Consider the following 55,510-nt stretch of genomic DNA (forward strand, 5'->3'; position numbering starts at 1 on the left):
AGCGGGGCGGACACGACCGCCGAGAAGAAGCCCAGCTCCGGAGCATCCCAGGAGGCGGAAGCCCCGAAGACGGACTGCCCCGAGCTGAAGGAGGGTGCGACCGTCGACGGCGCCACCCTCGCGGAGTGCGTCACCGCGGCGATGACCGACACCGCCGGTTTCTCGGCGACGATGACGACGCTGGGCATGGAGTCGACCACTCGCTACAACCCGGCCGACGACGCGGTCGAGACCAGCACATCGTTCGGCTCGGTCATCGTGATCGGCGACGACGCCTGGGTCAAGTCGGCGACGGGTGAATGGCAGGTCGCCGACGAGAACTCCAGCGACCAGGAGATCAGCACGCTCAGCACCGCGGCCAAGGCTGTCGACGCATCGGACCCGATGGGTGTGGCCGACACGCTGTCCGGTGAGTACACCGTGACGGGCACGAGCACGCGCCTCGGCCAGGACGTGTTCCTGCTCAGCGGCTCGACCGAGTCGCAGGGCACCAGCGTCACGATGATCTTCGAGGTGACCGCCGACTACGTGGTCCTCGCTGCCAACGCCTCCACCGAGGTCGAGGGACAGAAGATCGAGAGCGTTCAGGAAGTCACCGAGTGGGACGTGAAGCAGGACATCGTCGCACCGCTCTGATCGCCGCGGTGACAGTGCGGGCCGGGGCTGCTGCCTCGGCCCGCACTGCTTTGTCGGGGCTCCCGCTTACTCAGGCGTACCGAATCCTCGAGCGATCAGGTCTTCCACGACGATGTCGGAAGGCGACACCGGCGGCCGCTGCGGCGGGAAACGGTGGCTCTCCGTGTCGCTCAGGAAATCGCGGACCGCGCCCAGATCCCAACCGGACAGCACCACGTTGCGCCCGATCCCGTCTTGACGCTCCGTCGCGACGCGGTGCACGAGCGTCGGAATGCCGAGCAGCGCCGACTCCTCCTGCACTCCACCGGAGTCCGTGATGACGAACTCGGCGCGCTTGAGCAGGATGACGAACTCGCTGTGAGACTTCTTCGCCTCGATCACGACGCGCTCTCCTGCCTGCACGGTCGCGAGGACACGCTCCAGCGTCTCGGTGTTGTACGCGTCCACCAGCAAGCGGATCGGCACAGGGCTCGAGTCGACGAGGGTGCGGATGGTGTCCTGCACGAGCTGCTCGTTGGAGATGAACTCGAAGCGGTGCAGCAGGGCGAGTCCGTACTGCTGACCGGGTTCCGCCTCGACCTCGTCGTGGTCCAGCACGGCATCGGTGACAGTGTTCCCGTGGGTCTGGACCACATTCTTACGGCCCTGGAGATTGGCCGTCGCGACATCCGACGGCGTGTAGTGCACGCTCGCCATGCGCCCGACGATGCGGCGGTCGAGCTCCTCCGGGAACGGGTGGCGCCAGTTGCCCGAACGCAAGCCGGCCTCGACATGCGCGCTCGGAACCCCCAGGCGCCAGGCGATGAAAGCGCCCACGACGCTCGTCATCGTGTCTCCGTGCACGACGACGACGGTGTTGGCAGGGAGCGTGCGCTTGAGCTCGGAGCGGTTCTTCAGAATCCATCGGAACGCCTGCCAGCCCCAGCCGATCACATCAGTGGGGCGGCGCAGCGGCTTGCCGCCGTTGCCATCCGCAATGATCCGGTCCGGCTCGCGCAGCCCGAGTTGAGGGAGGATCTTTCGGAGAGCCTCGGTGTGCTGCATGGTGAGCCAGTGCTCGTAAGGGATCCCGCGGGCATCGAGCCGGCGCATGATCGGGGCGAGCTTGATGGCCTCGGCGGTGGTTCCGTAGATGAAGACGATCATTGTGCGATGCGGGTTCCTCTTCGAGTGCGGCGGAAGGCGCGGCGGTGGACGACGACGCCGCGGACCAGACCGGCCCAGAAGACGGCGCCGAAGGGCACGACATAGGTCACGTAGGAGAGGATGGCCCGCGCCGGCGCCTTGCGGACCGCCGCAGCCGCAGCGGGCGCGAGCAGACCGAGCACCGCCAGGGCGACGAGCACGGCGAGGATCGTCCAGGCGCCGGTCACGAGAGCGACCAGAATGGCGATGACGAAGATCACCGGCAGGATGCTCAAGCCGACGAGCAGGATGTTACGCACGAGGCTCGTTCCGGCGTAGCTGTCGACAAACAGCGTCCCGCGAGTGTACGCGTGCGAGAGGAAGGAGCGCACGTTCACACGGGGCAGGTAGATCGCTCCGAAGCCGGGATCGAGGCGCATCGGGCGGTGCTCGACCACGTACCGCAGGAGCTTGGTGTCGTCCGAGACGAGGGCTGCGTTGTCCTCGGGCCAGACAGCCTTGCATGCGTCGAGGAAGAACTGTCGCCCGATGAGGAGCGAGCCCGTGCCCTTCGGAACGCGGTCGAAGTTCTCTTCCGTGATCTGCGTCGGCTTCGGATCGGCGAGGTAGCTGCCCCAGAAGATGTGCAGCGGCACTTCCCAGAAGCGGCTGACGAGAGGGCCGTCGGGCGCCGTTGGCACGTGCCCGTTCCATACCTGGCCCTCGGGAAGTGTCGGATCGACGCGCTCGAGGTACTCGAAGGCGTCCGGCTGCATGCGCATGCGGTCGCCCATGATGAGGATCCGCTCCCCCGTGGCCGCCATCGCAGCGGCGTAGAACGCGAGGAAGCGGCCGGAGTTCTCCTGGGAAATGACGCGCAAGGGGATGGCGCAGGCGGCTGCGTAATCGGCGAGCACCTGAGCTGTGTCGTCCGTCGATCCGTCGTCGACCACGACCAGCTCGATCGGCCACGCCGTGCGCAGTGCTGCATGAACGATGGAGTCGAGTGCCTCCGGGAGCCAGGGGGCGGCGTTGTACGACGCAAGGATCACCGAGACCGCCGGGGTTCGACCTGCGAGCATCTCACCGTCCATCACCGCTGATCCCCTCCCCTCGTTCGCCGGGCATTCGAACGATTCTCTCACGTCGCCGTAACCGCGGCGAATCGCCGGGAGGTCCCTCAGTACATGATCGGCGGGATCTCCGCCCACACGGTGCGGTCGTCGACGGAGGGCGCTGCGGGAATGCGGCCGGCGCCGTCGGGCTCGGGGATCGCGGCCAGGAGCGCCTGCGTATAGGGATGCCTCGGTGCGGCCCAGAGCTGATCCGTCGGCCCCGACTCGAGCACACGTCCGCCGAACATCACGAAGGTGCGGTCGGCGATGCGACGCACCACCGCGAGGTCGTGCGAGATGAAGAGCATCCCCGCGCCCGACTCCGCCACGAGATCGCGCATGAGACCCGCGACGCTCGTCTGGGTCGACGCGTCGAGCGCCGAGATGGGCTCATCCGCGACGAGGAGGGACGGCCGCGCGGCCAGGGCCCTGGCGATCGCGATGCGCTGCTTCTGCCCGCCCGAGAACTGGTGCGGGAAGCGGGTGCTCACGTTCGTCGGCAGCCCGACGCGCTCGAGCCATTCGTCGACGGTCGAGCCCGCGGCACCGCGAGCACGGGCCGTCGCGATGCCGTCGGCGATCTGGTCACCGACCCGGCGTCGCGGGTTCAGAGAGGTCGCCGGATCCTGGAACACCATCTGGATGCCGGTCAGCGCGATCGAGCGACGACGGATGCCGAGCGGCGACACGGGTGCTTCTCGGAAGAGCACGGTTCCCGCAGCGGTCTTCTCGATGCCGACGACGGCACGAGCGAGGCTGGACTTGCCGCTGCCGGACTCGCCGACGAGCGCGACCGTCTCGCCCGCGGCGACACTGATCGACACGCCGTTCACGGCGATCACCGGCGGGTTGCCCGGGTAGCGCACGACCACGTCCTGCGCGTCGAGGACTGCGACCTCACTCATCTGCGGCCTCCTGTTCCGGTGCCTCATCGATGCGCGAACCCGGCAGGGCCGCGAGCAGCATACGGGTGTACTCGTGCTGAGGATCGCGGAACAGCGTCTCACGATCGGCGAGCTCCACGATCCTGCCGTCCTTCATGACGGCGACCTTGTCGGCGATCGCGCTCATCACGCCCAGGTCGTGCGTCACGAGGAGGACGGCGAGGTTGCGGTCGATCGCGAGATCACGCAGCAGCTTCAGGATGCCGGCCTGCACCGTGACATCCAGCGCCGTGGTGGGCTCGTCGGCGAGCAGCACCTCGGGGTCACAGGCCAACGCGCAGGCGATCGCGATGCGCTGACGCTGTCCGCCCGAGAACTGATGCGGATAGCGCTTGAGCGCCTCGGCGGGGTTCGGCACCTGCACGGTCTCGAGCAGCTCGACGGCCCTGGCACGAGCTGCGGCACCCTTGAGTCCGAGATGCACACGCATGTGGTCGGTGAGCTGTCGGCCGATGGGCAGCTGCGGGTGCAGCGAGGCCGACGGATCCTGGAACACCATCGCGATCCGCGCGCCGCGCACCCGGTTGAGGGAGCGACGGCGTAGGCCCACCAGCTCTTCGCCGCCGAGCAGGATCGATCCGCCGGTCTTCGCCTGTCGGGGCAGCAGCCCCAGCACGGCGAGCGAGGTGAGCGTCTTGCCCGATCCGGATTCGCCCGCGAGACCGTGGATGCGACCGGCCTCGAGTTCGAGCGAGACGCCCTTCACGAGCGGCCGCCCGATGTCGATCGTCAGGTCGCGGATGCTGAGCGTCGACGACTGCTGCGCGACTGCGCTTCGGACACTCATGCGGCCACTCCCGTCGCGGATGCCTTGTGCTCCGCGGCCTTCTCGTGCGTGATCTCGGCCGTCGGGTCGAGCACGTCGCGCATCGCGTCTCCGAGGAAGTTGAACGCCAGCACGACGGTCAGGATCGCGAGGCCGGGGAAGACTCCGAGCCACCAGGCGTCGAAGTTCTGCATCGCACCGGAGATCATCGATCCCCACTCGGCGGTCGGCGGCTGTGCGCCGAGGCCGAGGAAGGAGAGTCCGGAGAGAAGCAGGATCGCCGCGCCGATGTCGAGGGTCGCGAGCACCAGGACGGGACCGGCGATGTTCGGGAGGATGTCGACGAACAGCGTGCGTGCCGGCGAGTGCCCGAGCAGACGACCTGCGATCACGTAGTTCTGGCCGCGGAGGCCGAGCACGATGCTGCGCGTGACACGGGAGTATTGCGGCCACGACACCACGATCGCCGCGATCACCGCGTTGAACAGCGACGGTCCGAGGGACGCTGCGACCACCATCGCGAGGATCACGGTCGGGAAAGCCATGAACAGGTCGGTGATGCGCATCAGCGTCTCGTCGACCCAGCCGCCGAAGTACCCGGCGAGCGCTCCGATGAGCGTGCCGATGATCATGGCCGCGATCACGAGCATGAGGGCGAGCGGCAGGCTCACGGTGGCGCCGGTCATCAGGCGCGAGAAGATGTCGCGGCCGTTGCCGTCGGTGCCGAGCAGGGTATCGATCCCCGGCGGCTGCAGGCGCGGCAGCACCTGCGCGTTAGGAGGGAACGGAACCCACCACTGCGCGGTGAAGGCCACGACGATCCAGGCCCCGGCGATGACGGTGCCGATGATGCCGAGCGGGGTGCGCCAGGCACGCGGCCAGCGGAAACGGAAGCGTCCGGCCGGGGAGGCGGCGGCGATGCGGCTCATGCGATCCTCACTCTCGGGTCGAGCACGCCGTAGAGGAGGTCGACGATGAAGTTGATGAGGAGGTAGATGATGCCGACCACGAGACCGACACCCATGATGCCGGGGAGGTCGAGGTTCGCGGCGGAGTTGTAGGCGTAGGTGCCCAGGCCCGGCCAGGCGAACACCGACTCGACGAGCACCGTGCCCGAAAGCAGCGCCCCGAACGCGACACCCACCACCGTGAGGATCGGCAGCGAGGCACCCCGGAGCACGTAGTCGAGGATCACGCGCATGGCCGGGAGCCCCTTGGCGCGGGCTGCGCGCACGTAGTCGCTGCCGAGCACCTCGAGCACCGAGGTGCGGATGAAGCGGGTCAGCAGACCGATGGTCACGAGGGAGAGCACCATGACCGGAAGGGCCAGGTGTGCGAGGGCGTCGAAGAAGCCGACCGCGTCGCCGTTCAGGAGGTAGTCGACCGTGTAGAGCCCGGTCACGCGCGGCGGCGGTGTGATCGACGGCGAGATGCGGCCGGACCCCGGAGCGATGCGCAGTTCGAGGAAGAAGACGTAGAAGCTGACCAGCGCCAGCCAGAAGGTCGGCACGCTGAGTCCGACCAGCGTCACGACGCGGATCACCTGGTCGGTGACGAGTCCGCGGCGGTACGCGGCGAGTGTGCCGAGCACGATGCTGACCGCGAGGCTGACGATGATCGCTCCGATCGCGATCTCGATGGTCGCCGGCACCGCGGTGGCGAGGTCGCTGGTGACCGGGCGTCCGGTCACCAGCGACGTGCCGAGGTCCCCGCGGAGCAGGTTCCCCATGTAGATGAAGTACTGCACGAACAGTGGCTGGTCGAGACCGTGCTCCTTGATGAACGCGTCACGCGTCGCGGGGTTCTGCGACGCGCCCTCACCGAGTGCGGCCGAGACCGGGTCTCCCGGCACCAGGTTGGTGAGCGCGAACGTGACGATCGTCACGCCCACCAACAGGAGCAGGGAGGTGCCGACCCGCCGCAGCAGGTATCCGATCAGAGGCGATCGGCGCCGCTGCGCCTGCCTCTGCACCGCCACTGTCGTCATGAGATGTCCGCTCAGCCGGCCGGCGTGATCTCGGCGATGTCCATCTCCCAGACGGAGTTGTACACCGCACCCTTCACGCTGTCCGCGGAGGAGATGTTGCGACCGGGGACGATCAGCGGAACGAAGGGGCCTTCGGCCTGCATCGCCTCGGCGAACTCGGTGAAGGCGGCCGTGCGCTGATCGGGGTCAGTCGCTGCGGCGGCACCAGCGGCGATACCGGCGATCTCCGGGTTGGCCTCGGCGGCCCAGCCGGCGCGGAGGCCGACCTTCAGGCCGGGCGCGAAGGGCAGGAAGTTCGCGGAGTCGGCGTAGTCAGGGCCCCAGAACCACAGACCGAAGCCCTCGGTGCCGTTGACGTAGGCGTCGAGCTCGGTCGCGAAGGGTGCGGGGGCGAGGTCGACCGTGATGCCGGCATCTTCGAGCTGCGCCTGGACGCGCTCGGCGAGCGGGGTGAACTCCACGCCGCCGACCGGGTAGTCGTTCGGGAACTGCAGCTTCAGGGTCTGACCCGTGTAGCCGGCCTCGGCGAGCGCGGCCTTCGCCTTGTCGAGGTCCTGCTTCACGCCGCCGTCGAGGGCACCCTCGAATCCGGGAGGGATGACGCCGGTCGCCTGCACAGAGCCGGCACCTGCCAGCTCGAGCAGTGCGTCGTAGTCGAGGGCGTAACGGATCGCCTCGGCGATCTTGACGTTCGCGAGGTCGCCGGCGACCGCCTCTGACTGGTTCAGCAGCAGGAAGATGGTCTGACCGGAGGGAACCGAGTCGACCGTGATGCCGTCGCCGAGACCGGCGACCTGGTCGCCGTTCAGGTCCATCGCGACCATCGAGTCGCCGCCCTTGAGGTTGGCGAGCTGGGTGGCGCTCTCCGAGACGTTGCGCACGACCACGCGCTTGTAGTCGGATGCCTCGTCGCCGTTGTACTCGTCGTTCTTGGTCAGCACGACCTGCGAGCTGAGGTCGAGCGTGTCGAGCACGAAGGGGCCGGAGCCCGCGGAGGCGCCGTCGAGGAACTTCTGCGCCGAGTCGGTGCCGTCGGTCGCGCCGCCGTTCTCGATCACGACGTCGGAGTTGACGATGCCGAGAGCGGGGTTCGCGAGGATCGCGGGCAGCTGCAACAGCGGGGTCTCGGAGGTGAACTGGATCGTCTTGTCGTCGACCTCGGTGATGGTGAGGCCGCCGAGGAGGAAGTTCGGCTTGGCGTCTTCCATGCCCTGGATGCGCTGCAGCGTGAAGACGACGTCCTTCGCCTCGATCGGCGAGCCGTCGGAGAAGACGCGGTCGCCCTCGAGCGTGAAGGTGAACTCGGTCGCTTCGTCGTTCTGCTCCCACGAGGCCAGGCCCGGGACAGGGGTCGAGACGTCGGAGCCCTCGAAGTCGACGAGGGTCTCGTACAGTGCCTTGGCGATCATGTTGCCGGTGGGGTCGTAGGTGTGACCCGGGTCGGTGGTCTCGATCGAGAATGCGGTGTCGATGACGAGGGAGTCGGATCCGGACTGGCCGCTGTTGCCTGCCGAGTTCCCTCCCGAGCAACCTGCGAGCGCGAGGAGCGCAACGGCTCCGAGCGCGATGACCGGCGTGATACGGCGTGACGACATGAGGGCCTCCAGGGGCGAGGAGTACATTCGGGTGAGCCGCCACCGATGTGGACGACCGTGGATCAGATTCGCATCATATGCGACGATGTGTCCAGCAAGAGTGGGTCACCTCGACACGCTCTGTCCAGAACCTCGGATGTGAGGAACAATATGTCCAGCAAGAATGCGGAAGAATCGAAGCATTCTGGACGAAGTGCTGCCCCTTTGGACGAGACGGCGTACAGAATCCTCGAAGTACTGCGTGATAACGGTCGTGTCTCGATCGCTGCCCTCGCCGACAAGGTCGGGATCTCTCGCGCGAATGCGTACACGCGCGTCGAGTCGCTGGTGCACGACGGGGTCATCACGGGCTTCAGCGCCCGCGTCGACCAGGCGAAGGCGGGACTCTCGATCGGGGCGCTCGTTTTCGTCACGGTGATGCCGCAGGCCTGGGCGTCATTCCGCGAACGCGTGCTGGAGATGCCCGATGTCGAGTGGTGCGCCATCACGACGGGCGAGCACGACGCGATGCTGCTCATCCGCGCCGTCGACGTCAGCGGTGTGCACGAGTTCTCGACCGGCGTGATCGCTCAGCTGCCCGAGGTGCGCACGGTCGTGAGCGTCGTCGTTCTCGACGAGGTGATCCGCCGCCCCTACCTGCTGCCGGGCGACCTGCCGGAACGGAGCAGTGTCACCGCACCGCTCGGGATGACGCGATGGACGCCCGCCTCCCCCGGTCGCGACGCACTCCCCCCGCGCTGAGGCACGGGCTTCAGGCGGAGATCTCCTCGCACACGCTCAACTGCGGGAGTCCGTGCATCTCGTAGTGCTCCACGAGGCGGATGCCGCCGTCGTCGGTCAGCTCCAGCTCGCTCTCGCCGTCTCCGGTCACGACCGTGCCGTCGGCCGTGAGCACGTGCACGAACGACACCCAGATCGTGTCACCCGTGCGCGTGCCGACGAACTTGCCGAACGTGACCGTGTCGCCCTCGTACCCGCCCCAGATCGCTCCGTCGCGTTCGAAGTACTCGAAGATGCTCGGGGATTCCGGGTCGACCGCAGAGGTCGTGGACGACACCATCCGGAATCGGCGGCCGTCGAGGGAGGGAAGGGTTGCAGTCGCAGTCACACCCTTGATTATGCCGGTCGAAAGTCACCCGCAATGTCACCCGCAACGGGTGATGACAGCCCGGACCCCCCTGCTTAGGCTGAGCGCGAAGCGGGCTGCTCTGCTCGCCGCGAGCCGTAGGAGTGAGCATGTCCGAACCCCAGCGTTCCAGTCTTCCGATCCCCGATCTGGCCTTCACGGGCACAGTCACCTATGACGCCACGGACCCCGACACGTCCTTTCCCCCGATCACGCCCGTGCGCCCGCCGAAGGGCGCGCCGAACGTGCTCGTCGTGCTCATCGACGACACCGGCTTCGGCGCATCGAGCGCCTTCGGCGGACCGGTGCAGACACCGAACTTCGAGCGTGTCGCGGCCGCGGGATTGAAGTACACCCGCTTCCACACCACGGCCCTGTGCTCCCCGACCAGGGCGGCACTGCTCAGCGGACGCAACCACCACACGGTCGGCATGGGCGGCATCACCGAGATCGCGACATCCGCGCCGGGGTACAACTCGCTGCGCCCCAACAGCTGCGCTCCACTCGCCGAGACGCTCAAGCTGAACGGCTACAACACCTCGCAGTTCGGCAAGTGCCACGAGGTGCCGGTATGGCAGGCGAGCGCGATCGGACCGTTCGATGGCTGGCCCACCCCCGGCAACGGCTTCGAGTACTTCTACGGATTCATCGGGGGAGAGACCAACCAGTGGTACCCGGCGATCTACGAGAACACCACGCCGGTCGAACCGTGGGGAACGCCGGAAGACGGCTATCACTTCATGGGCGACATGACCGACAAGGCGATCGCCTGGGCTCGGGAGCAGAAGTCGCTGGCCCCCGAGGTGCCGTTCTTCACCTACTTCGCGCCCGGTGCCACGCATGCGCCGCATCACGTGCCCGCCGAGTGGGCAGACAAGTACAAGGGCAAGTTCGATCAGGGGTGGGACGAGCTCCGCAAGGAGACCTTCGCCCGCCAGCTCGACCTCGGTGTCATCCCCGCTGACGCCGTGCTCACCGAGCGCAGCGCCGGCATCCCCGCGTGGGACGAGATGAGCGACCTGATCAAGCCCGCCCTGGCACGGCAGATGGAGGTGTACGCCGGTTTCCTCGAGTACGCCGACCACCACGTCGGACGCCTGCTCGACGCGTACGAAGAGCTGGGCATTCTCGACGACACCCTCGTATACGTGATCATCGGCGACAACGGCGCGAGCGCGGAGGGGTCGATGCACGGCACGACCAACGAGGGCTTCACGATCAATCACATGAACGAGATCGAGACCGAGCAGTACGTGGCCGACCACATCGACGACATCGGAACGCCGAGCTCCTACAACCACTACGCGGTCGGCTGGGCGCATGCGATGGACACTCCGTACCAGTGGACCAAGCAGGTCGCCAGCCACTGGGGCGGCACCCGAAACGGCACGATCGTCAGCTGGCCGAACGGTGGCGTCGAGCGGGGCGGCATCCGCAACCAGTTCAGTCACGTGATCGACGTTGCCCCGACCGTGCTCGCCGCGGCCGGCATTCCCGAACCGGCGACCGTCAACGGTGTGACCCAGCGTCCCTACGAGGGGACGCCGATGAACTACACGTTCGCTGACGACGGCGCCGACGCCGCGGAGCAGCATGAGACGCAGTACTTCGAGATGCTCGGCAACCGCGCGATCTACCACAAGGGGTGGACCGCGGTCGCGAAGCACAAGGACCCCTGGACCGGCTCTTCGCACGGTCTCGACGACGACGTCTGGGAGCTCTACAACGTCGAGGAGGACTGGACGCAGTCGAATGATCTCGCGGCCGCCGAGCCCGAACGGCTCGCGCACCTGCAGCGGCTCTTCCTCATCCAGGCGGCGCGGTTCAACGTCCTCCCGCTCGACATCCGCTCCGCCGAGCGGATGAACCCCGACATCGCCGGTCGACCGCAGCTCGTCGTCAGCGACTCGCAGAAGTTCTACCCCGGGATGAAACGCCTCAGTGAGAACACCACGATCAACATCAAGAACAAGTCGTGGACGGTCACCGCCCGGGTGTCGGTGCCCGATTCCGGGGTGAACGGTGTGCTCATCGCGCAGGGAGGGGCGTACGGCGGCTGGTCGTTCTACACGAAGGACGGTGCCCTCGCCTTCGCATACAACCTGCTCGGAATCGACGTCGACATCATCCATTCCGACAGCGCGGTTCCGGCCGGAGAGCAGGAACTTCGCGCACACTTCGCGTATGACGGCGGCGGGCTCGCCAAGGGCGGCACCGTCACGCTGTACGCCGGCGAGGAGAAGATCGGCGAGGGTCGCGTCGGGAAGACGATCCCGTTCCAGTTCACGTTCGACGAGACCGTCGATGTGGGCGGCGATCTGGCCTCGCCGGTGTCACCGGACTACGAAGCCACGGGCAACGGGTTCACCGGCACCATCGAATGGGTGCGCATCGACCTCGGCGACGACGATCACTCGCACCTGATCGACGACGAGCACAAGCTCGCCGTGGCGATGCTGAAGCAGTAGCCGAACACGGGACGGGACGGCGTGCGATCACCGATCGCACGCCGTCCCGTCATTTCGCTCCGCCGCTCCCCCGCCATTCGTCTTCGAGGAGGGCGTAGACGAGGAGCGTCGTCCATTCTCCCTTGAACCATTCGCTCTCCACGAGCCGCGCCTCCCGGCGGAATCCGAGCCTTTCAGCGACGCGGGCCGATGACGTGTTGCACTCGTCGAGCCGCGCGACGATGCGGTGCAGGCCGAGTCCGTCGAACCCGAGCGCGAGGAGTGCTTCGACCGCCTCTGTGGCGTAGCCGCGGCCGCCGGCGCGCGGGTCGAAGATGTACCCGACCTCGCCGGATCGGTCGGTGTCGCTGCGCCAGAACAGCACGACGTCTCCGACCAGGACTCCGGACTCCCGCTCCTCGACGGCGAGGGAGACGGCGTCGCCCTCCTTCGCGAAGCTCGTGTTCGACCAGGTCGTCGCGATGCGCTGTTCGACGTCGGCGAGCTCCAACGGCGCGTACGGCACGTACCGCACGGCGTCCGGATCCGACTTGTATACGTGCATCTCGACCGCGTCGGAGGGTGCGATCGGGCGCAGGAGCAGACGCTCCGTGCGGATCGGGTATTCGGGGTCGTGCCCCGGCTCCCCCGTCACTCGAGGTCCAGGGAGAGCAGGCCGGGCAGATGCGCCGTACGGGCGCGCACAGCCAGGAGGAGATCGCCGTAGTCGGGCGTGATGTCGACGCGAGAGGAGGCCAGCAGGTGCGTCGTGGTCTTGCCGGCAGCGCGCTCGAAGCGGAGTCGCTTGACCGGGTACGCGGGCGGGGTCAACCAGACGCGGGACAGCTGCGCGTAGGGCGTGTCGACACCGTCGATGCGGATGCCCTGGGAGTCGACCGACACCTGAGCGGGGATCGATCGCACCCGGCGCCGACGCTGCACGGCGCCGATCCCGAAGCCGATGGCGGCGACCGCGGCGAACGGCGCGAGCAGGATGAGGGCCGAGAACTCGCTGTCGACGAAACCGGGCACCGCCACGAGCAGCCCGACGCCGATCGCGATGACGAGGAACACGACGGCGGCGACCGTGATCCGCATGGCCAGGCGCCGCTCCCCCGTGGCGTCGATCGTGAACTGCGTCGGCAGCTGGGCTCCGGCGCGCGCGGCGGCGACAGGGTCGTCGAACACCGGCAGCGCGATCGGGTTCAGCGTCGCCATGAGCTCGTTGAACATCGGTCGCGAGTACCCGGGCAGCTCGATCGTGATCTCACGGTCCCCGGTATGCACGATCAGGGCGCGCGTCGTGCCGCTGGGGAGTCCGTTCGTGCGGTGCTCGGTGATCTTCGAGCGGAAGGCGGTCGTGGCGCGCAGGAACGTCTCGCGGTTGCCGGCCTTGCCGATCTCGACCGCATCGGGGCGCACGACGATCCGGATGTTGCGGAACCAGAAGAATCCGGCGAACACCGCCACGGTCACCGCGATCGCGACGACGAGCACCAGCATGCCGCGGGTCGAGATGTTCATGGTGCGCGGCAGGAACTTCGGGAGCACGAAGAGCGTCACCGCCGACAGCACCGCGGAGAGCACGATCGCCCCGACGGCCGAACGGAGTGGGTTCCTGCGGAACACCCGCTCGCCGGACACGGCTTCGGCCTGATTCAGCATTCGAACTCTCCCCCAAGACAGTCGGCTCGCGTGACGCGGTTCCTACCGTAGTGCCCGCCCGGGGAGCGCCTCGGAAAATCGGCTCAGCCGAGGGGGGATGCGTTCTCCCTCATCCACACGCCGCGGAACCTGCTGGCCGACCACACCAGGGCGCCGGCGAGCAGAACGGACGCGAGCAGCCCGAGGATGTGGAGCATCAGCGATGCGACACCCCGCTCGGGGAGCAGGAAACCGTAGGGCACCCAGCCATCGGTCACTCCGCGTACCAGGACCACGATCAGCCAGATCAGGGGGTAGGGCAGGAGCATCCAGAGGTGCCGCCACGGCAGCGGGTGGCGATCGCCGACGAGCAGCCAGTCGAGCGCGACGAGCAGAGGGAAGACGACGTGCAGCAGCACGCTCACCCAGGGCGGCGCCGAACCTGTTCCGGGGACGAGCACGTTGTAGATCACGCCGACCACGATCAGGTACGCGGTCACGATGCCGCGCAGCAGTACGAACCACGGGGGAACCGGTCGGCCGCTCGCCACGAGCACCCCGGCACCGATCAGCACCAGCGCGGCGATCGAGCTGGTCTGGTTCGTGAAATAGCCGAAGTAGTCGAACGGATTCGCGTCACCGACGGCGATGCGCAGGGTGTACGCGTAGAGGAGGACCGCGATGACCGAGACCCCGACCGCGATGCGCACGGCCGCCCACACGCGGGTGGTCTGCGGCGCGATAGGCGTCCGCTGTTCGACGGTCTGGGTCTCCACGAGGTCAGCCTATGGTCGCTCTCTGCGCATCCGGTGTCCACCGACCGTGAGAGAAGCGGGGCGCCCGGTAGCGTGGTCGCATGGAGTGGATGACCGATCCCTCGGCGGGGGCATGGCTGCGTGAGCGGCTCGACGCAGGCTACGAGACCATGCACGGAGTGGTGCCTCGCGGATTTCCCGCGTATGCGCGCGTCTTCCATCCGGCCATCGTCAGATCATCGCCGGACCGAGCCGTCCCGACGGCCGACGAGCTGGTGCGCATGCCCGAGACCGAGCAGCATGCGCTCATGGCCGGGTTCGTCGACGAACCGGTCTCCTGGGCGCAGACGGCTGCGGCGTTCGGCACTGTCCTGCATCCGCTCGCGCAGTGGCACCGGCTCGTGCGCACCCCGACCGACGGCGACTGGCGAACGCGCACCGCCCCTGACGGTCGCGACTTCACCGCTCCGATGGAGGGCGAGCTGGAACCGGCGCACCTGGCCGCCATCGCCGCCCACCTCGTGGACCACACGCAGACACCGGATGCCGGTTTCGCGGCGCTGTGGGAGGGGCGCGGCGGTCTGCTGGGCTTCGTCGGCATCACCCCCTCGCGCTCTTTCCTGACCTTCTCGGACGACCCGAATCATCAGGCGATGCTCGACCGCAGCGCACACGACCCCTTCAACAACGTCTTCCGCAGGCCCACCTGGCAGGAGGGCATCCTCTCGCGGGAGATCTCGGAGGGTCCGCGGTTCGAGCTGCCGGGGAGGGATCATGTGCTTTTCTCCACTTCGCCGCGGGCTTTCGCCGATCCGGAGTGGGTGCTGCATGTGCCCTGGCGCGACCTCCCCGCCGAGGAGCACGGATTCCCGCCGTCAGCCCAGAGCCCGAGCCTCCTCTGGCCGGAAGATCACGCCTGGGTCATGGTGAGCGAGGTCGACTTCGACTCGACCATCGTGGCCGGCTCGCCCGCCCTGATCGAGGCTCTCTGCGCAGACGAGCAGCTGGAGGCGCTCCCGCTCCCGGAGGGCGCTGCGCTCACGTGGGATGCCGATGCGGTGAACCGGTGACCTCCCCGCAGTCGACCTTCGACGCCCGCCCGCTCACCGATCCGGTCGATGCGGCCGCGGTGCGCGCCTTCGCCGCTGAGCTCCGTTCTCGGCCGACCGGTGGTGCCACGGCGTCCACGGTCATCGGCATCGTGGCGGCCGCGATTGTCGCCGCCGTGATGCTCCCACTCCTCATCAGCGTGACCCTGAGCCTGGCGTCCTTCGGCGAATCCCCCGCGGCGGCGGCGATCCCGCTCGTGCTGATCGTGCTCCTCTTGGCGGCAGTGGGCGTGATGATCTGGCTGAGCGTTCGCAACGCGCAGGCCCGGCGATACCGACTGCACACCTTCGCCCGGGCGAACGGCATGACCTACGAGCCCAAGGTCGCCGACCCTCCCCTGCCCGGCATGATCTTCCACCTCGGCCGCGGTCGACAGTCGACCGATCTGATCCGTGGCTCCCGACCGCGCTTCGTCGAGTTCGGCAACTACCAGTACACGGTGCAGTCGGGGAAGAACTCCACGACCTACCGCTGGGGCTACGTGGCAGTGAAACTCGATGTGCCGCTGCCGAACATCGTGCTCGATGCCACGGGCAACAACGGCTTCGGCTCGAACCTGCCGGCGTCGTTCCAGAGAAGCCAGCAGCTGTCCCTCGAGGGCGACTTCGATCGGCACTTCACGCTCTACTGTCCGGCCGGCTACGAACGCGACGCGCTCTACCTCTTCACGCCCGACATCATGGGGCGGTTCATCGACAACGCCGCCGAGCTCGACGTGGAGATCGTCGACGACTGGCTGTTCCTCTACACGCGGCGGAAGGTCTCGACCCTGGATCCCGCGACCTGGGCCTGGCTGTTCGGCACCGTCGGTGCCCTGCTGACGAAGTTCGATCAGTGGGCGCGATGGCGCGACGAGCGGCTCGTCGCCGAGAACGGGGCGTTCGCCTCGGATCCGACGCCGAGTCCGTCTCTGCCGTTCGCTCCGCCAGCTGGGCTGCTCACCCCGCCACCGGGCGTCGCGCCGCAGGGGCGGCGTCTCAAGCGCGGCGGCACATGGGTGCCCGTCATCGTCATGGTCGCGATCATCGGGTTCTGGATCGTGAGCAGACTGAACTGAGTGGATCCGCCGAGTCGACGGCTGAGCGGATCGGCTGCGTCGACGGCGCAGTGGAGAGGCGGAGGGCCGAGTGTGGGGGTGGGTGCCGGCTGGGGACCGAGCTCCCACCCCATCCCCCCTCGGGATCGAAAAGAGATCCACTCTCCCTCCGCATGACGGCTGAGCCGCCCCGCCCACGGTCAGCTGGGGACTGACGCTGCTGGGCGTATGGCCAAATGGTATACCGGACGAGGTTGCAACCCGTTGCATCCATGCGCACGAATGCGCATCCATCCGGACGCTAGGGGCGGATGTATCCGGCCAGGAACAGATCGACAGCCCTGGCCACCGGCGGCGCCTCCGTCGTCACGCCCAGAAGGCCGGCATTCAGGGGCGCCCCCACGACCAACCAGGTGAACTCGCTCGCGAGCGCCGGGGCGTCGTCGACGACCAGGCCGTGCAGCTCAGAGAGGTCGGTCATCGCCTCTGCAAGAGTGCGGATGTTCGCGTCCCAGCTCTGCGCCAGGTAGTCCCTCGCGACGTCCGGGTGCGCAGCCGCTTCGGCGATGACCAGACGGCGCATCGCCACCACCGGCGCACTCAGCATCCCGGCTCGCATGGTCTCGCCGAGTGCGACGAGACCCTCCCTCAGGTCGGGGTTCACCTTCAGATCTTCCAGGGCCGGCCTCATCGCGTCTCGACCGGCGAGCGCCCAATGCCGGACGACCGCGGCGTACAGCGCCGACTTCGACGCATGCTCCCGATAGAGCGACGCCTTCGAGATGCGGGCGCGCTTCGCCACCTCATCCATCGATGCACCGGCATATCCGAACTCGAGGAAGACGTCGCGGGCGGTGTCGAGCAGGGCATCACCCGTGCGACCGGCCGGACGTCCTGGCGTTCGAGGCATCACGGTCATGTCTCCCAGTTTAGTACTTGACAGTTTCCCCCGACGGGCATACTTTGAGTACCACCAAGTACTAAAGGAGGCCGACATGATCGTTCTGGCAATCGCCCTGGCCACCGCGGCATCGTTCATCGCGAGCGCTCTGCTCTACGCCCTGCCTCCGGTCTCGGCGCTCATCTCTCGGACGAGCACGCCCCGACCCGGCCTCCCCGTCGTCGCGCAGATGGCATCCGTCGTGCTGCGCAGCCTCATGGTCTCGTGCCTCGTCGCCGGTCTGATGGTCGCGGCCGGCTGGCACGGCGCGGGCTCCGGATCGCTTCTCGGACTGGCCCTGTGCACACTCCCCCTCGTCCTGCTCATGGGCGGCGTCGTGCACGAGAACACCGCGCCCTCCGCAGCCGGCGTCCACCTGCTCGACTGGGTCCTCAAGCTCGTCATCATCGGCGCGATCGTCGGTTCTTTCATCTGAACGAGAAGGAGAGAGACATGCACAGCCCCCTCGACATCACATTCACGGCCACCCTCGGAAAGGTGCGCGAAGGCGACACCTGGACCTGCGTTCAGCTCGACGACTCCGCGACCGTGTTCGGCACGCGCGGACTCGTCAAGGTCGCGGGCACCGTCGACGGCGAGCCTTTCCGAGGAGCGTTCATGGCTCTCGGCGACGGCACCCACAAGCTCCCGGTCACCGCCGCCATCCGCAAGCGCATCGGCAAGACCGACGGCGACGAGGTGACCGTTCATCTCACCGAACGCCTCAACGGATGAAGCGGAATCGCTCATAGAACGGCACGTCGAAGCGCACCGCATCGACACGCAGTCGACGGTCGCGCTCGATGACCTCCTGAGCCCGCTCCACAGGCCACTGACCACCCGCGTGCGTTACTCCGAGTGACGAGCCCGGCCCCGCCTGGTTCTGCATGCACGAGAATTGAAAGCGATGTCTGAACGCGAAGATCACACCCACTGGCAGGCCGAGCGCCGCGCCGCCGTCACGTCCGCGACCGGCAACCTCGCCCTGGTCGAGACCCGTTGGACGGGCGATCTGCCCGACCTCGACGCCGAGCAGCGCGCCGCAGCCGACACGGTGACCGTGACGCCGATCCAGCGCACGAACATCGAGACCGGTGCGGCCGAGCACGGCCTGCGCGTGTGGGATGCCGACTCGCCCGCCATCCGCGCCTTCGACCGCATCGACACGTACGAGTACGACCCCGCGTGGGTTCTCGAAGGCCACTTCACCCCGGTGTCGGGCGACCGCCGGGTGTCGTTCGAGCACATCCGCGACAACGGAGGCACGCGCGATCTCGTCGTGCCCGGCGACATCCGCTTCGAGCTCGACGGCCGCGAGTACGACCTCGCCGCATTCGACGACGGCGGCACGCTGCTGCTCGTCTTCGGCGACGAGACGAACGACTCCGAGACCTACGGATCCGGACGCTTCCTGTTCGTGCAACTGCGTGATGACGAGGGCACCGTCGTCCTCGACTTCAACAGGGCCTTCGTGCCGCCGTGCGGGTTCAGCGCCCAGTACAACTGCCCGCTGCCGCCCGCATCCAACCGCTTCCCCCTGCCTATCCGAGCAGGCGAGAAGAACGTCGTGTTCCACGACGGCTTCGACATCTACGCGGCGTGACGCCGCACACCCTCACCCTGGAGCACTCATGAGAAGAACCCGCATCCTCGGCGCGCTCGGCGCCGTCGCCACGCTCGCCCTCGTGGCCGGCTGCGCATCCGGCGCGAGCGACGACGCCACCGCGAGCGAAGACGCCACGATCTTCATCGGGTCGCTGTACGAGCCCACCAACCTGAGCAACACCCAGGGCGGCGGCCAGGGCGTGACCGAGGCGCTCACCGGGAACGTCTACGAGGGCCTGTACCGGCTGACCGACGACGGCGAGGTCGAGCCGCTGCTCGCCGAAGACGCCCAGATCTCCGACGACGGTCTGACCTACACGATCACGCTGCGCGACGACGTGACCTTCCACTCGGGCGACCCGCTCACCTCGGCCGACGTGAAGTCGAGCATCGAAGCCGTCACCGCCGAGGACTCGGTCTCGGCCCGCAAGTCGAGCTTCAAGACCATCGCCGACATCGCCACTCCCGACGACAAGACCGTCGTCTTCACGCTGTCGCAGCGGTCGATCTCGTTCCTCTACAACCTCAGCTACGTCTGGATCGTGAACGACGAGGCCGGCGACATCACCAGCACCGAAGACGGCACCGGCCCGTACACGCTCGACGAGTGGAAGAAGGGCTCGACCCTCACCCTCGACCGCTGGGACGACTACTGGGGCGAGCCCGCCAAGAACGGCGAGGTCGTCTACACGTACTTCACCGACGCGACGGCGGAGAACAACGCCCTCCTCACGGGTGAGATCGACGTCATCACCAGCGTGCAGAACCCGGACTCGCTGACACAGTTCGCCTCCGACGACTACGTCGTGAGCGAGGGCACCTCGACCACGAAGGAGCTGCTCGCCTTCAACGACCGCGTCGCCCCCTTCGACAACACGCTCGTGCGCAAAGCGGTCTACTCCGCGATCGACACGAAGAAGCTCCTCGAGTCGATCTGGGGCGACTACGGCACGCTGATCGGCTCGATGGTCCCCCCGACCGACCCCTGGTACGAAGACCTCACCGCGGTGAACCCGTACGACGTCAAGCTGTCGAAGGATCTGCTCGCGCAGGCCGGCTACGCCGACGGCTTCACGTTCACGCTCGACACCCCGAGCTACGACCCGCACCCCGCGGTGGCGGAGTTCCTGCAGTCGCAGCTCGCCGAGGTCGGCATCACGGTCGAGATCAACACGATCAGTGCTGACGAGTGGTACACGAAGGTCTTCAAGGAGCAGGACTTCGAGGCCACTCTCCAGGAGCACGTGAACGACCGCGACGTGGTCTGGTACGGCAACCCCGACTTCTACTGGGGCTACAACGACGCCGACGTGCAGCAGTGGGTCGCCCAGGCCGAACAGGCAGCCACGACCGACGAGCAGACGGCTCTGCTGAAGCAGGTCAACGAGAAGATCGCCGCGGATGCCGCGAGCGTATGGTTGTACCTGTACCCGCAGATCGTGCTCGCCTCCAGCGACCTCAGCGGTTACCCGGTCAACGGCCTGAACTCGCAGTTCTTCGCGTACGACATCGTCAAGTCCTGACGTGCGTGGGGGATGCCGCGCGTCGGCATCCCCCACGTCATCCTGAGAAGCCATGCTCGCCTATCTCCTGCGCCGCCTCGCCTTCCTCGCGGTCTCGCTCGTCGTCGCGATGGTCGCGATCTTCGTGCTGCTGCGACTGCTTCCCGGCGACCCGGCCAATGCACTGCTCTCGGTGAACGCCACCCCGGAGCAGATCGACGCCGCGCGCGCCCAGGTCGGCTCCGACCAGCCTCTGCTGCAGCAGTTCACGACGTGGGCGGCACAGCTGCTCCGATTCGACCTCGGCGAGTCCTTCCTGAGCTCCCGTCCCGTCGGACCCGACATCGCCGATCGCCTCGCCGTGACGCTTCCGCTCACGCTCATCGCCTTCACCATCGCACTGCTCGTCTCGCTCGCGATCGGCATCACCGCGGCCGTGAAGTCCGACCGCTGGTACGGCATCGCGCTCTCGGGGTTTGCGCAGCTCGGTGTCGCGGTTCCCGTGTTCTGGGTCGGCGTCGTGCTCGTCTGGGTCTTCGCGCTCGGGCTGGGTCTGCTGCCGTCCGGCGGCTTCCCTCGAGACGACTGGGAGGATCCGGCCGACGCGCTGCGCTCGCTCGCGCTTCCGGTGCTCACGATCGTGATCGTCATGAGCGCTTCCCTGAGCCGCTACGTCCGCTCGGCCACCCTCGACGTGCTGGGCAGCGACTATCTGCGCACCGCCCGCGCGGGAGGATCCGGCATGGGTGAGGCCCTGCTCCGGCACGGTGTGCGCAACGGCGCGGTGCCCGTCGTCGCGATCCTCGGTATCGAGCTGTCCACCACGCTGCTGGGCGCGGTGGTCGTCGAGAGCGTCTTCACACTTCCCGGGCTCGGCAGCCTGTTGCTGTCGGCCATCGAGCAGCATGACTTCCAGGTCATCCAGGGCGTCCTCGTCGTCAGCACCCTCTTCGTGCTGCTGGTCGGGTTCGCCGCCGACATCGTGCAGCGCCTGATCGACCCGCGCCTGCGCACGAGCGTCTCGGGGAACCGATGAGCCGCGTCGCCGAACAGCTGATCACCGGATCGGTACCCGTGCGCCGGCGTCCGAAGGCGACCCTCCTGATCGGGATCGTGCTCACCGGTCTCATCGTGCTGATGGCCCTGGTCTCTCTGTTCTGGCTGCCCTACCCGCTCGCCGACACCAGCGGCAGTCGCCTCGAGGGGCCCAGCGCCCTGCACCTGCTCGGCACCGATCGACTCGGGCGCGACCTGTTCTCGCAGCTGATGTGGGGCGCACGGATCGCCCTCATCGTCGGCACCTGCGCCGTCGCGATCGCCGCGCTCCTCGGCACGATCGTCGGGCTCCTCGCCGCGTTCGCCCGCCCCTGGGTCGACGACACGCTCTCGGCGGGACTCGACGTCGTCATCGCCTTCCCCGTGCTGCTGCTCGCGATGCTGGTCGTCGCCGTGCAGGGCGCATCCCTGTGGTCGGCGGTGCTCGCGATCGGACTCGCGATGTCGGCGGTCGTGGCACGTCTCACCCGCATCCTCGCGCGGCGCGTGCTGCAGGAGCAGTACATCACCGCCGCGCGCACGAGCGGCACCGGCGTGCTCGGAATCGTGTTCCAACACGTGCTGCCGAACATCGCCCCCACGCTCGCCGTGAGCCTCGCGCTACAGTTCGGCGCCGCCGTGCTGGCCGAGGCGAGCCTGTCGTACCTCGGGCTGGGGGCTCCACCGCCCAACGCGTCATGGGGGCGGATGCTGCAGGAGGCGCAGGGCACTGTGCTTGTCGCACCGGTCGGCGCGATCGCTCCCGGTGTCGCGATCATCGCGCTCGTGCTCGGTGTGAACTTCCTCGCCGACGGTCTGCGCGATCTTGCCGACCCGACCCGCAGGAGGAGCCGATGAGCATTCTCGACGTCTCCGGCCTCACGGTGCGCTCCGGCACTGGCGCGCTCGTACGTGACGTGTCGTTCGCGCTCGCTCCCGGTGAGCGACTGGGGCTGATCGGTGAGTCCGGTTCGGGCAAGTCTCTGACTTCGCTGGCGGTGACCGGGCTGCTGCCGGATGCGCTCAGCGCATCGGGATCGGTGCTGCTCGACGGCCACCAGGTCATCGGCGCTCGAGATGCCGATCTGCGCCCACTGCGCGGACCCGTCGCGCAGATCGTGTTCCAGGAGCCCCTCACCGCGCTCGATCCGCTGATGCGGGTGGGGCGTCAGATCGCCGAACCGCTGCGCCGCCACCTCGGGCTGCGTGGCGCGGAACTGCGTTCTGCGGTGGCGGCTGCTCTCGACGAGGTCGCGCTGTCCGACGCCCGCATCGCACGCGCCTACCCGTACGAGCTCTCGGGTGGTCAGCGCCAGCGGGTGGCCATCGCCATCGCCCTGGCAGCCCGCCCACAGCTGCTCATCGCAGACGAGCCGACGACTGCACTGGATGTGACGGTGCAGGACGGCGTACTCGCCCTGATCGAGCGCCTCGTCGACGAGCGCGGCATGGCGCTGCTGTTCATCAGCCACGATCTGGCCGTCGTCTCGCGCATGGTCGAGCGCATCGTCGTGCTGCGCGACGGACTCGTCGTCGAAGCGGGCTCCGTGACGCAGGTGCTGCAGACGCCTGCGGAGCCGTACACACGGATGCTGGTCGACAGCGCCCGTGCACTCGATGCATTCCTCGACGCCGGGGAGGACGGACGATGACACTGCTCGAACTGCGCGGCGCCGGCTTCGCCTATGGGTCACACCGCGTGCTCGACGACGTGTCGCTGAGCATCGACGAGGGCGACTCGCTCGGCCTCGTCGGAGAATCGGGCGCAGGCAAGTCGACGATCCTGCGACTGCTGCTCGGACTCGCCGCCCCGCGCGATGGCCAGGTGCTGTTCGAGGATGCACCGCTCGCACTGCGCGACCGCGCGCAGATGCGTCGCTTCCGCGCGAGCGTGCAGCCAGTGTTCCAGGATCCGTACTCGTCGCTCGACCCGCGCCAGCGCATCGATCGGATCGTCGGCGAACCGCTCCGCTCACTGGGGCTGGCATCCGGCGCCGACGCGCAGCGCCGCATCGCGGAAGCCCTCGACTCCGTGGGGCTTCCCGCCGACACCGCACGCCGGTACCCGCACGAGTTCTCCGGAGGACAGCGTCAGCGCATCGCCATCGCGCGGGCCGTGGTCTCCCGTCCCCGGGTGCTGCTCGCCGACGAACCGGTCAGCGCCCTCGATGTCACCACCCGCGTGCAGGTGCTCGAGCTGCTCGACCGACTGCGCCGCGAGAACGGCCTCTCGCTCGTGATGGTGTCGCACGACCTGACCGCGATCGCCTCAGCCTGCGACCGTACGGTCGTGCTCCAGAACGGACGCGTCGTCGAGCAGGGGGCTACCTCTGCCGTGCTGCACGACCCCCAGGACCCCTACACGCGGGCCTTGGTCGACGCGGTGCCGCGGCTGCCGCACTGACACGGCGTACACCCCGACGGAGACGGCCGAGTCAATCCATGTCGGGTGCAGGCGGCCGATATGCGTCACGTCGGTGCCGAGCACGAACGACGATCAGACGATCAGGATCCTCAAGGAAGAACAGCACGCGGTAGTCGCCACGACGCGCCGACCGGAGTCCTTCGAAGTCGCCCTGCAGGGGCTTGCTCATACGAAGCGGGTTGTCCGGCAACGTGTGAACGGCGAACTCCACGATCGCCGTTGCGATCTTCTGCGGTAGCCGATCAAGGTCCCGCCATGCCGAGTCCGCAAACCAAACGTTCCAGGTCACCGCGGTCGAACTCCGTATCGTGACATGGTGTCCTCTGCGCTGCGCAGATCACCGGCTGCCGACTGAAGGCGCGCGGCGTCGACGTCCTCGCGCGTTCCCGGCTGGGAGAGCCAGAACAGGGTCTCGTACAGAGAATCCAACGCATCCTTGCTCACCAGCACTGCGGCCCCACGCCCGTGACGGGTAATCTCGATCGTCTCGTGCTCTCGCTCGACCTGGTCGACGAGACGTGACAGGCGGTCCTTGGCCTCACTCAGCGGTACGCTCTGCATAGCAAAATTCTAGCCTGTTTTCTGGCCTCTAGGTAGCCTGAATTCAGGGCGGAGTCGCCAACCCGAAGTACGCGAGCTCAGCCTCGTTCAGCATCCGCGACCGGATCAGGAAGCGCATGCCGGTAGGCCCCTCGACGCTGAACCCGGCACCGCGCCCCGGCACGACGTCGATCGTGAGATGCGTGTACTTCCAGTACTCGAACTGAGACTCCGACATGAAGACCTCGACCGACTGCGCGAGCCCGACGTCGAGCGCGCCGAGCAGCACGTCGCCCGGCCCCGTGATGAACATCCCGATCGGATAGCACATGGGGGAAGAGCCGTCGCAGCAGCCCCCGGACTGGTGGAACATGAGCGGTCCGTGCTGCGCGGTCAGCTCACGCACGAGTGATGCCGCCGCATCCGTCACGCCCACCCGCTGGTAGGTACCGATGCTGACCATGACTGCCGCCTTCCGGGGATGGAGCCGGGCGGACGCTGAGGGAGCAGCGCCCGCCCGGGATCGAACTCAGAAGAAGCCCATCGGGCCTTCCGCGTAGGACACGAGGAGGTTCTTCGTCTGCTGGTAGTGGTCGAGCATCATCTTGTGGTTCTCGCGCCCGACGCCGGACTGCTTGTATCCGCCGAATGCCGCGTGCGCGGGGTACTGGTGATACGTGTTGGTCCAGACGCGTCCGGCCTCGATCGCCCGCCCTGCACGATAGGCCGTGTCGCCGCTGCGGCTCCACACACCCGCGCCGAGTCCGTAGAGGGTGTCGTTCGCGATCGAGATCGCGTCGTCGAAACCGTCGAACGACGTGACCGACAGCACCGGGCCGAAGATCTCCTCCTGGAAGATGCGCATGTCGTTCGTGCCCTCGAAGACGGTCGGGGCGACGTAGAAACCCTCACTGAGATCCCCGCCGAGGTCGACTCGTTCACCCCCGGTCAGCAGTCGCGCCCCGCCCTGTTTGCCGATGTCGATGTAGCTGAGGATCTTCTCCAGCTGGTCGTTCGACGCCTGCGCGCCGATCATGGTCGCAGGGTCGAGCGGGTTGCCCTGCACGACCTTCGCGACCCGCTCCAGCCCGTCGGCGAGGAAGCCGTCGTAGATCGAGCGCTGGATGAGTGCACGCGACGGGCAGGTGCAGACCTCACCCTGATTCAGCGCGAACATCGTGAACCCTTCGAGCGCCTTGTCGTAGAACGGGTCGCTGGTCGAACGCGCGACGTCTTCGAAGAAGACGTTGGGGCTCTTGCCTCCGAGTTCGAGCGTGACCGGGATCAGGTTCTGCGACGCGTACTGCATGATCAGGCGTCCGGTCGTGGTCTCACCGGTGAAGGCGACCTTGCGGATGCGCTTGTGCTGCGCGAGCGGAGCGCCCGCCTCGATGCCGAAGCCGTTGACGATGTTCACGACGCCGGCCGGCAGCAGGTCGCCGATGATGTCGAACAGGAAGAGCAGGGATGCCGGAGTCTGCTCGGCCGGCTTGATGACGACGCAGTTGCCTGCGGCGAGCGCGGGCGCCAGCTTCCACACCGCCATCAGGATCGGGAAGTTCCAGGGGATGATCTGGCCGACCACACCCAGCGGTTCATGGAAGTGGTACGCGACGGTGTTCTCGTCGAGCTGGCTGATGCCGCCCTCCTGAGCGCGCAGGACGCCGGCGAAGTACCGGAAGTGGTCGACGGCGAGGGGGATGTCGGCGGCGAGGGTCTCGCGCACCGGCTTGCCGTTCTCCCACGTCTCGGCGACCGCGATCTCCTCGAGGTGCTGTTCGATGCGGTCGGCGATCCTGTTCAGGATCACTGAGCGCTCTGCCGGGCTGGTCTTGCCCCACCCCGCGAACGCCTTCCACGCGACCTCGACGGCCCGGTCGATGTCTTCGCTGGTGCCGCGGCCGACCTCGGTGAAGGGCTTGCCGTTCACCGGGCTGACGTTCTCGAAGTACTGGCCCTTCACGGGTTCGACGAACTCGCCGCCGATGTAGTGGCCGTAGCGCGGGCGGTAGTTCGCGAGGGTGCCCGGCCGGCCCGGGGCCGCGTAGGCGAGGGACACGTCTTCTTCGACGATGCTCATGGGGGTCTCCTTCGACGGGGCCGCGCCTCGGTGCAGCGGCTGTTCTCCGAAGGTAGGTCGCACGGGGTTGCGCCCGGATGCGCAACGTTGCGCTCGGTTGCAGAGCTCAGGCACCCTCGAGACGCTCGATGCGCGTGACCAGCCCTGCCCGCTTGGGCGAGCGGGCGGGGAGCATCTCCAGCGCGAGGCGGAGGGCTTCGGCGTCGCCCTGCCCCTCGGGGATCTCGGCGTAGGAGAGCAGCACGTCGAGACTCGCCTCGGACAGCATGGCTTCGCGGAGCGCTGCCCGCACCGACTCGCGGAACTCCTCGACGCCGGGCGACGTCGACTCGGGCAGCACCGGGCCCCGATAGGCGGTGAGCGCCACCCGATGGGCACCGCGATCGAGCAGCGACAGCACGTCCTGCGCATCCGTGTCGAGGGCGACGGGAAGGCGATACGGACGGGACTCGGGCACGAGGTCGGGAGCCGTGCGTTCGAGAACCTTGCGCAGGCGAACCATCTCCGGTCGGAGCGTGTCGGGCGAGACACCGGGACCGTAGACGAGCTCGCAGAGTCGTTCGGCCGAGAGCCCCTGGCGGTGCACGGCGAGCATCAGCAGGATGGCCGCGTGGCGGGCACTGAGTTCGATCATCGACTCGTCATGGGCCGACTCGGTCTCCAGCCGTGCCCGATCGCGGCCGAGCACATGCAGGGTCGCGCGGGCGGTGCCCGGCGTGCGTCCCTTCGCCGCGGTGGACCGGGGTTTGGGTTCCTCGCTCCGCTTGCGCAGGCGCGCGACCATCAGCTCCGACTCGACCGCACGGGCCGTCGCGTCGACCAGCAGCCGCGCCTGCAGCGAGACGACCTCCGGACCTCCCGTGATGTCGATGACTCCGAGCACACGTTGCGTCTCGGGGTCGCGCACGGGAGCTGCGGTGCACGACCACGGATGCACGAGGCGGTTGTAGTGCTCCGCGCCGCGGATCTGCACCGACTGGCCGAGAGCGAGTGCGGTTCCGGGGGCGCTCGTCCCGACGGCGTCCTCCGACCAGTTCGCACCGGCGACGAAGCCCATGCCGTCGGTGAGTGAGCGCAGCTGATCGTCGCCCTCGATCCAGAGCAGGCGTCCGGCCTGGTCGCCGACCGCGATGATCACTCCCGTGTCCTCCGCCTCGCCAGGAAGCAGCAGGGCACGGATCATTTCCATCACCGAGGCGAGCGGATGCGCGAGACGATAGGCCTCGAGCTCGTCGCTGACCAGCTCGAGCGGTGGGGCGCCTTCAGGACCGACGCGGCCGCGCCACGACCTCTCCCACGACTCGCGGACGAGGGGGCGCACCTCTTGCAGACGCCGGTCGTCGAGGTTGCCGGCGAGCAGTTCCTCGTGCGCACGCTCGATGAGGAGTCGCGATGTCGGGGGAAGGGACTCGCGGGATACCTGCCACGGCGCAGACACAGCGGTCTCCGATCGTCGAGAGCGTGCGTTGCCTCAGTGTACGAGCAGCGCGCCCCCGAGGGAACACCTCACCGCGTCAGCGGATGAGCCCGGCGACCAGGTCGTCGATCACCTCGTCGGTGGAGGTCTCCGGATCGATCGGCGTGGTGAGCCGGTCGAGCAGCAGTCCGTCGATCGCGTAGTGGAACAGGGCGATCTCACGACGCCCACCCGGGAGCCCCGCGGCGGTGTTGAAGGCGACGTCGCCATCGAAGCCGGCCCGCTGCCAGGCGCCGAGCACGGCCGCGACCTCGGGGCGCCGACCGCCCTCGAGTCGCAGCTCGAACAGCGCGAGAGTCACGTCCTTGTCCTCGGTCAGCCGCCGCACGATGTCGCGGATGTAGTCGGCGAACAGAGCCGGTCCGGGCGCGGCCGTCGCCCGGCGCTCCAGGTCGTCGGGCGTGGGTGCGAGGCGCTCTCCGATCCGCTCGACGAGTCCTTCGAGCAGCGCATCACGGCTGCGGAAGTAGTTCGATGTCGTGCCGGTGGGGACCTGCGCAGCGACATCGACCGCGCGGTGTGTGAGACCCCTCGACCCTTCACGTGCGAGCACCGTGAGTCCCGCGTCCGCGATCGCCCGCCGCCGGGAGTCGTTCTTGACCATGGGAAGAACACTAGCGCAATCACTACGCCTGTTGTACTGTAACTGCTACATCTGTAGTGATTGGAGAATCATGCGAGAGCTCGTGTACTACGCCGCCGTCACGCTCGACGGCTACATCGCCGGCCCGAACGGCGAATTCGACGCGTTCCTCGTCGAGGGCGACCACATGGCGGGCATCAACCGGCGATTCGCCGACACCCTCCCCACCGTCGCCGCCGAAGCACTCGGCATCGAACAGAAGCGCGAGGTGTTCGACACCGTGCTGATGGGGTGGAACACCTACCAGGTGGGCGGCCTGCCCAGTCCATATGCGCACCTCCGGCAGATCGTGTTCAGTCGAACGAGGTCCGCGGAGGCCGAGAGCCTGGAGGTCACAGCCGAAGATCCGGTCGCCGTGGTGCGCCGCCTCAAGCAGGAGGACGGCGCCGCGATCTGGCTCTGCGGCGGCGGCGCTCTGGCCGCGACGCTCGCAGACGAGATCGATCGGCTCGTCCTCAAGCGACAGCCTCTGCTGTTCGGGTCGGGTATCCCGCTGTTCGGCGACCGCCCCTACCGTCCGGAACGGTTCGACGTCGTCGAGACCGTCGCCTACGACAGCGGCGTCGTGTTCACCGAGCTGGAGCGCCGCGAGGGGTAGATGGGCACGAGGGGTAGATGGGCGCAAGAGGCGATGCTTGCATTCTGCTGTCAGGAGGCGAGACATGGCGACCGTGACCATCCGGAATCTCAGCGACGACGTCGTCGTCGCGTGGAAGGAGCGTGCCCGGAGAAACTCCCGCTCGATGGAGGCCGAGGTGCGCGATGTGCTGACCCGCTTGGCGGAGAACGACGCGAGCGGGATCGAGGCCGACCTCACGCAGCGGATTCCGCAACATCGACGCTGGTCCGTCCCGTCGAGCGAGATCATGGCCTGGATCGAGGCGAACCCTTCGACTCCGGAGCAAGACAGGATGCGGGAGGAATGGGCGGCTGAGGTGGAGGCCGATCGGAGGAACCCGCTGTTCGACGGGACCATCCGGGACCCTTGGGGCGACGATGCTCCTGCTTGACACGAACGTGCTGATCCGGATCCGAGAAGTGCGCCTTCCTCGTGACGACGTCGCTCTGAGCGCACTCTCCTTTGCGGAGCTCCGGTTCGGCGTCGAGCGTGCGAGCACACCTGCAGTCCGCCGAGAGCGTCAGACCGATCTCGCTCGCGTCACCACCATGTTCTCGTCCGGCTGGCTCCCGTTCGACACCACCGCCGCCGACTCCTATGCCACGCTGGCGGCGCATGTCGCAACCAAGCTTCCCGCCCACGCTCGGAGCACCGACATCATGCTGGCCGGCCACGCCTACGCACTCGGAGCCGCCTTCCTCACTTTCAACCCGAAGGGCTTCGAGCTCGTGGCCGACCGGGTCGAGATCATCGTCCCCGAACGGCGCTGAGGCTGTTCAGCTCCGCGCGGCCCACCACTCGCGCAGCCGCTGTTCAGCGACCTCCGGGCCCAGCACTCCCTCATCCAGACGCAGGTCGAGCAGGAACTTGTAGGCCTCGCCCACCTCGCGCCCCGGAGTGATGCCCAGCACCTGCTGGATGCGGTTGCCGTCGATCTCCGGACGGATGGAGTCGAGCTCCTCCTGCTCGCGCAACGCGGCGATGCGCGACTCGATGTCGTCGTAGGCGCTCGCCAGGCGGCCGGCCTTGCGCTTGTTGCGGGTGGTCACGTCGGCACGGGTGAGGATGTGCAGGCGCTCGAGCAGGTCGCCGGCGTCGCGCACGTAGCGGCGCACGGCAGCATCCGTCCACGCCCCCTCGGCATAGCCGAAGAAGCGCAGGTGCAGCTCGATCAGGGTCGCGACGGCATCGGTGGTGTCGGTGTCGAATCGCAGCGCCTGCAGACGCTTGCGCGCCATCCGCGAGCCGACCACATCGTGGTGGTGGAACGTGACCACGCCCCCCGCCTCGAGCTTGCGGGTGCGCGGCTTGCCGATGTCGTGCAGCAGCGCGGCGATGCGCAGCGGCACGTCGGGCGCGGCGCCGGGGTGCCGGGCGTGCTCGAGCTCGATCGCCTGGGCGAGCACGGTGAGCGAGTGCTCGTACACGTCCTTATGGTGGTGGTGCTCGTCGACTTCGAGGCGCAGGTCGGTGACCTCCGGGAGGAACTCGTCGATCAGCCCGGTGTCGACCAGCACACGGATACCGCGCACCGGGTCGTCCGTCTGCATGAGGCGCACGAGCTCGGACTGGATACGCTCGGGGCTCACGATCTTCAGCGTCTCGCGCAGCTCGGTGATCGCGTCAGAGGTGGCCTCTTCCACACGGAAGCCGAGCTGAGCGCTGAAACGGGCCGCACGCAGCATCCGCAACGGGTCGTCGCCGAACGAGACCCGCGGATCAGCGGGTGTGCGCAGTACGCCGGCGACCAAGTCTTCGACGCCTCCGGTCGGGTCGACGAGCTTCACGGACGGCACCAGCAGGGCCATGGAGTTGACGGTGAAGTCGCGGCGCACGAGGTCGCCGTCGATCGTGTCGCCGAACTCGACCGTGGGCTTGCGGGTCACACCGTCGTAGCTGTCGGCGCGATAGGTCGTGATCTCGACCTGCTCACCCTGCACGCGGGCACCGATCGTGCCGAACGCACGGCCGATGTCCCACTGCGCGGTCGAGAGTGGCGTGACGATCTTGAGGATGTCATCGGGCGAGGCGTTCGTCGTGAAGTCGAGGTCATGCGTCGCACGGCCGAGCAGCGCGTCGCGTACCGGTCCGCCGACCACGGCCAGGTCGAAACCGGCATCCTCGAACGCCGTCGCGAGGGTGCGGACGACCGGATTCTCGGCGAGCGCACCGAGACGGGCGAGGCCGTCAGCCATGTTGAGCATGGTTTCCAGCGTACCGGGGTGGGTGCACCCGGCATCTGCACCGTTCACCTCCCGGTCGCCCGGAGGCCAGCCCCCGGTCATCCGCCTTCGATGGGGTGGAGGGGCCCCGTGCGGCTGAGCACGGAAAACCCACCCCCAAAAGGACAGACATGACCTCCCCCACCCCTGCGGTGCGGTGGCGGCGTCGCGGACTCACATCCGTCGCGCTCCTCGCCCTGCTCGGCGGCGCTGTCGTCGCCCCCGCGGCCCTCGCCGCTCTCGACCCCGAAGTGCCGACCGGGTCGCTGATCACCGGCGACACGACGTGGCGCTACCTCGACGACGGATCCGACCCGTCTCCCGCTCCCGCAGCTCTGCGCGAGTGGACGCTGCCCGCGTACGACGACAGCGCCTGGAAGTCCGCGACCGGATCCTTCGGCGCCAAGGGTGGAAAGTTGGCTCCCGTCGGCCCGCAAACGCCCAAGACCCTTCTGAACCACTACCTCGACGGCACGGCAGCCCCGACCGTGCCCACCTACTTCTTCCGCACGACGTTCGAGCTCGAGACGGGCGTGGCCGAACAGGTCGCCGCCCTGCAGAGCACCATCACGTACGACGACGCGATCATCGTCTGGCTCAACGGCGTCGAGGTCGCCCGATACGTCGACGGCCGCATCACCGACACCACGAACGTCGAATATGCGGGCGACAGTGGCGGCGACCCGCTCACGAGCACGTTCAGCGCCGAGGGCGATCTGCTGCACGACGGCACGAACACCATCGCCGTCTCGCTGTTCCAGGACCGGGAGACCAGCTCCGACATCTTCTTCGACATGTCATCACTGACCCTCGTCAAGGCATCCGCCCCCGGCACCCCCGTCGTCGCGCCGCCGACACGTGTCATCCTCACCCCGACCGAGCAGCCCGCCGTCTCGCAGGCGTTCTCCTGGCTCGCCGGTGACGCCTCGCACACGGTCGGACAGGTCGAGATCACCCCGTCCGCCGGCGGCGAGACCCGCGCGATCGACGCGTATGACGCCGGAGTCGTGAACGGGAACCCGAACAAGCACTTCTCGGCCACCGTCACCGGCCTCACGGCAGCCACCGAGTACCGCTACCGCGTGGGCCTGCCCGGCAGCTGGAGCGACTGGTTCACCTTCCGCACCGCTGATCCTTCGGCGACCGACTTCCAGTTCATCTACTACGGCGACGCGCAGATCGGACTCGACACCACGTGGCCGAGCGTCGTGAAGCAGGCAGAAGCCGCCGCGCCCCGGTCGATCGGCTCCGTGCACGCGGGTGACCTGATCAACACGTCGAGCAACGAGAACGAGTGGGTCAACTGGTTCAAGGGCATGAAGGACTCGGCCGTCCGCACCAACGTGATGGCCGCCCCCGGCAACCACGAGTACTCCGGCGACAAGCTGCTCACCGCATGGAAGGCCGCTTTCGAGTACCCGCACAACAACCCGTCGACGAGCTCGATCGGCGAACTGGCCGACCTCGCCAAGGGCGACTCCGCCGTCGCGCAGCAGTACCGCGCGTTCTTCGACCACTGGAGCTCGTTCGCCGCAGAAACCGCGTACTACACCGACTACCAGGGGGTGCGCTTCATCACCCTGAACGCGACGCGCGACACGACGTTCCTCACGCCGGCCGGGCTCCCGTCCTGCACCGGAGCAGAGTGCCCCTCCGCGCAGATCGGCCTGCTCTGGACCCGCTTCCAGGGCGCGTGGCTCGACCTGCTGCTGCAGAACAGCCCGTCGAAGTGGAACGTCGTCACGTTCCACCAGCCGGTGTTCTCGACATCCGAAGGCCGCGACGAGCCGGTGCTGCGCGCCGAGTGGCTGCCGGTCTTCCAGCGCAACGACATCGATCTGGTGCTCATGGGCCACGACCACACGTACGCCCGCGGCTACGTGAACACCGATGCCACCGAGACCCCCGGCCTCACCACCGGCCCGGTCTACGTCGTGTCGAACTCGGGCGCGAAGCACTACGACCTCGAGACTGCGGAGAAGAACGTCTGGACCAACAACGGCGCCACCCAGGTGCTCCGTGGCCAGGGCGTGACCACCTACCAGGTCATCGACGTCTCGAAGAACCAGCTCGTCTACCGCTCCTACCTCGCGGAGAAGCAGCCGGGCGCCACGACCGACCTCCCCGTCGGTGCCGTGTACGACACGTTCACCGTGACGAAGTCGGATGCCGGCGAGAAGTGGGTCACCGAGGCCGGCGTCACTCCTCCGGTCACTCCCGAGCCCGAGGTTCCGGCAAAGGTCGAGCTCGGCGCGGCATCCGTGAAAGCCGGCGGCACGGTCACGGTGTCGGGCAGCGGCTTCGCCGAGGGCGCGCAGCTGCGGCTCGAGCTGCGGTCCGACCCGGTGCAGCTGGGCACGGCGACCGTGGGTGCGGACGGCTCCTTCCAGCGCACGGTCACGATCCCGGCGAACACCCCGGCCGGCGCGCACACGCTCGCCGTGATCCTCCCCGACGGCACCGAGGTCACCGCCTCGCTCACCGTCGCGGCAGCAGGCGGCGGAGCGGTGGCGCCGGGCAACGGTGGCTCTGCCGGGGGCGATCTCGCGACCACGGGTGCGGACAGCGTGCCGTACATCGTCGCAGCCGTCGTGCTCCTCGCAGCCGGTCTCGGCCTGTTCGCGATGCGGCGCCGACGTCAGCACGCCACGGTGGAGACGACCGAGGCGGAGTAGTCCGAAGGAGGGCGTCGTCCGGGCTTCGGCCCGGGCGGCGCCCTCTTTCGCGGTACCTCGTCCGCGATCTCCGGAGCCGTGCAGGGCGCGAACCGCGGCGCAGTCGTAGGATCGCGGCATGGCCGAAGAAGACTCCCCCTCCCCCGACGCTCCCCGGGACGCCTCCCGCCGAGGCTTCTTCAAGGTGGGTGGTGCCGCCCTCGCCGGCGCGGTGGTCGGTGGTGTCGGCGGTGCGGCTATCGGAGCGTCGGTCGCCGGCAGCGGACGTGACGGATTCGCGGCCGACCCCGACCCGTTCGCCGCGCTCACCCCGCGCAGCGAGCCCGGCTTCGACCACCTCGTCGTCGTGATGGGCGAGAACCGCTCCTTCGACAACCTGCTCGGGTACCTGTACTCGAAGGAGAACCTGCCGGCGGGCGAGACCTTCGAAGGACTGGACTTCGGCTCATACAGCAATACCGCGTCTGATGGCACGGTCGTCGACGCGCATGTGTATGAGGGCGACACCGACCGCATCATGAGCCTTCCCGACCCGGATCCGGGCGAGGAGTACCCGCACGTCAACACGCAGATCTTCGGCACGGTCGATCCGAAGACGAACGCCGACCTCTTCGTCGATGAGATGACCGCGCCGTTCAACGCCCCGACGCACGGCGAGAAGGCCACGATGTCGGGGTTCCTCGAGGACTACATCATCAACTTCCGACGCCTGCGCAAGGGCGTGGATCCCCGCCCTGAGGAAGCCGCGCACATCATGGGGTCGTTCTCCCCCGAGATGCTGCCCGTGCTGTCGACGCTCGCCTCCGAGTTCGCGGTGTTCGACCACTGGTACGCCGGCGTCCCCTCGCAGACCTTCTGCAACCGTTCGTTCTTCCACGCCTCCACGTCTCACGGCTTCGTGACCAACCAGGCCGGCGGCGGCTACCGGAAGTGGCTGGATGCACCGGCCGCACCCACGGTCTTCAACCGGCTCGAGGATAAGAAGGTGAGCTGGAAGATCTACATCGACAAGCTCCAGCTCGTCTCCTTCACCGGCATGCTGCATGCGGCGGTGCTGGAGAAGTACTGGCGCACCGACCACTTCGGCACGATGGAGGACTTCTACGCCGAGGCTAAGGACGGGAAGCTCCCCGCGTACGCCTTCATCGAGCCGCGGAGGGTCTACGACCACAACGACTTCCATCCCCCGTTCGGATCGCCGCGTGAGAGCGAGGTCGACGGCGAGGCCGTGTTCGACAGCGCGATCTCGGACGTGCGGGCCGGGGACCGGCTCATCCACGACATCTACGAGGCGGTGCGCACGAGCGCATCCCCGAAGGGATCCAACGCCGTCAACACCCTGCTGCTCATCACCTTCGACGAACACGGAGGGTGCTATGACCACGTGCCGCCCCCGTCCGTGACGAAGCCCACCCCCGATACCGGGCCGGGCGAGATGGGCTTCACGTTCGATCGACTCGGATGCCGGGTGCCGGCCATCGCCGTGTCGGCCTATACGAAGCGCGGCAGCATCATCCACGACGAGATGCATCACGGGTCCGTGACCGCGACCCTCTCGCGTCTGCACGGGTTGAAGCCCCTCAACGACCGCGATCAGTCCGCCAACACGCTGCTCAACGTCGTGAACCTCGACAAGCCGCGACATCCGTCCGACTGGCCGGTGACCACCCCGGCCTACACGCCGCCGAACCCGGAGGACACGGCGCCGCAGCCGGGCGAGAAGGATCAGATGAAGCCGCTCACGCCGCCCGCGCGCGGCCTGCTCGGTCTGCTCCTCGCCCGGTACGGCAAGCCGGGCGAGCCGGAACCGGAGACCTTCGCCGACGCCTACAAGCTCCTGCACGAACACGGCGAGGAGCTGTTCGGGCCCCCGAACGGCGGCTGACCTCGATACGCGCGCGGATTACTTCCGCTCGGAGCGACGTCGGGCGACGATCAGGAGTGCCGCCCCGACGATGACGACGACCGCGCCGCCGGCCGCCCAGGCGAGCGTCTCCGGTCCGAGCCCCGTTGCCGGCAGCCGTCCGCTGCCGTTCCCGCTCGCCGCCGACGGATCCGGCGACGGCGACGGCGGGACGACGGTCGCCGCGAGAGTGAAGTCCTGCCCTTCGATGGACTCGCCGAGAGCGGAGATCACGACGGTGCGGGTCCCCGCGCCGACCACACTGCTGCCGGTCGGCGAGCGCACGATCAGCTCGTAGGTTCCCAGAGCGAGGTTGCCGAGACCATAGGTGCCGTCGGCGTCGGTCGCGAGCTGCAGGGGGCCGCCGGGGCCGTTCACGTCGATCACCACACCCCCGACGGGTGCGCCGCCGTCGGTACGCACCGTGCCGTCGATGGCCCCCAGCCGCGCGAGGTCGAAGTCCACGCCCGTGACGTCCGTTCCCGCGACGGGTTCGGTGCGGCTGACGGGAGATGTGGCAACATACCCCTCGGGCGTCGTCATCGTCACCGTGTAGCCGCCGGCAGGCAGGCGCGGGAACGTGTATCCGCCGTCCGCTCCGGTCACGGTCGTGAGCGTGCCCCCACCCTGCAGCACGGCGGTGACCGTGACGCCGGGCACCCCGCTTCCGTTCCACCGGACGGCGCCACTCAGGCTCGGGTTCGCCTTGATGACGAAGTCGGCGAGGGTGATCAGATCCTCGTTGTCTGCGGGAACCACGAAATCAAGCGGGGCGGTGGCGAGGGTATACCCGGTCGGGACGACGATGCTCGCCTCCTGCGGCCCGTCCAGGACCATGTCGAACAGATACCGTCCGTCGGCGTCGGTCGTCGTCGTCTGTCCGCCGATCGTGACCGCGACATCGGCGATGGGGTTGCCGTCCCCATCGACCACCAGCCCGGTGACGGGTGAGGGGATGATGTCGCGCACCGTGAAGTCGACCCCCTCGGCATTGCCGCCGCTGAGGTTGACCGGGGTCGTGGTCTGGCCGACCGCGATCTTGTCGTCGGGTGCCGTCACGCTCACGCGGTACCCATCCGTGGCGATGAATCCCGGGAACGAATACGTGCCGTCCGGAGCAGTGGTCGTCCTGCCGACGATCGAGCCGTTGCCGTCGGTGAGCGTCAGGGCGACGCCGTCCAGGGGCCCGCTGACCACGTCGGAGACGGTGCCTCGGATGTCGTTCGCGGCCGAGACGAACCAGGTCTGGTAGACGGGGAGGCCCGACCGGCGCGTGAAGATGAAGCTGAGGGAGCTGATGGGGGTCGAGGGCTCGAACCACGCTGCGGAGCCGTTCGTGTCGGCGGCCGCCGCGTTGCCGGTGAGGGTGAGGGTCGCGGCATCCCAGGTCGGCACGTCGTCTGCAGATCCGGTGCACGCGGGCTTTCCCACGACGGCGGGAGCGCAGTAGTTGAAGCGGTCTCGGAGACCGATCTCCGCCGCCGTGAGCACATGCCCGTCCGGCGCGACGGCGTGGATGCGCACACTGTCGGAGTCGATGTCGCCCAGCGCGAATGCCCACCCCGACGTCGGGGTGGGTGCGGCGAACGAGTAGGTCGTCGTCGACGGGCTCGTGGCGTTGTCGGCCTTGGGACGCAGGTTCAGGTACGGCTGATCCCTGCTGGAGCCGTACTCGGCACCGATCGGCGTGCCCTCGGACAGCCACGTCGATGTACCGGAGATCACGCCGACCTGCCCCGCGCGGGAGTCGCTGGTCATGGTGGCGGTGAGTGCGGGTTTCGGCGCCACCTGCACGGTCGTCGTGTAGGCACCGCCCGTTCCTGCGAGTGGCGCCCACGTGGCCCACGATGTCACTGCGGCTGCGGCGGGGATGGCTCCCACGAGCACGGCGACGAGCACGATGGCTCCGGTGATGATCCCGTTGCGGCGAAAACGCATGCGGTCAGAGTACTGGTATACCGGATCGTCGGAGAAGTGAATTCTTCGCGGCTACACGTCGGCGATGAGCCTCTTGCCGAGGTCCACCGTGTCGTCGATCTCGTAGCCGAGCCGGCGGTAGAAGTCGACCACCTGCGCGTTGCCCGCACGCACCTGCAGATTCACCTTCGGGCAGCCCAGATCGCGCAGGCCGGCCTCGACGTGGGCAACGAGTTCCCGACCCACTCCGAGTCCGCGGGAATCGAGCTGCGTGGCGAGGTAGTTCATCCACCCGCGATGCCCGTCGTAGCCGGCCATGACGGCGCCGAGGATGCGCCCCGTCTCGTCCTCCGCCACGACGAAGAGCTCCGGCTGCACCGTCAGCTTCCGAGCGATGTCCTTCCGCGGGTCGTTCCACGCTCTCGTGAGCCCTGCCGCCTCCCACAGGGCGACGACAGCATCGGTGTCTTCAGGCTGGAACGGTCGGATTCGCATCCGTCCAGCCTTCCAGATCGGGGTAGGCCCCGATCAACTCTCGCGCGAGAACGTGATGTGCGTGACGCCGGACTCGGCGACCTCCGAGGTGACGCGGTACCCAGACTCCAGGCCGCGCAGGTCGTCCCAGAGGCGAAGCCCGCTACCGATCAGGATCGGCGTGATGCCGACGTGCAGGTCATCGACGAGTCCGGCGCGAAGATACTCGCGAACCGTCGTCGCCCCGCCTCCGATGCGCACGTCGCGTCCGTCCGCAGCGGCGACCGCCGTGCGGAGCGCCTCCTCGGGCGCGGCCGAGAGGAAGTGGAAGCTCGTGCCGTTGGCGAACTCGATCGACGGACGCGGGGTGTGCGTGAGCACGAAGACCGGCGCGTGGAAGGGCGGCTCCTCCCCCCACCAGCCGCGCCAGTCGGGGTCGTCCGGGTGCGCGTGGAGCCCGAACATCCCGGCCCCCATGATCTCCGCGCCGATGTTCTCGAAGTAGTGGGAGGCGTACTTCTCGTCGACCCCCGTGGTGCCCGCCCCGCTCGTGTCGTGGAAGACGCGCTCGTGGAAGGTGCGCGTCGCCGTGTACGCGGCCGTCAACCGCCCCCAGTCCTCGCCGAAGGGGTTCTCGGGAGTCTGGTCGGTCGTGGTGGCGAAGCCATCGAGCGAGATGTTGAGGTCGACGCGAACACGGGTCATGACTTGCCTCCGGAGCTGCACGGGGTGACGGCGCCTCCATCGACGCGCCGTCACCCAGCGTCAGCGTTCCACGATGCCTTGTCAAGCACGAGGGTTCCGGTCAGACGGGATCGCCCTGAACGGGCCCTTCCGTGTTCGGCTTCCACCCCAGCGCCGGGGCCACATGCTTCGCGAACGACTCCAGCACGTGCAGGTTGTAGTCCGGTCCGAGCTGGTTCGGGATCGTCAGCATCAGGGTGTCGGCGGCCATCACCGCCTCGTCCTGTCGGAGCTGCTCGATCAGCACGTCGGGCTCTGCGGCGTAGGTCTTGCCGAACGTGGAACGGAACCCGTCGATGATGCCGATCTGATCGGCGTTCTCCTCGCTGCGCAGGCCGAAGTACGCACGGTCCATGTCGGACACGAGCGGGAACACGCTCCGACTCACCGAGACGCGGGGGGTGCCGGTGTGTCCGGCCTCCTTGTACGCCGAGCGGAAGAGGTCGATCTGCTCGCGCTGCAGCTCGTGGAACGGCTGGCCGGTGGCCTCGGTGACGAGGGTCGAGCTCATCATGTTGAGGCCCTTGCGACCCGTCTCGATCGCCGTCGGGCGCGATCCCGAACCCCACCAGATGTGATCGCGGAGGGTCGGCGACTGCGGCTCGATCGCGAGGTAGCGCCCCGCCCCCACCATTCGCGGGTCTCCTGGTGCGATTCCCTCACCGTCGATCGCACGCAGGAACAGGTCGAACTTCTCACGGGCGATGACGCTGCCGCGCTCGGTGTCCTCCTCGTCGACATAGCCGAACGTCTCGTATCCGCGCAGAGCCGTCTCGGGTGAACCACGGCTCACGCCGAGCGCGATGCGACCGTCGGAGATCAGATCGAGCGCGGCTGCTTCTTCGGCGAACTGGAACGGGTTCTCATAGCGCATGTCGATCACGCCGGTGCCGACCTCGATGCGCTTCGTACGCGCGGCCATAGCTGTCAGCAGGGGCATCGGCGAGGCCGCCTGACGCGCCCAGTGGTGCACGCGCACGTAGGCGCCGTTGACACCGATCTCGTCTGCGCCCTCGGCGATCTCGATGGTCTGCTTCAGCATGTCCCCCGCCGTGCGGGTCGCTGAGCCGGGCACATCCGCATAGTGCCCGAAGGAGAGGAATCCGAAAGCCTTCATGATCTATTCCAACGCATGCATCCCGCAGCTATTCCCCCGGCACCAGGATGCCGTCGAGCACGAGTGAACGGATGCGCGGCTCGAGCTCGGCCCAGAGATCAGGAAGCGGCACCTCGAAGAGGTCGGCCAGGGCCGAGACGATCTGCATCACGGTGAGTTCACCGTCGCACGCTCCGACGAACCCGGCGAGCGCGGGGTCCACGTTCACCGTGCGGGCGAATCCACCGCCCTGTCGGAGTTCGATGACGCTCGGGTCGTCGTTGCCCGGGAGCAGGTGCCGGGCCTCGGTGACATCGGGCGCCGTCACCAGGGTCGCCGGAACCCCCGCGGCAAGGGCATCATGCGCAGCCAGGCCCGAGCCCAGAGCGGCGCCGACGTTCGAGACCTGTTGGGCGATCCTCTCCGTACGACGAAGCGGCATGCCCGACACACCCCGGCGCATCAGCACGTATCCGAAGCCGATCGACGTCACACCCCGGGCGGCGAAGTCGTCGAGCCAGGCGGTGAGCAGCGGCGTGAAGGCCGAGTCGCGCGGGGTCGTGCCGCCGTCGCGGATCCACAGCTCCGCGTAGCCCAGCGGCGACAGCTCCTCACGCTCGATCACCCAGAGGTCGAGCTCGCTCGGCACCCAGGCTTCGAGACGTGCGAGGCCGGCGACCCCCGCCCTCGACTCCCAGTTGCCGAGCAGCTGTGCGATGCCGTTATGCGTCAGATACGCGGGCGCGCTCCGCACGAACTGCTCGACGAGAGCATCGCCCACCAGTCCGCCGTCGCGGTACTCGTATGCGGGAACGCCATCCACCCGCGGAGTGATGACGAAAGGAGGGTTGGAGACGATCAGGTCGAAGGCCTCCCCCGCGACGGGCTCGAACATGCTCCCGTGCCGGAACTCGATGTTGGACACCCCGTTGATCCGGGCATTGAGCTCGGCGAATGCCAGGGCCCGCATCGAGATGTCGGTCGCGACCACAGCGCCGGCTCGACGAGCGACGAGGAGCGCCTGGATGCCGCAGCCGGTGCCCAGGTCGAGGGCACGTTCGACCTGGATCGGGACGATCGTCTCAGCGAGCGTGCGCGATGCCCCGCCGACGCCGAGCACATGGTCGGCGGGAAGAGGACCGTCGAGAGCCACCTCATCGAGATCGCTGGCGATCCACCACTCCCCGACGCCGTCCGCATCCACGAAAGACTGCGGGCGCAGCAAGGCGGCGGGGGTCACGGTGTCGGCATCGGCCGTCGCGAGGCCGAGCGCCACGATGCCGTCCACTCCGAGGTTCGGCAGCGCGGCGGCGACCGCCACCCGCGGCTGCGGCATGCCCAGCACGAGCAGACGCCCGAGTGTTGCCAGCACACCCGAATCCTCGGCGATCGCCCGCAGGATCGGCTCTCGCATCCCCCGGGCGAGAGCGTCGTCGGCCTCCTCGCCCCACAGCCGACGAAGGGGGGTCGAACGCAGGTCGGCGGCGTCGAGATCAGTCGCGAGTGCGGCGCTGAGAAGCGGGTCTGGGTGGGGTGCGGGGGTGTCGGACACGGCCGTCACTCTACGCGTCTTCAGGGTTCTCCTTCCCTGCGCCTCCTAGAATCACAAGGTCAGTACTCACGATCAGCCCCTTTCCGGGCGTTCGAGGAAGACCTTCATGACCGCGATCACCCCCGAGCACGGCCTCCGTGCGCGCCTGCGAAGGCTCGCCGGTGCGACCGCTGTTCTCGCGATCGCACTCGGCGCCTGCGCCGTCGTCGTGCCGAGCACGGCCGTCGCCGCCGGCGGGTCCGCCTCCGACGACGACGCGAGCGTGGGGTTCCATGTCTCTGCGGGTCTGCGCGGCCTCGTCGCCCCCGGGTCCTCGACCACGGCGATGCTCACCGTTCAGAACGACACGGAGTCGAAGCTCTCCGGTGGCCAGGTCCAGGTGGAGCTCAGCAGGACTCCCCTGACGGATGAGGGCTCTGTCACGAGCTGGCTCGACGACGGTGAGGCGCCGGGCGACTTCGAGACGATCGGCTCCGACACGACGGCCGCCATCGACGCCGATGCATCGGCGACGACCACGGTCTTCGTGCCCGCAGAGACCCTCGGTGCTCTCGCTCCCGGCGTCTACCCCCTGCGAGCCGAGTTCACCGGCGCGAAAAGCGGGAGCACCGCCGACGATCGCGCGACCGCAGTGGCGACCACCGCGACGAGCGTGCTGGTCGTCGCCGATTCCCAGACGGCTCAGGTCGGGGTGCTGGTCCCCCTCACGGCGACTCCCGAGAACGGTGTGCTGCTCAGCTCGGAAGAGCTCGCCGCTCTCACCAGCACCGAGGGTGCGCTCACGGCCCAGCTCGACGGTGTGGCGGGAACCACCGCGGTGCTCGCCATCGACCCCTCCATCCCCGCGGCCATCCGCGCACTCGGTTCAGGGGCGCCCGAGACCGCCAGGGAATGGCTCGTCCGTCTCGATGCCCTGCCCAACACGCGGTTCGCGTTGCAGTTCGGCGATGCAGATGCCACGGCTCAGGCTCAGGCGGGTCTGCCCGAGCTCCTGCAGCCGACGACGCTGGCTCCCTTCCTCGACGCCGCGAACTTCCCGCAGACGCCTGCCACGCCTCTCCCGACGGGCGGCCCGACCGCGACGCCCGGTCCGACGCCCAGCCCGACGAGTACGCCCCAGCTGCCCGACGACACGGAACTCACCGCGATCGACGGCTCGATCCCCCAGATCCTGTGGCCGGACGACGAGCTCGGCGAGGACGATCTGGCCGCTTTCACGCGGTACCTGGGCGAAGGAACGACCACGGTCGTCTCCTCCGCTTCGCTCGGTGGACAGAGCGCAGCACACGCCGCGGTCGGCGGACACGACCTCCTGGTCACGGATGCCGGCTTGTCCGAGTCGCTGTCCGATGTCGCCGCCGAGTCAGACCCCGTCGATCGCCAGCGACTGCTGGCCGAGGCCGCTGCGCTGCTGACGCTGGCAGAAGACCGTGTCGCGGGGGCCCCGCTGCTGATCGGGCTCGACCGCGATGAGAACCGCAACGCCGATGCGCTGCGCGACGCCATCTCGACAGCCGATTCGATCGGATTCGAGCTCTCCGCGCTGCGTGCGACACCGGCGACGCCGGCCTCCATCACGACGCAGGCCGATCCCGCGCGCGCCGCCGCAGTGACGAATCTCCTTGCCGACGAGGGAACACTCACCGCCTTCTCCTCGATCCTGGCCGACCCGCAGGTGCTGCTGAGCCCCGAGCGCATCAGAATCCTCCGCACACTGGCCGTCGGTTCGTCGGCGAAAGCCTTCACCGAGGGCGTCGAGAAGCACCGCAAGCGCACGACGGACACCCTGTCGGCCGTGAGTATCCCACCGTCCAGCACCATCCAACTGCTCACCGCCAACGCCGACCTGCCGATCGCCGTGCGCAACGACCTGCCGTGGCCGGTGACGGTGCAGCTCTTCGTCTCGCCCGCCGACCCGCGTCTCGAGGTCACACCGATGACGGAGACGGTCGTCGAGGCGAACTCGACCAAGCGTGTCAAGGTTCCGGTGTCCGCACGCGTCGGCAGTGGCGAAGTCGACCTGCGACTCAGCCTCTACAGCCCCACCGGCGTGCAGATCCAGGGCCAGCAGGAGATCCGGGTCGCGGTTCGCGCAGAGTGGGAGACCATCGGCCTGGTCGTCTTCGGAGGCCTCGCCGTCGGCCTGATCGCGCTCGGCGTGATCCGCACCGTGCGCCGCAAGCGCCACGAAGCAGCCGAAGAGGCCGCCGTCGAAGCCGAGATCGAGACGCTCGAAGAGGGTGCCGTGCACACACGACCGGATGCCACCACGACCGAAGACAAGAATGAGTAGCCTCGGCCGCGCGAGCGCCATCATCGGTGCGGGCACCCTCGTCTCACGCCTGACCGGTCTGCTGCGCAGCATCGTGCTCGTCGGAGTCATCGGCTCCCTCGGGTCGCAGGCGGCGGATGCGTTCACCTACGCGAATCAGCTGCCCAACAGCGTCTTCTCCTTGATCTCCGTCGGAATCCTCACGGCGGTCATCGTCCCCCAGATCGTCAAGGCGACGGCGGATGCCGATGGCGGCAATGCCTTCATCTCGAAGCTGTTCACCCTGGGCACCGTCGTCCTGGTCGTGGTGACGGGAATCGCGACGGCGGCAGCACCGTGGCTGGTGCACCTGGTCGCCGGTAGAGCGACAGAGGCCACCCTCGCCCTCGCCACGGCACTCGCCTACTGGTGCCTGCCTCAGATCCTCCTCTACGGTCTCTACGCGATGCTGGGCGAGGCTCTCAACGCGCGGAAGATCTTCGGTCCCTTCACCTGGGCGCCTGTCGTCAACAACATCGTCTCGATCGTCGGCTTCCTCGCGCTCGGCGCGCTTTTCGGTCCCGTCTCCACGAAGGCCACCGACTGGACACCGGAGATGATCACGCTGCTCGGTGGCACGGCCACGCTGGGCATCGCGCTGCAGGCCGTCGTCCTGCTCATCTTCTGGCGTCGCACGGGCCTCGCTCTCAAGCCCGACTTCCGTTGGCGCGGTGTCGGTCTCGGCAATGTCGGCCGCCTCGCTGGTTGGACCTTCCTCATGGCTTTCGCGAGCCTGTCCGCCGGAGTTCTCCAGGGCTACATCGTCAGCGAGGTCGCCGGTCTGGGGGCCTCCGCCACCGTGACCGCGAACGCGTGGCTGATCTTCATGCTCCCGTATTCCGTCATCGTGCTCTCGATCGGAACCCCTTACTTCACCCAGATCAGCGCGCACGCGGCTGCCGGTCGCGATGACGACGTCCGCGCCGACATCGCGCAGAGCATCCGCACGCTGCTGTTCTTCATCGTCGCGGCCACCGCGGCCGTCGCCGCCGCGGCCATCCCGGCGTCTCGGGTGTTCACCGAATCCGCCGACGACGCCCAAGCGGCCGCAATGGTGCTGCTCGCCTACCTCGTCGGGCTCATTCCTCTCACGATCCTCTTCATCGTGCAGCGGACCTTCTACGCCTACGACGACACGCGGACCCCGTTCTGGTTCACGATCTTCCAGTGCGTCCTCATCGTCGTCACCGCCCTGGCTGCGCTCGGTCTGCGCGAGGCGGGGATCATCCCCCTCACCTCTCTCGCCGCAGCGATCGCCCTCGGCCAGTCGATCGCGAGCATCCTGCAGACGATCGTCGCCACCTGGCTGCTGCACAAGAAGATCGGCGGTCTGAGGATTCGTTCGTGGATCACGGCCATCGGTCGCTTCACGATCGCCGGAATCCCAGCAGGATCCGCCGGCTGGGGAACGTTCCAGCTTCTCGGCGGTACCACGGGTTGGGCCACCTCCGGCGTCATCCCCGCGACCCTCGCGACCGCGATGGTCGGCCTCGTCGTGGTGATCGTCTACATCGCGATCCTCGCCATCATGCGTGCCCCCGAGCTCACGGCCGTCCGCGTGCTGGTCCGTCGCTTCCTCCCCGGTCGCTGATCCGCGCCCGGAGCCTTCTCCCAGCCCGGTGGCGCACACTGTCCGGGGAATGCCTCGCGGTTACCATGGGTTGAAGCACTCGAAGGTCATTCGACTGCAGTTTCTAAGACGGAGAGCACATGCGTCAGGTCATCATCATCGGCTCCGGCCCCGCCGGATTCACGGCTGCCATCTACGCGGCCAGAGCGAACCTCAAGCCGCTGCTCATCGCGAGCTCCGTCGAGGTGGGCGGTGAGCTGATGAACACCACAGAGGTCGAGAACTACCCGGGCTTCCCCGAGGGCATCCAGGGACCGGAGCTCATGGCCAAGTTCCAGGAGCAGGCCGAGAAGTTCGGCACCGAGGTCGTCTACGACGACGTCACCGAGCTTCAGCTCGACGGCCCCGTCAAGAAGGTCATCCTCGGCAGCGGCGCAGAGCACGAGACACAGTCCCTCATCTACGCGACGGGCTCGGCCTACCGCAAGCTCGACATCGCCGGCGAGGAGCGCCTCTCCGGCTACGGCGTCTCCTGGTGCGCCACGTGCGACGGCTTCTTCTTCCGCGAGAAGACGATCGCGGTCGTCGGCGGCGGCGACTCCGCGATGGAAGAGGCCACGTTCCTCACGCGCTTCGCCGACAAGGTCTACGTCATCCACCGCAAGGACACCCTGCGGGCCTCCAAGATCATGCAGGAGCGCGCCTTCGCGAACGAGAAGATCGAGTTCGTGTGGAACAGCGAGGTCGCCGAGGTCCTCGGTGGCGATTCCGTGACAGGCGTGCAGCTGCGTTCCACGGTCGACGGCACCCTCAGCGACCTCCCGCTCGACGGACTCTTCATCGCGATCGGCAACGACCCGCGCACGCACCTCGTGCACGACAAGCTCGAGCTCACACCGGAGGGCACCATCTGGGTCGACGGCCGTTCGTCGAAGACTTCGGTCCCCGGTGTCTTCGCTGCGGGTGACGTCATCGACCCCACCTACCGTCAGGCCATCACGGCTGCCGGCACCGGCACGGTCGCCGCTCTCGACGCCGAGCACTTCCTCGCAGACCTCGAGGACGCGTCCGTCGAGGTCCCGGCCGCCGAAGCCGCCGAGATCCTCACCGCCTCCGCGTAGGGGCGGGAACACTTTTCCCTCGTCGGCTGTTGTAGCAGACGAACCTCGAATCAAGGAGAACTCTGATGAGTGCAAAGGCTACGAGCCAGGCGACCTGGGAACAGGACGTTCTGCAGGCCGACGGTCCCGTGCTGGTGGACTTCTGGGCTGAGTGGTGTGGTCCGTGTCGTATGGTCGCGCCGGTTCTGGACGAGATCCAGGCCGACAACCCCGACAAGATCACCATCCTCAAGCTCAACGTCGACGAGAACCCCGAGCTGGCGATGAAGTACCAGATCACGTCGATCCCGGCGATGAAGGTCTTCCACGGTGGTGAGGTCAAGACGACCATCATCGGCGCCAAGCCCAAGTTCGCTCTCGAGAAGGACCTCGCCGCCTTCATCGGCTGATCCTCCGACTCGAAAGGGCCGTACCTCCCGGGGAGGTGCGGCCCTTTCTTCGTCGCCGCAGCTTCGTGTCGTGCGCGATGCGCCTCTTTGTCAGTCTTTGTCGTACACCGAGACTGGCAATAGTCCACGAGCGGCACGGGCTCGATCGACGAGGAGCTGGATCACTGCGGTCTTGCCCGCGTTGTATGATTCCTCCCCCATTCGCGAGGCGTCGACAGCAGCGTGCTTCGCGCGTTCGTAAAGATCGGCATCTCCCGGATTCTGCAGCAGCCAGTCCCGGAGAATCCTCTGGTTCGCCTCATCCCACCCGGACGCCTCGAAGAAGTGGGCGATTCGAGTGCGCATGCCGTCCTCCTCGAAGATCATCACCTGGTGGCTTCGCACTCCGCTCCCGAGCCGCCACCCGACGGTCTCGAGGGCGGGCAGATGCCGGTCGAGGTCCTCCTTGTCGGCGATCCGCACCGCCACATCGATGATCGGCTTGGCGCTCATCCCCGGGATGCTGGTCGAGCCGATGTGCTCGACGATCCAGTTCGGGTTCCCTTGCGTCCGCAGCTCTGCCGCGACCCTCCGGAAGACGTCCGGCCAGGCCGGATCGTACGGAACGAGGACGGCCTCCACCTCAGGAGGCGTCGGCGACGGACGGATCCCAGCGACGGTGGCGCTGCTTCTCGTCCAACAGGCCCCAGACCGCGGAAGTCAGCTCCGGATACTCGAGGGCGATCTGCCGAAGCACGCGATAGTGTCGGGCCGCGTTCGGTCGCACACCGTCGTTCGCATTGATGTTGTCCGCACGCAGGAGGTAGACGACGAGTTCATCGACGCTCGGAAGCTCTTCCATGAACTCCCAGGGATCTTCTCCGCCGAGAAGACGCTCCTGGATGAGAACGGCGAGTTCGTCTGCCGCTTCGGCACGCAGCACTTCCAGGCTGGCGCGACGCTGTACGGACTCGGTCATACATCAAGCCTACGTCGGCTGAGGACCCCTCCGGCGCTCCACCTTCATGTTCTCGGTCATGTCCTCGAGCTCTTTGCCCTTAGTTTCCGGAACCTTGAAGAACACGAAGAAGAACGACAAGAGCGCGAAGAATGCGTAGAACCCGTAAGCGAACGTGAGGCCGATCTCGGCGAACGCCGGGAACGTCGTGGAGATGAAGAAGTTCGCGACCCACTGCGCGGCTGCGGCCACGGCGAGTGCGCCGGCCCTGATCGAGTTCGGGAAGATCTCGCCCAGCAGAACCCACACGAGCGGACCCCAGCTCGCACCGAAGAACACGACGAATCCATTCGCGCAGACCAGGGCGATGGTGGCCCACGGGTCGGGGAGCGTCGCCGTACCCTGGGCGTCCAGGGTGCCGAACGAGAATGCCACGGCCATGAGGCCGAGGGTCACGGTCATCCCTACCGAGCCGACCAGGAGCATGATCCGTCGACCGATCTTGTCCACCAGCAGGATCGCCACGATCGTCACGACGATGTTCGTGACCGACGTGATGACGGAGGTGAGCAGAGCGCTCGACTCATCGAAGCCCACCGACTGCCAGAGCGTCGTCGAGTAGTAGAAGATCACGTTGATGCCGACGAACTGCTGGAACACCGACAGCAGGATGCCGATCCAGACGATCGGCTTCAAGCCCAGGCGGTTGCCGCGCAGATCGCGCAGCGACTCGGAACGCTCGGTGTTGATGGTTCCGGTGATCTCGTCGATCTTCCCTTGGACGTCCACCGTCCCGGTGACGGTCTCGAGAACTTCCGCCGCCCGTTTCAGCTCGCCCTTCCGGACCAGGTATCGCGGAGATTCGGGGAGGCGAAGAGACATGAGCCCGTAGACCAGGGCGGGTATCGCCGCGACCATGAACATCCATCGCCAGGCGGTGAGCCCCCAGAGCGGCTGATCCGCAGAGCCGGCGATACCTGCCAGCAGCGCATCGGAGAGCAGTGCCGCGAAGATACCGGTGACGATGGCGAGCTGCTGCAGCGACCCGAGGCGCCCACGAACAGCCGCGGGCGAGACCTCAGCAATGTACGCCGGCGCGATGACCGACGCCGCACCGACGCCGAGTCCTCCGATCACCCGCCAGATGATGAGGTCGACCACACTGAATGCGAGTCCGGAGCCGATCGCGGAGATGAAGAACATCGTCGCCGCGACGACCATCACGGGAATGCGCCCGTACTTGTTGGACACGGGTCCCGCGAACCAGGCGCCCACCGCACACCCGATGAGGGCCGACGACACGGCGAAGCCCTTCAGCGCTGTGCCGAGATCGAAGCCGGAGACGTCGCCCGCCAATGCGTCGACGGCTCCGTTGATCACGGCCGTGTCGAATCCGAAGAGGAAGCCACCCAGCGCGGCTGCGATGCTGACGGCGATCACACGACGCTTGATGGCTGCCGGACCGGCTGTTCTTGACATGACATCCCCCTCGTCGTCACGATGACGCGAGTCTAGGCTAACGCTGTCACTGCCGGGGCGTCATTTCGCCGTGCCGTAACCGCTCTCTCCGAGTTCCTCCAGAATGCGATTGAGATCCTGGATGGATGCGAAATCAATTGTGACCTGGCCTTTTCGTGCTCCAAGTGCGATCTTCACTCGCGTGTTGAGTCGATCACCGAGCTTCCCGGCGACCTCGTCGAGGTAGGCACGCCGAGCACCGGGGGTGGGCTTCACGGACGTGCCGGGGCTGGGCTGCGACTTGGCGGCCTCCTCGGTCGCGCGTACCGAGAGATCTTCGTTCACGACCTTGTCTGCGAGGCGCTGCATCGACTCCGGAGTATCGAGGCTGAGGATCGCTCGTGCGTGTCCAGCCGTCAGCACGCCGGCCGCGACCCGCTGTTGCACGGGTACCGGGAGCTTCAGCAGTCGGATCGTGTTGCTGATCTGCGGGCGGGAGCGACCGATGCGCGTCGCCAGCTCCTCCTGGGTGATGCCGAAGTCTTCGAGGAGCTGCTGGTAGGCGGACGCCTCTTCCAGCGGGTTCAGCTCGGAGCGGTGGAGGTTCTCGAGCAGGGCGTCGCGAAGGAGATCTTCGTCGGCGGTATCGCGGACGATCGCAGGGATCACCTCGAGGCCGGCCTCACGCGCAGCGCGGGTACGCCGCTCCCCCATGATGAGCTCGTACTGCCCCTCGGTGTTCTTGCGGACCACGACAGGCTGCAGCACGCCGAACTCCCGCACGCTGTGGACCAGCTCCGCGAGATCTTCGGGGTTGAAGTGTGTTCTGGGCTGACGGGGATTCGCCACGATCGTGTTCGGGTCCACCTGGATCAGGTGGATCCCGGGAACGACCTCCAGATCGGGGGCGTCAGTCTCGGCCGCGGTTACCGGTTCAGTACTCGCCTGACGCAGGCTCGCGCCGGGGAAGAACACGTCGACGGGACGTTCCGACTGATCAGCCGTGGGGATGAGGGCGCCGATACCCCGACCCAGCCCAGTGCGCTTCGCCATCATTTCTCCTTGCTCTGCGTCGCTGTGCGCGATGCGATCTCAACAGCGGCCTCGCGGTAGGCGATCGCGCCGGCGGATTGTCCGTCGTACGCGATCACCGTCTGCCCGAAGCTCGGGGCCTCAGACACTCGAACCGAACGTGGGATGACCGTCTCCAGCACCTGTTCCGGGAAGTGCGTCCGCACTTCATCCGCGACCTGCTGCGCCAGGCGGGTGCGCCCATCGAACATCGTCAGCAGGATCGTGGAGAGGTGAAGAACGGGATTCAGATGCTTCTGAATCATCTGGATACTGCCGAGCAACTGGCTCAGCCCCTCGAGTGCGTAGTACTCGCACTGGATCGGGATGAACACCTCCGTTGCCGCGGTGAAGGCGTTGATAGTGAGGAGCCCCAGCGACGGCGGGCAGTCGATGATGACGAAGTCCATCGGATTGTCGACGAGGTAGACCTCGAGCGCGCGGCGCAGACGATGCTCGCGCGCTACCTGTGCGACCAACTCGATCTCTGCACCCGCAAGATGGATCGTGCTCGGCGCACAGAAGAGGTTGGGGTCTTCCGGACTCTCCTGGACGATGTCGGCGAGGGGCAACTCGTCGATCAGCACGTCATAGACACTGGGGACCTCGGCGCTGTGAGGAACACCCAGTGCAGTGGACGCATTTCCCTGCGGGTCGAGATCGATGACCAGAACCTTCGCGCCTAGTCCTGCGAGGGCAGACGCGATGTTCACAGCGGTGGTGGTCTTCCCCACTCCACCCTTCTGGTTGGAAACCGTCAGCACACGGGTTTCCCCCGTGAATTCCACAGTGGCCCCCTCGAGTGCCCGCCTGCGGGCGGAGAGGTCGGCTAGTTCCCGCGCAAGCGGCGTATCCATCCCGAACGATTCGTTCGAGGATGTCTTCTCGGACTGTTTCACGTGAAACATCCACTCCTTTCGGGGCCGCGTTCCACTCTAATCGCAAGCGACGACGTTCGATTACTGCGCTCAGCTCCTCTCCCAGCGAAATCGAGCCGCGCGGACATGAAATGGTGCAGAGACGCACCCAGAGGCGGGAGCCGGATGTGGTTTCCGGTCTGGTTTCACGTGAAACATCGACTCCCCCCTTCCTGTTGGCTCCCCCTCGGTGGGATCGAGTTCCCACGTCGCCGAACTGCTCCTCTAGGGAACCCTGAACGCGGAGCGCACCACTCGCCCAAAAGCACATGCGCCTCGTTCGCCTCTGGCTACACTCCTTTCCGGAGGCGCGGAGGTGGCCCGGACCTCTCGCGCGCTCCGCACTTCACCTCGTGTTCCACGTGGAACGGACGCGCCGGGATCGGCGCGTCGTGATTCCCCCAGAACGGCCTACGTGCGTCGCAGCGTTGCCGCGAAACGAGACTTCCGGAGTACTACACGTCGCGCGGGCATCGAGGGGTGAAGCGCCCACCTCCCCAGCGAGGAAACACTCGACGCACCTTCGTCAGGCAGGGCCACTCTGCAGACACGCGCAACAAGGGTTCATTCCTCAACCGTGACTGAGCAGCGGGATCCTTCTTCCTGCGTCGCGAAATGGTTCGTTCCGCAGATGGAGCGCTTCCAGCAACACAGCTTGTTTCACGTGAAACATGCGCTGCGGAGTTGTCGCCCCTCAGGTAGTACTTCTTCCGTGCTCGTCCGCCTTGCGAGGAGAAGTGACATCCCGAGCCTTCCGCTCAACAGGCACCTCTGTGCCTCGATGTTTCACGTGAAACGCTCCGGGAGGAAGGTGCACTCATGTCGGTTGCCCTCCTGGCGCGCTCGATCCCTCACTCTCGCGGCCCCTCGCCACGACGAACGAGAACGTTGGACCCAGAACGGAGCCGGCGAGCCGCGAGTTCATTCCGGCTAGTGCGCTCCCCAGCCCTCGGTAAGGCCCGTGAGAAGCATCCCTCACCTGCCCGGACTACTGAGAGCTGCGCATGGGCTGAGGAATGTGTTTCACGTGAAACAACGGGCGTGCCCACCAGACGTGGATGCCCCTCCGGTGGTGGCCGACATGGCCGGTCCTGCAGCCTTTGCCGCGGAGGTGGAATGCCCCCACTCGCTACGACGCCTTCGCACGATCGCGCTCGACCTTCGAGTTCCGATCCTGCACGTCTGTCGCATCTACTCTGGGCCTACAGCGCCCGGAGGTCCATCTCAAAACACTCCGTGGGGAACGGTCACCCCGGCTCGTATCCTCTCGCCTTCTAGGACCCGTCATCCCCCAAAACGACAGAACGCGGAGCGTTTCACGTGAAACACCCCGCGTTCTAGAGAACAGCTGACCTACCGGACGAGAGCCCGAACCGCCCGAGTCGTCTCGGGGAGCACACCCTCACCCAGAACCTCGACTCTGACGTTGCTCAGTCGGAACTTCTTGATCTGCTTCTGCGCTGCGTCGATCTCATTCGCCGCATTCATGCCCTTAAGGAGGGTCAGCTCTCCCCCGTCGCGAACCAAGGGCGCTGTGAGGGGAATCAACGTACGCAGCGCGCTCACCGCACGGGCTGTCACGACATCGAAGCCCTCCACTAGGCGCACGTCCTCAGCGCGAGAACGAAGCACCGTGACGTTGGTGAGCGCCAGAGCATCGACCTGCTCATTGAGCCAAGTGACGCGGCGCTCCATCGGCTCGATCAACGTCCACTGCACGTCAGGACGAGCGATGGCGAGTACCAGCCCGGGGAGTCCGGCCCCAGAACCGATGTCGGCCACCGAGCCATGAAAAAGCGGAGCAGCGATGACACTGTTGAGGATATGCCGAGTCCACAGTCGAGGAAGCTCGAGAGGGCCGATGAGGCCACGCTCCTCGCCCTCACGCGCGAGGGCCGCCGTGAAAGCGCGTGCCGCGTCGATGCTTTCGCCGAAGAGCTCCGCTGCAACGGTGGGCTCGTGCTCCAGATCACTCACGCTACTGCTCCGTCCACGCGATGTTTCACGTGAAACATCAACGACGACGGAGGACCGTGTGGCGGTCAGCGCCTTCGCCGTACGACTCGGACACGAGTCCACGCTCGGCGGCGATATCGTGCACGAGCTTGCGCTCGTAGCTCGACATCGACGGCAGGGACGCCTGGGATGAACCCTCATCGAGCTTGGCGGCAGCCGCGTCGACCAGGGTCTCCAGCTGACGACGACGAGTGTCACGCGAGCCGGCGATGTCGAGGATGAGGCGAGAGAAGGATCCGGTCTTGCTCTGGACGGCGAGGCGCGTCAGCTCCTGCAGTGCCTGGACCGTGTCGGGAGCGGAGAGCAACGCAAGCCCGTCACCTTCAGCCTCGACCGAGACGTAGGCGCGGCCCTGACGAACATCGAGGTTCAGATCGCCATCGATGTCCGCGATGTCGAGGAGTTCCTCGAGGTAGTCCGCGGCGACGTCGCCCTCATTCTCGAGCTGAGCCACGGTGGGCTCGGTGCTGTCGGTCATGGTCTCGCTCATGAACCGCTCCCCTTCTTCTTCGCACGCTTCTTGCCCACCGGCTGCTGACGCTTCGGGGCCTCTGCCTTAGCCTTCTCGACCTCTTCGAGCAGGCGCTGCTGCTCGGCCTCGTAGGCCGCCATCCGAACGACCTTGCCTGAGGCGTCGATAGCCTTGCCCTTGCGAGCGAGACGCTCCTCGCGCGCCTTGGCGGCTTCGGAACCCGGAGTCGGCATCTCACGGATGACGAGGAACTGCTGTCCCATGGTCCAGAGGTTCGAGATGAACCAGTACACGACGACACCGAGCGGGAAGAAGACACCGGAGAAGATGAAGCCCAGCGGCAGCACGTAGAGCATGATCTTCTGCATCTGGTACGCCTGGCCGGTCTTGGCCTCGGGCGACAGGTTCTTCGAGATGATCTGCAGCTGCGTAAAGAACTGCGAGGCGATCATGAGCACGACGAGCGTGACCAGAATGACGATCGCGGTGGTGTTCTTCGCGTCGACCGCGTTGCCCAGGGTCTCGTGCAGAGAGGCGACACCGAAGAGCTTGGCGTCGTAGAACTCCTTCGTCAGCTCCGGGCTCAGCAGCCCGACACCACCGACTTGATCCTTCGCATGCTTGCTGACATCGCTCAGCACGCTGTACAGCGAGAAGAAGATCGGCATCTGCACAAGGAGGGGCAGACAGCTCGACATCGGCGTCGTGCCGTGCTTCTTGTACAGGGCCATCGTCTCGCGGCTCATGGCCTCGCGCGAGAGCTGATCCTTCTTGCCGCGGTATTTCTCCTGAACTTTTCGCAGTTCAGGAGCGATTTCCATCATCTTTCGCTGGCTCTTGATCTGCTTGACGAACAGCGGGATCAGAGCGGCGCGGACGACGATCACGAGTCCGACGATCGACAGCACCCAGGTGATGCCGGATGCCGCGGGCAGACCGACGGCGGTGAGCAGCCAGTGCCAGGCGACGAGGATCATCTCGACGACCCACTTGAGCGGCCACAGGATGGTGCCGATCAGATCGAACCCACCCCCCGCGGGTTCGGGGCTGGGAGTCGCACTGGCGAGCAGAAGGTCAAGACCCACCGATCAGTCCTTTCGGGAAGGGACGACGAAACCGTGTGCGGTCAGGTCGTAACGGAAGTGGTCGTGCGGACGGACGTCGTCGACGCCGCCGGTGGTCCAGGGGTTGCAGCGGAGGATGCGCCATGCCGAGAGCGCTGCTCCCTTCACTGCACCGTGCTGCTGCACCGCACCTACAGCGTAGGCGGAACAGCTGGGGTAGTACGCACAGACATCTCCATACATCGGGGAGATGACTTTGCGATACGCAGTGAGGAATCCCAGCACGAGATTCCGCGGGATGACGGGGATGCTGCGCGCCAGGTCCCGGGGGTGCAGATGCGCCGACCCTACCGACGAAGCGGGAAGAGCGGTCATGCCGACACCGCATCGGACGCCGGCGCCAGTCTGCTCAGGCAGCGGTCGACGTCGGCTCGAAGCTCCGCGAACGA

At 67.3% G+C, this 55,510-nt stretch carries 57 protein-coding genes (2 of these 57 running past the window's edge); 22 read left to right on the plus strand and 35 right to left on the minus strand.

Annotated features, from left to right (window positions below):
* Positions 1–636, plus strand: the 3' portion of a protein-coding gene (locus tag ACFVWL_RS06595) for a hypothetical protein (RefSeq protein ID WP_387180074.1). The gene continues 72 nt to the left of window position 1, outside the view; the window shows 636 of its 708 coding nt (coding positions 73–708); the start codon falls outside the window, past its left edge; the stop codon is at positions 634–636.
* A gap of 66 nt (positions 637–702) precedes the next feature.
* Here ACFVWL_RS06595 and ACFVWL_RS06600 read toward each other — a convergent pair whose 3' ends face one another.
* From ACFVWL_RS06600 to ACFVWL_RS06630, 7 genes are all read right to left on the minus strand, one after another.
* Positions 703–1,782, minus strand: a complete 1,080-nt coding sequence (locus ACFVWL_RS06600; protein ID WP_387180077.1) for a UDP-N-acetylglucosamine 2-epimerase — start codon at positions 1,780–1,782, stop codon at positions 703–705.
* Positions 1,779–2,843: a glycosyltransferase family A protein gene (locus tag ACFVWL_RS06605; RefSeq protein WP_387180079.1), complete on the minus strand. Its 1,065-nt coding sequence runs from the start codon at positions 2,841–2,843 to the stop codon at positions 1,779–1,781. The genes ACFVWL_RS06600 and ACFVWL_RS06605 overlap by 4 nt, the downstream gene beginning before the upstream one ends.
* Before the next feature lie 98 nt (positions 2,844–2,941).
* Entirely contained in the window at positions 2,942–3,781 is an 840-nt protein-coding gene (locus tag ACFVWL_RS06610; RefSeq protein WP_387180082.1) for an ABC transporter ATP-binding protein, read from the minus strand.
* Positions 3,774–4,607: an ABC transporter ATP-binding protein gene (locus ACFVWL_RS06615; protein WP_387180085.1), complete on the minus strand. Its 834-nt coding sequence runs from the start codon at positions 4,605–4,607 to the stop codon at positions 3,774–3,776. The genes ACFVWL_RS06610 and ACFVWL_RS06615 overlap by 8 nt, the downstream gene beginning before the upstream one ends.
* Positions 4,604–5,515, minus strand: a complete 912-nt coding sequence (locus ACFVWL_RS06620; RefSeq protein ID WP_387180087.1) for an ABC transporter permease — start codon at positions 5,513–5,515, stop codon at positions 4,604–4,606. Before ACFVWL_RS06620 ends, ACFVWL_RS06615 begins: the two co-directional genes overlap by 4 nt.
* Positions 5,512–6,573, minus strand: a complete 1,062-nt coding sequence (locus tag ACFVWL_RS06625) for an ABC transporter permease (RefSeq protein ID WP_387180088.1) — start codon at positions 6,571–6,573, stop codon at positions 5,512–5,514. Before ACFVWL_RS06625 ends, ACFVWL_RS06620 begins: the two co-directional genes overlap by 4 nt.
* Positions 6,574–6,584: 11 nt before the next feature.
* Positions 6,585–8,168 (minus strand): ABC transporter substrate-binding protein, encoded by a 1,584-nt coding sequence (locus ACFVWL_RS06630; RefSeq protein WP_387180090.1) that lies wholly within the window; start codon positions 8,166–8,168, stop codon positions 6,585–6,587.
* Between the two features lie 204 nt (positions 8,169–8,372).
* Here ACFVWL_RS06630 and ACFVWL_RS06635 point away from each other — a divergent pair, with 204 nt between their 5' ends.
* Positions 8,373–8,909: an Lrp/AsnC family transcriptional regulator gene (locus tag ACFVWL_RS06635; RefSeq protein ID WP_055871410.1), complete on the plus strand. Its 537-nt coding sequence runs from the start codon at positions 8,373–8,375 to the stop codon at positions 8,907–8,909.
* A gap of 10 nt (positions 8,910–8,919) precedes the next feature.
* Here ACFVWL_RS06635 and ACFVWL_RS06640 read toward each other — a convergent pair whose 3' ends face one another.
* The gene (locus ACFVWL_RS06640) at positions 8,920–9,276 is read right to left on the minus strand and encodes a hypothetical protein (protein ID WP_387180093.1); all 357 of its coding nucleotides are present in this window, start codon (positions 9,274–9,276) and stop codon (positions 8,920–8,922) included.
* A 128-nt stretch (positions 9,277–9,404) separates the two neighbouring features.
* Between ACFVWL_RS06640 and ACFVWL_RS06645 the strand changes: the two genes are divergently transcribed.
* Positions 9,405–11,762, plus strand: a complete 2,358-nt coding sequence (locus ACFVWL_RS06645; protein ID WP_387180096.1) for a sulfatase-like hydrolase/transferase — start codon at positions 9,405–9,407, stop codon at positions 11,760–11,762.
* Between the two features lie 49 nt (positions 11,763–11,811).
* Here the strand turns inward: ACFVWL_RS06645 and ACFVWL_RS06650 are convergent, their stop codons facing one another.
* The 3 genes from ACFVWL_RS06650 to ACFVWL_RS06660 all read right to left on the minus strand — a co-directional run bounded on the left by ACFVWL_RS06650 (position 11,812) and on the right by ACFVWL_RS06660 (position 14,161).
* A complete protein-coding gene (locus ACFVWL_RS06650) occupies positions 11,812–12,396 on the minus strand; it encodes a GNAT family N-acetyltransferase (RefSeq protein ID WP_387180099.1) in 585 nt (194 codons plus the stop codon).
* Complete coding sequence (locus tag ACFVWL_RS06655) at positions 12,393–13,406, minus strand: hypothetical protein (protein ID WP_387180101.1); 1,014 nt, start codon at positions 13,404–13,406, stop codon at positions 12,393–12,395. The genes ACFVWL_RS06650 and ACFVWL_RS06655 overlap by 4 nt, the downstream gene beginning before the upstream one ends.
* Before the next feature lie 83 nt (positions 13,407–13,489).
* Complete coding sequence (locus ACFVWL_RS06660; RefSeq protein WP_387180103.1) at positions 13,490–14,161, minus strand: Pr6Pr family membrane protein; 672 nt, start codon at positions 14,159–14,161, stop codon at positions 13,490–13,492.
* Positions 14,162–14,250: 89 nt separating this feature from the next.
* On the opposite strand from ACFVWL_RS06660, the gene ACFVWL_RS06665 reads away from it, so the two are divergent.
* Positions 14,251–15,210 carry a hypothetical protein gene (locus tag ACFVWL_RS06665; RefSeq protein ID WP_387180106.1) on the plus strand — a complete coding sequence of 320 codons (960 nt, stop codon included), beginning with the start codon at positions 14,251–14,253 and terminating at the stop codon, positions 15,208–15,210.
* Positions 15,207–16,307, plus strand: a complete 1,101-nt coding sequence (locus ACFVWL_RS06670) for a hypothetical protein (RefSeq protein ID WP_387180108.1) — start codon at positions 15,207–15,209, stop codon at positions 16,305–16,307. Before ACFVWL_RS06665 ends, ACFVWL_RS06670 begins: the two co-directional genes overlap by 4 nt.
* A gap of 280 nt (positions 16,308–16,587) precedes the next feature.
* On the opposite strand, the gene ACFVWL_RS06675 is transcribed toward ACFVWL_RS06670, so the two are convergent.
* Positions 16,588–17,205: a TetR/AcrR family transcriptional regulator gene (locus ACFVWL_RS06675; protein WP_387180111.1), complete on the minus strand. Its 618-nt coding sequence runs from the start codon at positions 17,203–17,205 to the stop codon at positions 16,588–16,590.
* Positions 17,206–17,281: 76 nt separating this feature from the next.
* Between ACFVWL_RS06675 and ACFVWL_RS06680 the strand changes: the two genes are divergently transcribed.
* Together ACFVWL_RS06680 and ACFVWL_RS06685 are read left to right on the plus strand one after the other, a co-directional pair.
* Positions 17,282–17,662, plus strand: coding sequence for a DUF1761 domain-containing protein (locus ACFVWL_RS06680; protein WP_387180113.1), 381 nt, complete (start codon positions 17,282–17,284; stop codon positions 17,660–17,662).
* A 17-nt stretch (positions 17,663–17,679) separates the two neighbouring features.
* Positions 17,680–17,961, plus strand: coding sequence for a DUF1905 domain-containing protein (locus ACFVWL_RS06685; protein WP_387180115.1), 282 nt, complete (start codon positions 17,680–17,682; stop codon positions 17,959–17,961).
* Here ACFVWL_RS06685 and ACFVWL_RS06690 read toward each other — a convergent pair.
* Positions 17,951–18,115, minus strand: a complete 165-nt coding sequence (locus ACFVWL_RS06690) for a hypothetical protein (RefSeq protein ID WP_387180117.1) — start codon at positions 18,113–18,115, stop codon at positions 17,951–17,953. The genes ACFVWL_RS06685 and ACFVWL_RS06690 overlap by 11 nt on opposite strands.
* A gap of 18 nt (positions 18,116–18,133) precedes the next feature.
* Here ACFVWL_RS06690 and ACFVWL_RS06695 point away from each other — a divergent pair, with 18 nt between their 5' ends.
* Genes ACFVWL_RS06695 through ACFVWL_RS06720 form a run of 6 tightly spaced genes read left to right on the plus strand, consistent with a single transcriptional unit; the run spans position 18,134 to position 23,772 of the window.
* On the plus strand, positions 18,134–18,829 hold the full coding sequence (locus ACFVWL_RS06695) for a DUF1684 domain-containing protein (protein WP_387180119.1): 696 nt from the start codon (positions 18,134–18,136) through the stop codon (positions 18,827–18,829).
* A gap of 28 nt (positions 18,830–18,857) precedes the next feature.
* The gene (locus ACFVWL_RS06700; RefSeq protein WP_387180121.1) at positions 18,858–20,354 is read left to right on the plus strand and encodes an ABC transporter substrate-binding protein; all 1,497 of its coding nucleotides are present in this window, start codon (positions 18,858–18,860) and stop codon (positions 20,352–20,354) included.
* A gap of 52 nt (positions 20,355–20,406) precedes the next feature.
* Positions 20,407–21,369, plus strand: coding sequence for an ABC transporter permease (locus tag ACFVWL_RS06705; RefSeq protein ID WP_387180124.1), 963 nt, complete (start codon positions 20,407–20,409; stop codon positions 21,367–21,369).
* Positions 21,366–22,226, plus strand: coding sequence for an ABC transporter permease (locus ACFVWL_RS06710; protein ID WP_387180127.1), 861 nt, complete (start codon positions 21,366–21,368; stop codon positions 22,224–22,226). Before ACFVWL_RS06705 ends, ACFVWL_RS06710 begins: the two co-directional genes overlap by 4 nt.
* Positions 22,223–23,020 (plus strand): ATP-binding cassette domain-containing protein, encoded by a 798-nt coding sequence (locus ACFVWL_RS06715; RefSeq protein ID WP_387180130.1) that lies wholly within the window; start codon positions 22,223–22,225, stop codon positions 23,018–23,020. Before ACFVWL_RS06710 ends, ACFVWL_RS06715 begins: the two co-directional genes overlap by 4 nt.
* Entirely contained in the window at positions 23,017–23,772 is a 756-nt protein-coding gene (locus ACFVWL_RS06720; RefSeq protein ID WP_387180133.1) for an ABC transporter ATP-binding protein, read from the plus strand. The genes ACFVWL_RS06715 and ACFVWL_RS06720 overlap by 4 nt, the downstream gene beginning before the upstream one ends.
* Positions 23,773–23,803: 31 nt before the next feature.
* Here ACFVWL_RS06720 and ACFVWL_RS06725 read toward each other — a convergent pair whose 3' ends face one another.
* The 6 genes from ACFVWL_RS06725 to ACFVWL_RS06750 all read right to left on the minus strand — a co-directional run bounded on the left by ACFVWL_RS06725 (position 23,804) and on the right by ACFVWL_RS06750 (position 28,494).
* Complete coding sequence (locus ACFVWL_RS06725) at positions 23,804–24,082, minus strand: type II toxin-antitoxin system RelE/ParE family toxin (RefSeq protein WP_387180136.1); 279 nt, start codon at positions 24,080–24,082, stop codon at positions 23,804–23,806.
* Positions 24,079–24,354 (minus strand): type II toxin-antitoxin system Phd/YefM family antitoxin, encoded by a 276-nt coding sequence (locus tag ACFVWL_RS06730; protein WP_387180139.1) that lies wholly within the window; start codon positions 24,352–24,354, stop codon positions 24,079–24,081. Before ACFVWL_RS06730 ends, ACFVWL_RS06725 begins: the two co-directional genes overlap by 4 nt.
* Positions 24,355–24,397: 43 nt before the next feature.
* On the minus strand, positions 24,398–24,796 hold the full coding sequence (locus ACFVWL_RS06735; RefSeq protein WP_387180141.1) for a DUF779 domain-containing protein: 399 nt from the start codon (positions 24,794–24,796) through the stop codon (positions 24,398–24,400).
* A gap of 66 nt (positions 24,797–24,862) precedes the next feature.
* Complete coding sequence (locus tag ACFVWL_RS06740) at positions 24,863–26,413, minus strand: aldehyde dehydrogenase family protein (RefSeq protein WP_387180144.1); 1,551 nt, start codon at positions 26,411–26,413, stop codon at positions 24,863–24,865.
* Positions 26,414–26,519: 106 nt separating this feature from the next.
* The gene (locus tag ACFVWL_RS06745; protein ID WP_387180147.1) at positions 26,520–27,851 is read right to left on the minus strand and encodes a transcriptional regulator; all 1,332 of its coding nucleotides are present in this window, start codon (positions 27,849–27,851) and stop codon (positions 26,520–26,522) included.
* A gap of 76 nt (positions 27,852–27,927) precedes the next feature.
* Positions 27,928–28,494: a TetR/AcrR family transcriptional regulator gene (locus tag ACFVWL_RS06750; protein ID WP_387180150.1), complete on the minus strand. Its 567-nt coding sequence runs from the start codon at positions 28,492–28,494 to the stop codon at positions 27,928–27,930.
* Positions 28,495–28,564: 70 nt separating this feature from the next.
* On the opposite strand from ACFVWL_RS06750, the gene ACFVWL_RS06755 reads away from it, so the two are divergent.
* The 3 genes from ACFVWL_RS06755 to ACFVWL_RS06765 all read left to right on the plus strand — a co-directional run bounded on the left by ACFVWL_RS06755 (position 28,565) and on the right by ACFVWL_RS06765 (position 29,922).
* Positions 28,565–29,131, plus strand: coding sequence for a dihydrofolate reductase family protein (locus tag ACFVWL_RS06755; protein WP_387180153.1), 567 nt, complete (start codon positions 28,565–28,567; stop codon positions 29,129–29,131).
* A 64-nt stretch (positions 29,132–29,195) separates the two neighbouring features.
* Positions 29,196–29,543, plus strand: coding sequence for a hypothetical protein (locus ACFVWL_RS06760; protein ID WP_387180157.1), 348 nt, complete (start codon positions 29,196–29,198; stop codon positions 29,541–29,543).
* Positions 29,530–29,922 (plus strand): PIN domain-containing protein, encoded by a 393-nt coding sequence (locus ACFVWL_RS06765; RefSeq protein WP_387180158.1) that lies wholly within the window; start codon positions 29,530–29,532, stop codon positions 29,920–29,922. The genes ACFVWL_RS06760 and ACFVWL_RS06765 overlap by 14 nt, the downstream gene beginning before the upstream one ends.
* Before the next feature lie 6 nt (positions 29,923–29,928).
* Here ACFVWL_RS06765 and ACFVWL_RS06770 read toward each other — a convergent pair whose 3' ends face one another.
* Positions 29,929–31,356: a CCA tRNA nucleotidyltransferase gene (locus ACFVWL_RS06770; protein WP_387180161.1), complete on the minus strand. Its 1,428-nt coding sequence runs from the start codon at positions 31,354–31,356 to the stop codon at positions 29,929–29,931.
* A gap of 149 nt (positions 31,357–31,505) precedes the next feature.
* On the opposite strand from ACFVWL_RS06770, the gene ACFVWL_RS06775 reads away from it, so the two are divergent.
* Both ACFVWL_RS06775 and ACFVWL_RS06780 read left to right on the plus strand, forming a co-directional pair.
* Positions 31,506–34,049: a fibronectin type III domain-containing protein gene (locus ACFVWL_RS06775; RefSeq protein ID WP_387180164.1), complete on the plus strand. Its 2,544-nt coding sequence runs from the start codon at positions 31,506–31,508 to the stop codon at positions 34,047–34,049.
* 118 nt (positions 34,050–34,167) lie between these two features.
* Positions 34,168–35,934, plus strand: coding sequence for an alkaline phosphatase family protein (locus tag ACFVWL_RS06780; RefSeq protein ID WP_387180167.1), 1,767 nt, complete (start codon positions 34,168–34,170; stop codon positions 35,932–35,934).
* An 18-nt stretch (positions 35,935–35,952) separates the two neighbouring features.
* On the opposite strand, the gene ACFVWL_RS06785 is transcribed toward ACFVWL_RS06780, so the two are convergent.
* From ACFVWL_RS06785 to ACFVWL_RS06805, 5 genes are all read right to left on the minus strand, one after another.
* Positions 35,953–37,890: a collagen binding domain-containing protein gene (locus ACFVWL_RS06785; protein WP_387180169.1), complete on the minus strand. Its 1,938-nt coding sequence runs from the start codon at positions 37,888–37,890 to the stop codon at positions 35,953–35,955.
* A 51-nt stretch (positions 37,891–37,941) separates the two neighbouring features.
* Positions 37,942–38,364: a GNAT family acetyltransferase gene (locus ACFVWL_RS06790; RefSeq protein ID WP_387180172.1), complete on the minus strand. Its 423-nt coding sequence runs from the start codon at positions 38,362–38,364 to the stop codon at positions 37,942–37,944.
* A 33-nt stretch (positions 38,365–38,397) separates the two neighbouring features.
* Entirely contained in the window at positions 38,398–39,048 is a 651-nt protein-coding gene (locus ACFVWL_RS06795) for a dihydrofolate reductase family protein (RefSeq protein WP_387180174.1), read from the minus strand.
* A gap of 100 nt (positions 39,049–39,148) precedes the next feature.
* Positions 39,149–40,204 carry an LLM class flavin-dependent oxidoreductase gene (locus ACFVWL_RS06800; protein ID WP_387180177.1) on the minus strand — a complete coding sequence of 352 codons (1,056 nt, stop codon included), beginning with the start codon at positions 40,202–40,204 and terminating at the stop codon, positions 39,149–39,151.
* 28 nt (positions 40,205–40,232) lie between these two features.
* On the minus strand, positions 40,233–41,744 hold the full coding sequence (locus tag ACFVWL_RS06805) for a methyltransferase (RefSeq protein ID WP_387180179.1): 1,512 nt from the start codon (positions 41,742–41,744) through the stop codon (positions 40,233–40,235).
* Positions 41,745–41,841: 97 nt separating this feature from the next.
* Between ACFVWL_RS06805 and ACFVWL_RS06810 the strand changes: the two genes are divergently transcribed.
* The 4 genes from ACFVWL_RS06810 (at position 41,842) to trxA (ending at position 47,126) form a co-directional block, all read left to right on the plus strand.
* Positions 41,842–44,028 (plus strand): DUF6049 family protein, encoded by a 2,187-nt coding sequence (locus ACFVWL_RS06810; RefSeq protein WP_387180182.1) that lies wholly within the window; start codon positions 41,842–41,844, stop codon positions 44,026–44,028.
* Positions 44,021–45,637 (plus strand): murein biosynthesis integral membrane protein MurJ, encoded by a 1,617-nt coding sequence (gene murJ, locus ACFVWL_RS06815; RefSeq protein WP_387180185.1) that lies wholly within the window; start codon positions 44,021–44,023, stop codon positions 45,635–45,637. The genes ACFVWL_RS06810 and murJ overlap by 8 nt, the downstream gene beginning before the upstream one ends.
* Positions 45,638–45,756: 119 nt before the next feature.
* Positions 45,757–46,737 carry a thioredoxin-disulfide reductase gene (gene trxB, locus ACFVWL_RS06820; protein WP_387180187.1) on the plus strand — a complete coding sequence of 327 codons (981 nt, stop codon included), beginning with the start codon at positions 45,757–45,759 and terminating at the stop codon, positions 46,735–46,737.
* 65 nt (positions 46,738–46,802) lie between these two features.
* Positions 46,803–47,126 carry a thioredoxin gene (gene trxA, locus ACFVWL_RS06825; RefSeq protein WP_021201395.1) on the plus strand — a complete coding sequence of 108 codons (324 nt, stop codon included), beginning with the start codon at positions 46,803–46,805 and terminating at the stop codon, positions 47,124–47,126.
* 90 nt (positions 47,127–47,216) lie between these two features.
* On the opposite strand, the gene ACFVWL_RS06830 is transcribed toward trxA, so the two are convergent.
* From ACFVWL_RS06830 to rnpA, 10 genes are all read right to left on the minus strand, one after another.
* On the minus strand, positions 47,217–47,747 hold the full coding sequence (locus tag ACFVWL_RS06830; protein WP_387180191.1) for a GrpB family protein: 531 nt from the start codon (positions 47,745–47,747) through the stop codon (positions 47,217–47,219).
* Between the two features lies 1 nt (position 47,748).
* Positions 47,749–48,084, minus strand: coding sequence for a hypothetical protein (locus ACFVWL_RS06835; RefSeq protein WP_017829903.1), 336 nt, complete (start codon positions 48,082–48,084; stop codon positions 47,749–47,751).
* 9 nt (positions 48,085–48,093) lie between these two features.
* Complete coding sequence (locus tag ACFVWL_RS06840) at positions 48,094–49,542, minus strand: sugar porter family MFS transporter (RefSeq protein WP_387180194.1); 1,449 nt, start codon at positions 49,540–49,542, stop codon at positions 48,094–48,096.
* Positions 49,543–49,602: 60 nt separating this feature from the next.
* A complete protein-coding gene (locus ACFVWL_RS06845; protein WP_387180197.1) occupies positions 49,603–50,574 on the minus strand; it encodes a ParB/RepB/Spo0J family partition protein in 972 nt (323 codons plus the stop codon).
* Positions 50,574–51,500, minus strand: a complete 927-nt coding sequence (locus ACFVWL_RS06850; RefSeq protein ID WP_387180201.1) for a ParA family protein — start codon at positions 51,498–51,500, stop codon at positions 50,574–50,576. The genes ACFVWL_RS06845 and ACFVWL_RS06850 overlap by 1 nt, the downstream gene beginning before the upstream one ends.
* 1,362 nt (positions 51,501–52,862) lie before the next feature.
* On the minus strand, positions 52,863–53,486 hold the full coding sequence (rsmG, locus tag ACFVWL_RS06855; protein WP_387180204.1) for a 16S rRNA (guanine(527)-N(7))-methyltransferase RsmG: 624 nt from the start codon (positions 53,484–53,486) through the stop codon (positions 52,863–52,865).
* A gap of 37 nt (positions 53,487–53,523) precedes the next feature.
* Positions 53,524–54,015, minus strand: a complete 492-nt coding sequence (locus ACFVWL_RS06860) for a protein jag (protein ID WP_387180207.1) — start codon at positions 54,013–54,015, stop codon at positions 53,524–53,526.
* Entirely contained in the window at positions 54,012–55,082 is a 1,071-nt protein-coding gene (gene yidC / locus ACFVWL_RS06865; protein ID WP_387180210.1) for a membrane protein insertase YidC, read from the minus strand. The genes ACFVWL_RS06860 and yidC overlap by 4 nt, the downstream gene beginning before the upstream one ends.
* 3 nt (positions 55,083–55,085) lie before the next feature.
* Complete coding sequence (gene yidD, locus ACFVWL_RS06870) at positions 55,086–55,436, minus strand: membrane protein insertion efficiency factor YidD (RefSeq protein WP_387180213.1); 351 nt, start codon at positions 55,434–55,436, stop codon at positions 55,086–55,088.
* A protein-coding gene (gene rnpA, locus ACFVWL_RS06875) for a ribonuclease P protein component (protein WP_387180215.1) crosses the window boundary here: on the minus strand, positions 55,433–55,510 show its 3' portion. 279 nt of this gene lie beyond the right edge of the window; the window shows 78 of its 357 coding nt (coding positions 280–357); its start codon lies beyond the right edge, outside the window; the stop codon is at positions 55,433–55,435. The genes yidD and rnpA overlap by 4 nt, the downstream gene beginning before the upstream one ends.

This window comes from Microbacterium sp. NPDC058269 (assembly GCF_042881445.1).
Taxonomy (GTDB): Bacteria; Actinomycetota; Actinomycetes; order Actinomycetales; family Microbacteriaceae; genus Microbacterium.

What these genes read in the sequence shown, in the direction of transcription:
- ACFVWL_RS06600 (WP_387180077.1), bottom strand. Translation starts at nt 1,782, where the DNA reads ATGATCGTCTTCATCTACGGAACCACCGCCGAGGCCATCAAGCTCGCC.
- ACFVWL_RS06605 (WP_387180079.1), bottom strand. Translation starts at nt 2,843, where the DNA reads ATGCTCGCAGGTCGAACCCCGGCGGTCTCGGTGATCCTTGCGTCGTAC.
- ACFVWL_RS06610 (WP_387180082.1), bottom strand. Translation starts at nt 3,781, where the DNA reads ATGAGTGAGGTCGCAGTCCTCGACGCGCAGGACGTGGTCGTGCGCTAC.
- ACFVWL_RS06615 (WP_387180085.1), bottom strand. Translation starts at nt 4,607, where the DNA reads ATGAGTGTCCGAAGCGCAGTCGCGCAGCAGTCGTCGACGCTCAGCATC.
- ACFVWL_RS06620 (WP_387180087.1), bottom strand. Translation starts at nt 5,515, where the DNA reads ATGAGCCGCATCGCCGCCGCCTCCCCGGCCGGACGCTTCCGTTTCCGC.
- ACFVWL_RS06625 (WP_387180088.1), bottom strand. Translation starts at nt 6,573, where the DNA reads ATGACGACAGTGGCGGTGCAGAGGCAGGCGCAGCGGCGCCGATCGCCT.
- ACFVWL_RS06630 (WP_387180090.1), bottom strand. Translation starts at nt 8,168, where the DNA reads ATGTCGTCACGCCGTATCACGCCGGTCATCGCGCTCGGAGCCGTTGCG.
- ACFVWL_RS06645 (WP_387180096.1), top strand. Translation starts at nt 9,405, where the DNA reads ATGTCCGAACCCCAGCGTTCCAGTCTTCCGATCCCCGATCTGGCCTTC.
- ACFVWL_RS06655 (WP_387180101.1), bottom strand. Translation starts at nt 13,406, where the DNA reads ATGCTGAATCAGGCCGAAGCCGTGTCCGGCGAGCGGGTGTTCCGCAGG.
- ACFVWL_RS06665 (WP_387180106.1), top strand. Translation starts at nt 14,251, where the DNA reads ATGACCGATCCCTCGGCGGGGGCATGGCTGCGTGAGCGGCTCGACGCA.
- ACFVWL_RS06675 (WP_387180111.1), bottom strand. Translation starts at nt 17,205, where the DNA reads ATGACCGTGATGCCTCGAACGCCAGGACGTCCGGCCGGTCGCACGGGT.
- ACFVWL_RS06680 (WP_387180113.1), top strand. Translation starts at nt 17,282, where the DNA reads ATGATCGTTCTGGCAATCGCCCTGGCCACCGCGGCATCGTTCATCGCG.
- ACFVWL_RS06685 (WP_387180115.1), top strand. Translation starts at nt 17,680, where the DNA reads ATGCACAGCCCCCTCGACATCACATTCACGGCCACCCTCGGAAAGGTG.
- ACFVWL_RS06690 (WP_387180117.1), bottom strand. Translation starts at nt 18,115, where the DNA reads ATGCAGAACCAGGCGGGGCCGGGCTCGTCACTCGGAGTAACGCACGCG.
- ACFVWL_RS06695 (WP_387180119.1), top strand. Translation starts at nt 18,134, where the DNA reads ATGTCTGAACGCGAAGATCACACCCACTGGCAGGCCGAGCGCCGCGCC.
- ACFVWL_RS06700 (WP_387180121.1), top strand. Translation starts at nt 18,858, where the DNA reads ATGAGAAGAACCCGCATCCTCGGCGCGCTCGGCGCCGTCGCCACGCTC.
- ACFVWL_RS06705 (WP_387180124.1), top strand. Translation starts at nt 20,407, where the DNA reads ATGCTCGCCTATCTCCTGCGCCGCCTCGCCTTCCTCGCGGTCTCGCTC.
- ACFVWL_RS06710 (WP_387180127.1), top strand. Translation starts at nt 21,366, where the DNA reads ATGAGCCGCGTCGCCGAACAGCTGATCACCGGATCGGTACCCGTGCGC.
- ACFVWL_RS06715 (WP_387180130.1), top strand. Translation starts at nt 22,223, where the DNA reads ATGAGCATTCTCGACGTCTCCGGCCTCACGGTGCGCTCCGGCACTGGC.
- ACFVWL_RS06720 (WP_387180133.1), top strand. Translation starts at nt 23,017, where the DNA reads ATGACACTGCTCGAACTGCGCGGCGCCGGCTTCGCCTATGGGTCACAC.
- ACFVWL_RS06730 (WP_387180139.1), bottom strand. Translation starts at nt 24,354, where the DNA reads ATGCAGAGCGTACCGCTGAGTGAGGCCAAGGACCGCCTGTCACGTCTC.
- ACFVWL_RS06735 (WP_387180141.1), bottom strand. Translation starts at nt 24,796, where the DNA reads ATGGTCAGCATCGGTACCTACCAGCGGGTGGGCGTGACGGATGCGGCG.
- ACFVWL_RS06740 (WP_387180144.1), bottom strand. Translation starts at nt 26,413, where the DNA reads ATGAGCATCGTCGAAGAAGACGTGTCCCTCGCCTACGCGGCCCCGGGC.
- ACFVWL_RS06750 (WP_387180150.1), bottom strand. Translation starts at nt 28,494, where the DNA reads ATGGTCAAGAACGACTCCCGGCGGCGGGCGATCGCGGACGCGGGACTC.
- ACFVWL_RS06755 (WP_387180153.1), top strand. Translation starts at nt 28,565, where the DNA reads ATGCGAGAGCTCGTGTACTACGCCGCCGTCACGCTCGACGGCTACATC.
- ACFVWL_RS06760 (WP_387180157.1), top strand. Translation starts at nt 29,196, where the DNA reads ATGGCGACCGTGACCATCCGGAATCTCAGCGACGACGTCGTCGTCGCG.
- ACFVWL_RS06765 (WP_387180158.1), top strand. Translation starts at nt 29,530, where the DNA reads ATGCTCCTGCTTGACACGAACGTGCTGATCCGGATCCGAGAAGTGCGC.
- ACFVWL_RS06770 (WP_387180161.1), bottom strand. Translation starts at nt 31,356, where the DNA reads ATGCTCAACATGGCTGACGGCCTCGCCCGTCTCGGTGCGCTCGCCGAG.
- ACFVWL_RS06775 (WP_387180164.1), top strand. Translation starts at nt 31,506, where the DNA reads ATGACCTCCCCCACCCCTGCGGTGCGGTGGCGGCGTCGCGGACTCACA.
- ACFVWL_RS06780 (WP_387180167.1), top strand. Translation starts at nt 34,168, where the DNA reads ATGGCCGAAGAAGACTCCCCCTCCCCCGACGCTCCCCGGGACGCCTCC.
- ACFVWL_RS06785 (WP_387180169.1), bottom strand. Translation starts at nt 37,890, where the DNA reads ATGCGTTTTCGCCGCAACGGGATCATCACCGGAGCCATCGTGCTCGTC.
- ACFVWL_RS06790 (WP_387180172.1), bottom strand. Translation starts at nt 38,364, where the DNA reads ATGCGAATCCGACCGTTCCAGCCTGAAGACACCGATGCTGTCGTCGCC.
- ACFVWL_RS06795 (WP_387180174.1), bottom strand. Translation starts at nt 39,048, where the DNA reads ATGACCCGTGTTCGCGTCGACCTCAACATCTCGCTCGATGGCTTCGCC.
- ACFVWL_RS06800 (WP_387180177.1), bottom strand. Translation starts at nt 40,204, where the DNA reads ATGAAGGCTTTCGGATTCCTCTCCTTCGGGCACTATGCGGATGTGCCC.
- ACFVWL_RS06810 (WP_387180182.1), top strand. Translation starts at nt 41,842, where the DNA reads ATGACCGCGATCACCCCCGAGCACGGCCTCCGTGCGCGCCTGCGAAGG.
- murJ (WP_387180185.1), top strand. Translation starts at nt 44,021, where the DNA reads ATGAGTAGCCTCGGCCGCGCGAGCGCCATCATCGGTGCGGGCACCCTC.
- trxB (WP_387180187.1), top strand. Translation starts at nt 45,757, where the DNA reads ATGCGTCAGGTCATCATCATCGGCTCCGGCCCCGCCGGATTCACGGCT.
- trxA (WP_021201395.1), top strand. Translation starts at nt 46,803, where the DNA reads ATGAGTGCAAAGGCTACGAGCCAGGCGACCTGGGAACAGGACGTTCTG.
- ACFVWL_RS06835 (WP_017829903.1), bottom strand. Translation starts at nt 48,084, where the DNA reads ATGACCGAGTCCGTACAGCGTCGCGCCAGCCTGGAAGTGCTGCGTGCC.
- ACFVWL_RS06840 (WP_387180194.1), bottom strand. Translation starts at nt 49,542, where the DNA reads ATGTCAAGAACAGCCGGTCCGGCAGCCATCAAGCGTCGTGTGATCGCC.
- ACFVWL_RS06845 (WP_387180197.1), bottom strand. Translation starts at nt 50,574, where the DNA reads ATGGCGAAGCGCACTGGGCTGGGTCGGGGTATCGGCGCCCTCATCCCC.
- ACFVWL_RS06850 (WP_387180201.1), bottom strand. Translation starts at nt 51,500, where the DNA reads ATGTTTCACGTGAAACAGTCCGAGAAGACATCCTCGAACGAATCGTTC.
- ACFVWL_RS06860 (WP_387180207.1), bottom strand. Translation starts at nt 54,015, where the DNA reads ATGAGCGAGACCATGACCGACAGCACCGAGCCCACCGTGGCTCAGCTC.
- yidD (WP_387180213.1), bottom strand. Translation starts at nt 55,436, where the DNA reads ATGACCGCTCTTCCCGCTTCGTCGGTAGGGTCGGCGCATCTGCACCCC.